The organism is Streptomyces sp. ISL-36 (assembly GCF_018614205.1).
Lineage (GTDB): Bacteria > Actinomycetota > Actinomycetes > Streptomycetales > Streptomycetaceae > Streptomyces.
Genome location: NZ_JAGGOS010000113.1, coordinates 1 through 55,209, shown reverse-complemented (window position 1 = coordinate 55,209; position 55,209 = coordinate 1). Strand labels below are relative to the sequence as shown.

Sequence of the window (55,209 nt, the reverse complement as noted above, 5' to 3'; positions counted from 1 at the left end):
GGGCGGCGACCTCCGACCCAGCGCCGCCGCCCGCCGCGTATCTGCCGCTCTCCGGCGGCCTCTTCCGGGACTGCCTGGTGCACGACTTCGACATCCTGCGCTGGGTGACCGGGCGCGAGGTGGTCGAGGTGTACGCGACCGGCTCGGCCGCGGGCCCGGCGATGTTCCGCGAGGCAGGCGACGTCGACACGGCCGCCGCGGTGCTCACCCTGGACGACGGCACGCTGGCGACGGCGACGGCGACGCGGTGCAACGGGGCCGGTTACGACGTACGGATGGAACTGGCCGGCGAGCAGGACCAGATCACCGTCGGTCTGGACGACCGCACCCCGCTCACCTCGGTGGAGGCGACCGGCCCGGGCGCCCCGGTCAAACCCTGGCCGGGGTTTCTGGAGCGGTTCGCCCCCGCGTACGAGGCGGAACTGGACGCGTTCGTCCGGATGGTGCGTGGCGGGAGCGCCAACCCGTGCGACGGCCGGGAGGCCCTGGAGGCGCTGCGGGTCGCGGAGGCGTGCGAGCGCTCGCGCCGCGAGCACCGCCCGGTCGCCCTGTCCGAGATCCCGTCGGCGCCCTGAGGCGGGGCCCCGCTTCAGGTCTCCGACCAGGCGGGCCCGCTTCAGGCCTCGGACCGAGGCAGGGGCCCCGCCTCGGGCCTCGGACCGAGGCGGGCCCGCTTCGCGCGTCGGACCGAGGAAGGGGCCCGCCTCAGGTGTCGGCCGACAGCACCGTCCCCTGGGCCACCGCGCACAGGGTCTCGGCCCCTTCCTCGTCCCTCGTCAGCAGATCGCACCGCACCACCGCCTGGCGCCGGCCCGCGTGGACCACCTCCGCGCGGGCGACCAGCGTGCGGCCCCGCGCGGGGCGCACGTACTGGATCGAGAAGCCGGCCGTCAGGACGGCCGCGCCCAGCGCCGCGCCCGCCGCGAAGGTGAGGGCGTTGTCGGCGGCGTAGGAGAGCACACCGCCGTGCGCGAATCCGTTCTGCTGCCGGAGCTCCTCGCGGAGGTCCACCTCGAGGACCGCCGCTCCCCCGCCGAAGGCGGTGATCCGGGCGCCGACCAGCCGGCTGAACGGCTGGGCCTCCAGGACCTTCCGCGCGAGATCGAGATCGAGATCGAGATCGAGATCGACACGGCGGGAGGCGTCACCGGACGGGTCGCGGGACGGGTCGGTCATGGGATCACCATCTGACGGGAAGGCGGCGGACACCGCGCATGAGCATGCCGGGCAGCCAGTCCAACGTGCCGGCGTCCGGGCCGAGTTCCAGCCGGGGGAAGCGTTCCAGAAGGGTCGCGATCGCGATGCGGGCTTCCAGCCGGGCGAGCGGGGCGCCCAGGCAGTAGTGGATGCCGTGCCCGAAGGCCAGATGGCCGCGCGGGTCCCTGCGGATGTCGAAGCGGTCGGGGTCGGGGAAGCGTGCGGGGTCCCGGTCGCCCGAGGCGAGGGAGACGAGGACCGGTTCGTACGCGGGGAGGAGCGTCTCCCCGATCCGTACGGGCTCCCGGGTGAACCGGAAGGTCGCGTTCTCCACCGGCCCCTCCCAGCGCAGCGTCTCCTCGACCACGGCGTCGAGCAGTCCGGCGTCGGCTCGGAGCGCGGCGAGTTGGCCGGGATGGGTGAGCAGCGCCCGTACGGCGTTGGTGATGAGGTTGACGGTGGTCTCGTGTCCCGCGATGAGCAGGAGGTAGGCGAGCGCGCGCAGCTCGGCCAGGGAGAGCCGGTCGCCGTCCTCGGCGCGGGCGGTGATCAGGTCGGAGAGGAGGTCGTCGGTGGGACCGGCGGCGCGCTTGTCCTCGATGAGCGCGTCGAGGTAGTCGGCGAGGCCCTCGATCGCCGCGGCCTCGGGGCCGGCTCCGGTCGGGGCGACGATCGCGCTGGTCCAGGCCCGGAAGGTGTCGCGGTCGGCTGTGGGGATGCCGAGGAGTTCGCAGATGACGGTGATGGGCAGCGGGAAGGCGAAGGAGTCGACCAGATCGGCGTGACGGGCCGGCGCCATCGCGTCGGCGAGTTCGCCCGTGAGTCGCCGGAGGCGGGGCCGCAGGCTCTCCACCCGCCGGCCGGTGAACTGTCCCGCGACGAGTCTGCGCAGACGGGTGTGGTCGGGTGGGTCGAGGACGAGCAGGTTGGGCCCGATGACCCGCTCGTCCAGCATGGTCATGCCGACGACGGACGGCGACTTGGACAGCCGCGGGTCGGCCAGGGCGGCGCGTGCCTCCTCGTGACCGACGACCAGCCACAGCTCGTCGCCGTCCGCGGTGCGTACCCGGTGGACGGGACCGGCCTCGCGCATCTTCGCGTAGTACGGATATGGGTTCGCGGTGAAGTCCGCGCCGTACTCCCCCAGTTCGATGACGGACATCAGCCCACCCTACGGTGTGCCGTCGTCCTCCAGCAGACCGGCGTCGTGGACGAGCAGAGCGATCTGGACACGGTTGTTGAGGCCGAGCTTGGCCAGGACGCGCGAGACGTGGGTCTTGACGGTCGGCACGCTCATGTAGAGGGAGGCGGCGATCTCGGCGTTGGAGTGGCCGCGGCCGACGGCGAGCGCGACCTCCCGTTCCCGGTGGGCGAGTTCGGCGAGGCGGTCGGCGGCGGTGGCCCGCCGGGGCTGTTCCTGATGTCCGGCGACATGGCTCATCAGCTGGCGCGTCACGGCCGGGGAGAGCACGGGGTCCCCGGCCGCCACCCTGCGGACGGAGGCGACGATCTCGGCGGGCGGGGTGTCCTTGAGGACGAAGCCCGCCGCCCCGGCGCGCAGGGCCCGCAGGACCTGCTCGTCGGCGTGGAAGGTGGTGAGGACGACGACGTCGGGGGCGTCGGGGCGGGCCCGGAGCCGCTCGGTGGCGGTGAGGCCGTCGACGTACGGCATCCGGATGTCCATCAGGACGACGTCGGGGGCGTGCCGGTCGACGAGTTCGGGGACGTCCCGGCCGTCGGCCCCCTCGCCGACGATCTCGATGTCCTCGGCGCCGCCGAGCATGAACGTGAGGCCCGCGCGGACCAGGGGGTCGTCGTCGACGATGAGCAGCCGGATGGTCATGAGGGCCACGGTAGCCAGGCGTGCACGGCGAAACCGCCGTCGGGGGCGGGTCCGTGCTCCAGCCTGCCACCGGCGAGGGTGGCGCGTTCGGTGAGTCCGATGAGGCCCTGGCCGGATCCCGGCACGTGCGGGACGGGGCCGGTGGACGCCGGGTTGTGGACGTCGACGGTCAGTCCGTCGCCGGGGCGGCCGCGCACGGTGACGGTGACCTCGGTGCCGGGGGCGTGCTTACGGGCGTTGGTGAGGCCCTCCTGCGCGATGCGGTAGACCGTGCGGCCGATGGCGGCGGGGACGGCCGGCGCGTCGTCGCCGGTGCCGAGGTCGAGGTCGAGGTCGAGGACCACCTTCGTGCCCGCCCGGCGGGACTCGGCGACCAGTGCGTCGAGGGTGGCCAGGGTGGGCTGGGGCCGGTCGCCCTCGGCTCCCTCGCCGGGGGCGCGGAGCACGCCGATGATCTCCCGCAGGTCCTGGAGCGCTTCGTGGGCGCTGTCCCGGATGACGCCGGCGGCGCGCGCGACCTGGGCCGGGGGTGCGTCGGGCCGGAATTCGAGGGCGCCGGCGTGGACGCTGAGCAGGGTGAGCCGGTGGGCGAGGACGTCGTGCATCTCGCGGGCGATGGCCTCCCGGGCGAGCCGCTGGGCCTGCTCGGCGCGCAGCTCGGCCTCCGCCTCGGCCCGGTGGGCGCGTTCGCGCAGCGCCTCGACGAGCTGCCGCCGGGAGCGTACGAGCATGCCCCACGCGGTCACCAGCAGGGTCAGGACGATGCCGATCACGACGGCCACGGCCGGGTGGAGGGACGGGTCGGGGCGCAGGAAGACCTGGGCCGTGGAGGAGGCCACGGCGATCCCGCCGATGATCGCGGTCTCCCGGAAGGGCCGGCGGACGGCGACGCCGAAGAGAGCGGCGAGGGCCGCCCCGCCGGCGACCGGCGCGACCGTGCTGACCACGGTGAGGACGACCGCGACGGCGACGGGCCGACGACGGCGGAGCCAGAGGGCGGAGCAGGCGGCGGCGCCGACTATCTGGTCGGCGAAGGCGACGGCGTCGCTGTTGAGCTGGTCGGTGGTCTCGGCGGCGAGCAGGCCGACGAAGGCGGCGAGGAGGAAGAGGAGGGTGTCGACGACCCAGTCGCGTACGGTGCGCCGCGGCCGACGGCCCGGGGGGCTGTCGGCCGGGGTGTCGGCCATGGCCGAGGGAAGCAGCCAGGCGTGGCGGTCCGTACGTGTCATCCCACCAAATTACGCAGGTGAGGGGCGCGCGGCGGGCGGTGGACGGGTGGAAGCTACCAAAGTCGCGCGACGGAAGACTTCGGTCGCTCCGCGATGTCCGGTGGACCGACGCGGGCCACGGGCCGGACGGACGATGCTCGGTGCATGAAGAAGTTTCTGGAGATCCTGGGTGTCGTGGTGCTCATCGGGGGCGTCTCGGGGGTGCTGCGCGAGCTGACCGGCTGGTTCCCCTTCATGGGCTTCACCCGGTTCCTGACGGAGAACGTGTGGTTCCTCGACGGCAAGGAACTGTTCGCGAACATCGTGATCGCGGTGCTCGGTTTCGTGGTCCTGATCGTCGCGGACCGGGTGAAGCAGGCGTAGGGGTGTCGTGGGCCTAGTAGATGACAGGAGCCGGAGAGGGCTTCATCCCGAGTGGACGGTCGGCGAAGGCGTTCTCCGAGTCGACCGCGTAGCAGACATTGACGCTCGAGTCCCCGAGCGTCGTGTCGACGAAGCGCTGGACGTCCTCCAGGGACTTCGTCTCCCAGAGGCACGTCACGACGGATCCGTCGACGTGCGGGTAGAACTGCAGAACTCGGGTGCCGTCGGGTGCCCCCGTGCCGCTCATGAGGGAGCGGCCTCGGGGGAAGGCGGTCTCCGGGTTCACGATCTTGTGCTGTGCCACGACGTACATGGGGTCCTCCTCGGTCGCTGTCGTCCCGTTGGGATGATTCGACGCTAGGCGTGCGGAGGTGGACGCCGCATCGCGCACATTCACCACACCGTGGTGGACGGGATGGTCATTCCTGACCATGCGGCTGCGGCCGGACGAGGCCGCGTTCCAGCGCGAAGGTGCTTGCCGCCGTCCGCGAGGAGACACCCAGTTTGCCGAAGATGTTCTGCAGGTGCCGGGCGACCGTGTGCTCGCTGATCACCAGGGCGGCGGCGATCTGCCGATTGCTCGCGCCGCTGACCACCTGGCGGAGCACGTCCAGCTCACGTGCCGAGAGACCGTATGTCTTCATGTCCGGCCTGCCATGAGCGAGGGAATCGACGTCGACGAGGTCGGGCCCGGCCTCGAGCTCCGCGAACACCGCGCGAGCCGCCTGGAGCTCCAGGGCAGCCGTGTCGTCGTCGCCGAGCGAGCGACAGGCGCGTGCCACGAGGACACGCGCCCGGGCGGCTTCGTACGGCGCCTCGAGCTCCTGCCACGCGTGCCAGGCCCGTCGTGCCGCGGTGAGAGCGGCGGCGGCGTCGCCCTTCGCCGACGCCACGGAGGCGACGCTGTACGCCGCCGCGGCGCGAAGCACGTCGCTGTCCTGGTGCTCGGCGATCGTCGCGAGCTGTTGGGCAGCCGTGGCGGCGTCGTCGACGTCGCCCTCGGGCCCGGCCAGCATGATCTCGACGTACGCCGGAAGGAGGGCGGCTCGCTCCAGTTCCCGGGTGTGCTCGGACACGGCACGCCGGATCGTCGCCGCCGCGGCCTCGCCGTTGCCCTGCGCCAGGCGCAGCAGCGCGAACCCCGGCTGAGGCTCGAACCCGCAGCGGTTGGCATCCCGGTAGGCGGTCTCGGCCTCGGCCGCGCGGCCCTGCAGGCGGTGGATCTCACCCTGGCGGTAGAACGCCTGCCCGCGGGCGATCTGGTTCAGCACACCCTGGGTGAAGCGTTCGGAAGCTTGACGGGCCTCGTCGAGCGCGGCGGGCCAGGCGCCGCCGTACTGCATCACCTCGGCCCGATGCACCAGGCACAGGCCGTTGTGCGCGACCATCTGCGGCTGACGGTCGCACCACCGGGTCAGGGCCTCCGTCCACTCCCGCTCATGGCGCAGCGCGTACAGCTCCCGGCAGAAGACAATGGTGTTGCAGTAGAGGATGCCGGTGACGATCGGCGACAGCGCACCGGACTCGACGATCACGAGCGCCTCGTCCACCAGGCGCAGGCCCTCGTGGATGCGGCCCAGGTTCACCAGGGCCCGGCCCTGGTCGTCGCGGGCCAGCCACATCAGGTCCGCGTCGCCGAACCGCTCCCCGATCTCGGCGGCCACGGCCGCCGTCGCGTGGCCTGACTGCCAGTCACCCTCAGCCATCTGGCCCAGCCACACGGGAATGAGCAGATAACCCCGTTCGACGCAGTCGCGCCCGTCGGCCTTCAGGAGGCGCGCACCGACGGAGAACCAGCCGCTCGCCTTGGTGCTGTGCCCCCGGAACAACATGCTGTGACCGATCCAGACCGCGCAGCGGACGGCTCGGGGTACGTCGCCGGAGTCCAGCCACCGCACATGGGCGCGCTCCAGTGCGGCTGCGTACTCCTCGTCGAGCCCGAGCATGTAGGCGGCCCGGGCCAGCAGCTCCACGTCGTCGGGACCCAGCGGTGTGGCTTCGTCGGCGGCACGGAGGCTCACATAGGCGTCGTGCCAGGCCCTGGCGGCATAGCGCGCACGGCCTCGGACGAGATCGGTACTGGTGTCCACGGAGCGATTATCGACCCGCCGCACACGGCTCCCGGGGAAGCGCTCCAGCGCGTCCGGCGGACGCGGCCCGTACGCCCCCTGGGTTCTGTCGTCGGCAAGGTGAATCACCCAAGAACATCGACACTTCCGGGTGTCGAGAATGCGGCACCGGCTCCGTCCCAGGGGTACCAGTAGCCAGAACGGACTGCGCGACGGAGAAGGAGCACCCCGTGACGATTCAGCGGATGGACAACGTAGGCATCGTCGTCGACGACCTGGAGGCTGCCATCGCCTTCTTCACCGAGCTCGGCATGGAGCTGGAAGGCGAAGCGCAGATCGAGGGAGTCTGGGCAGACCGGACGGTCGGCCTCGACGGGGTCCGCAGCGCCATCGCGATGATGCGCACCCCGGACGGCCACGGCAAGCTGGAGCTGACGAAGTTCCACACCCCCGCGGCGATCACCGCCGGACCGCTCGACCCGCCACCCAACACTCTGGGCCTGCACCGTGTCATGTTCGCCGTCGACGACATCGACGACACGATCACCCGCCTGCGCCGCCATGGCGCCGAACTCCTCGGCGAGGTGGCCCAGTACGAGAACATCTACCGACTCTGCAACCTCCGCGGCCCCTCGGGAATCATCGTCGCTCTGGCCGAACGGATCGGCTAGGTTCTGTCTCTTCGGTCCAAGAGACGCGCGCTAGGCCTTGGCCTCGTTCAGGCGGGTGACCTCGGCGAGGTGTTCGGCCATGCGGTGGGAGACGGAGCCGCTGGTGTAGAGGACGGCGCCGATGACGGAGAAGGGCACCGATACGCCGAGGACGGCGAGGAGTTCGGGCCAGTCGCGCTCCTCCACACAGCTGCTGTCGCTGTTGTGGAGGCTCTCGCTCGTGAACCGGGAGACGCACTCGCGGCTGGACTCCCCGGCCTCGTACGGCGTGAGGAGCAGGACGGCGAACCAGATCCACATCAGGCCGGCCACGGCGAGCAGGCCGAGTCCCCAGCCCTGGGTGCGCCGGGCGCGGGCGCGGAAGTCTATGTCGTACGGCAGTGAACGCATGGGCCAAGAACCTATCGGTCGCCCTCGTCGGCGGCGCGACGGCCCCAAGTCGTGCCCGCGAGGACGAGGACGGCGCCCGCGATGCCGAGGGCTCCCGGGCGGTCGCCGGCGAGCGCGATACCGGCCGCCGCGGCCCAGAGCGGCTCCGTGCCGAGGAGGAGGCTGACCCGGGACGGGGACGTGCGGCGCACCGCCCACATCTGCACGAAGAAGGCGAAGAGCGTGCAGAAGACGGAGAGGAAGACGAGTCCCGCCCACTCGCGCGGGCCGAAGTCGAGCGCCACCGACCACGGTGAGGCACCCGTGCCGGGGACGGTCGCGAGCAGGGCGAAGACCGCGACCGCGGAGCCGAGTTGGACGGTGGTGAGGGAGAGCGAGTCGGCGCTGCGCACCGCCTTGATCCGGGACATCGCCAGGACGTGGACGGTACGGGCGAGGGCTGCGAGCAGCATCAGCAGATCGCCGAGGGACGGGGTGGTGAACCCGCCGCCCTGGGTCAGTAGCACCACACCCCCCACGGAGAGAGCCGCGGCGGCGAGGAAGGCCCGGGGCGGGCTGGTGCGGGTGACGGCGGCTTCGGCGAGCGGGGTGAAGATCATGGTGAGGCTGATGATCAGGCCCGCGTTGGTGGCGGAGGTGTGGACGACCCCGTAGGTCTCCAGGAGGAAGATCCCGCTGAGGACCAGGCCGAGGACGCCGGCGCCGCGCCACTGGGCGGGTTCGAGCGCCCGCAGTCTGCTCCATCCGGCGACGACGAGGACGGGCAGGACGACGGCGAAGCGCAGGACCAGGACCGCGACGACGGTGTGGGTGGTGGTGATGCCCTTGGCCGCGAGATAGCTGGCGCCCCAGACGACGGCGACGAGGAGCACCGGGAGGTCGGTGAGCCAGGCGCGGCGCGGGGCGCGAAGGGGTACGGAAGGGGCGATCGGGGACGCGGCGGTCATGGCGGGGGCCTGCTCCAACTCGTCGTACGGGGTGGAGGCTTCGGCGGCTCGCACGCGGATTGCTCACCGTACCGGGACGGGCGCGTGGTGGCTACACCTTTCCGTCGGGCATGTGTGCGTCCCGTAACCCGTCCACCCCGCCGCCCTTCCGCTACTGGTAGGTGCCGTACGCCGGGCGGCCCGCCAGCTCGTAGGTGTGGATCGCGATGCCGGAGCCCGTCGTCCGTGCCCCCGCATGGCGGAACGCGGTGGGTCGGGCCCCGTCGGCGAAGAGGCGTCGGCCCGTGCCGAGGACGACGGGGAAGACGAGCAGGTGGAGCGTGTCGATCAGGTCGTGCGCCATCAGGGACCGGGCGAGGCCGGCGCTGCCGTGCATCTGCACCTCGCCGGCGGTCCGCTCCTTGAGCGCGGTGACCTCCTTGGCCAGGTCCGCGCCGAGGACGGTCGTTCCCGACCAGTCGGCCGACGTCAGGGTGGTCGAGGCGACGTACTTCGGAAGGGCGTTGAGCTTCGAGGCGATCGGGTCGGCGGGGTCGGTCTGCTTCGGCCAGTAGTTCGCGAAGATCTCGTAGGTGCGGCGGCCGAGCAGGAAGGCGGCCGGTCGGTCGAAGACCTCGGTCATGAAGCGGCCGAAGTCCTCGTCCCCGTACGGCACGGACCAGCCGCCGTGCTCGAATCCGCCGCTGGTGTCCTCGTCGGGGCCGCCGGGCGCCTGGTGGACGCCGTCGAGGGTCACGAACTGGGTGAGGCTGAGTTTGCCCATGGAGCTGTGCCTTTCGGTTCGGCCGGGTGTCCCCCGGTCCATCGTGTCTCACAAGCTCCGACTCCACCGCCCGGCGGAGTCATCGGTGTCCGTTTCCCGCCAGCGGTCGGTTCACCCGAGGACTTTCATTGAACCCGCAACCACTCAGCACTTCTTACGGAGGTTCGGGATGTCCACGATGAACGGCAAGGCGGTTCTGGTGACGGGCGGCAGCCGCGGGATCGGCGCGGCCACGGCTCTTCGGCTGGCGCGTGAGGGCGCGGACGTGGCCTTCACCTATGTACGGGGCGAGGCGGAGGCGAAGGAGCTCGCGGCGCTGATCGAGGCGACCGGACGCAAGGCCCTGCCGCTGCGGGCCGACGCGGCGGACGCCGGGGACGCGGCGGGCGCGGTGGAGTGGGCGGCGGACGCGCTCGGCCGGCTCGACGTGCTGGTCAACAACGTGGGGCTCGGCGTGCTCGGTCCGCTGGAGAGCCTGAGCCTCGCGGATGTGGACCGGGTGCTCGCGGTGAACGTGCGGGCGGCCTTCCTCGCCTCGCAGGCGGCGGCCGCGCGGTTCGGGAGCGGCGGACGGATCATCACGATCGGTACGTGCATGACGGCTCGGGTCCCGGGCCCCGGCGGCACGCTGTACACGCTGAGCAAGGCGGCCCTGATCGGTCTGAACAAGGCTCTCGCACGGGAGCTGGGCGAGCGGGGCATCACCGCGAACATCGTCCACCCGGGCCCGGTCGACACCGACATGAACCCGGCGGACGGGCCGTACGCGCAGGGCCAGGCGGCCATGACCGCGCTGGGCCGCTTCGGCGCCCCGGACGAGGTCGCCGCGATGGTGGCGTTCCTGGCGGGCCCGGATGCGGCGTACGTGACGGGCGCGGAGTTCTCGGTGGACGGCGGCCACGCGGCCTAACACCGAGCCCGACGGGCGAGTGAACCGAAGGGCGCGCCGGGGGAACAGCCCTGAGCGCGCGCAGGCCCGCGAGGAACGAGCGGGCCGAGCACGGTCGGGGCTGCGAGCCCGGCTCAAGCGCCCGGAGGTGAACCGAGCCCAAAAAGAAAGAGGGGGTCGCGAGGGCGCACCGGTGCTGTCGGGCCGGTGCGCCCTCGCGGGCCGGGCGGGGTGTCGTGGCCCGCCCAGTTCGTGGTTACCCGCCCAGCTCCTGGTGGCGGGCGGTCAGGCGGGCCGAGCCCGCCTCGGTGAGGGAGCCGAAGAGACGGAGGCGCGAGATGCCGCCGTCGGGGTAGATGTCGATCCGGACGCGGGAGCCGACCGCCGGGGTGTCGAGCACGAAGCGGTGGTTGGTGTCCGGCTGGAGCCGGGTCCTGGGCAGGATCTCGGTCCAGTCCTCGGAGCCCTCGGCCGCCACGGACAGCGCCGCCCACCCCGCGCTGTTCCCCTTCAGGTACGCCGTGTCGATCTCGACGGCGCGGATCTCGGACTCGGCCACCAGCTGGTAGCGGATCCAGTCGTTGCCCTTGTCGCGGCGGCGGCGGGTCTCCCAGCCGTCGTCCATCTTGTGGGAGCGGCCCGGCTGGATGGTGTTGGTCGCGGGCGAGTAGAAGCGGTCCGAGGCGTCCTCGACCTGGCCGCCGTTCTCCAGCGCGGCGAGGTCGAAGGTGCCGAGGACGCCGAGCCACTTCGGATCCGGGGCCACCTCGCCGTACACCCGCAGCCGGGCGATGCCGCCGTCCGGGTGCTGGTTGACGCGCAGGTGCGTGAAGCGCTGCTCGACGTCGACGGCGAAGCCGTTGGCGGCGTGGCCACCGATGGCGGTGCGCGGGACGAGGGTGGTCCACTTCACGTCGTCGGCGAGGAGCTCCTCCGGGGAGGGCGAACCGGCCACCGAGGTGGCCTCGACGGAGACGGCCTGCGGGTAGTTGCCGCGGAAGTGGGCGGTGTCGATCACGATGCCGCGGACGACACCGGGGGCGCCGAGGCGTACCAGCGCCCAGTCGTGGTCGGCCTCGGTCGGGTGCGGCTGCTGGGCGGAGACACCACGGCGGCGGCGGGTCTCCCAGCCGTCCATGATCTTGCCCTTGTGCCCGAAGTGCTCGGGGTCGAACTCCGCGGCCTGCGGCTTGAGCATGTTCTCGCGCTCGGCGAAGAACTCGTCGTTGGCGGCGATCACGCCCGCGCCGAGGCGGCGGTCGGCCAGGTCCGCGTACTGCGTGAAGGGGAACTCCGCGGTGCGGTAGTCCGCGTACGGGTCGCCGCCGCCGTAGGGGCTGGCGTCACCGGTGAAGGAGGGTATGCCGGTCACGGGTCAGTTGTTCCTTTCGAGGAGGCGGCCGGAGGGCTCGGCCAGGGTGCCGCGGTCGGCGATACGCTCTCCGCGCAGCCAGGTGGACGTCACGACGCCGTGCAGGGTCTTGCCCGCGTACGCGGTGACCCGGTTGCGGTGCTCCAGCTCGGCGGGGTCGACGGTGAAGGTCGCCTCCGGGTCGAGGACCGCGAAGTCGGCGTCGCGGCCGGCCTCGATCGCGCCCTTCTTGTCGAGGCCCGCGAGGCGGGCGGGGCCTTCGGACATCCAGCGGGCGACGTCCTCGAGGTCGCGGCCGCGGCGGCGCGCCTCGGTCCAGATGGCCGGCAGGCCGAGCTGGAGGGAGGAGATGCCGCCCCAGGCGGAGGCGAAGTCGGGGGTCTTGAGGTCGGCGGTGGAGGGCGAGTGGTCGGAGACGATGCAGTCGATCGTCCCGTCGGCGAGCCCCTCCCAGAGGGCGTCCTGGTTGGACGCCTCGCGGATCGGCGGACAGCACTTGAACTCGGTGGCGCCGTCCGGGACCTCCTCGGCGGTGAGGGTGAGGAAGTGCGGGCAGGACTCGACCGTGATCTTGACGCCCTCGGCCTTCGCGGCGGCGATCAGCGGCAGCGCGTCCGAGGAGGACAGGTGCAGCACGTGGACGCGGGCGTTCAGGCGACGGGCCTGGTTGATCAGGTTCTCGATGGCGGTGTTCTCGGCGTCGCGGGGCCGGGAGGCGAGGAAGTCGGCATACTTCTCGCCCTTCCGCTGGGGCGCGGCGGCCAGGTGGTGCGGGTCCTCGGCGTGCACGATCATCAGGCCGCCGAAGCCGGCGATCTCGGCGAGGGAGGTGGCGAGCTGCTCCTGGTCGAGCGCGGGGAACTCGTCCACCCCGGACGGCGACAGGAAGCACTTGAAGCCGAAGACACCGGCGTCGTGCAGCGGCCGCAGGTCCTTGACGTTGTCGGGCAGTGCGCCACCCCAGAAGCCGACGTCGATGTGCGCCTTGGTGCGGGCGACGTCCTGCTTGATCCGCAGGTGCTCGACGGTGGTCGTCGGCGGCAGCGAGTTCAGCGGCATGTCGATGAGGGTGGTGATGCCACCGGCGGCGGCCGCGCGGGTGGCGGTCCAGAAGCCCTCCCACTCGGTGCGCCCGGGGTCGTTCACATGGACGTGGGTGTCGACGAGCCCGGGGAGCACGACGTCGTCACCGACGTCCTCCAGCCGCGCACCGGCCGGAACCTCGGCGTCGTGCGGCAGCACCGCGGCGATGGTCCCGCCGGAGACGGCGATCGACGCGGGGCGCGTCCCCTCGGGGGTGATGACGCGTGTCGAGCGCAGTACCAGGTTGACGTCCACCCGTACCCCTTCTTTTTCACCCAGCAGAAATTCAACGAACTGTTGAAGGAGTCTTCACTCAGGACGACATGTCGTCAAGGGCACACTTTCAGGATGGCGCCGTTGGGCCGGGTCGCCACCGGCCCTCTTGGACGTTTCCATGAAGTGGAATGGAAATTTCGTACAGTAGAACGTAGCTCCGCACATGCGGGGAGGAGGCGGACTGCGCCGGGCAGCCGCCGACACCGGACAAACACCCCCCTGACCGGCCCGTACGCCGGGACCGGGGCCGTGTGCCGGGCCGGACGGCCCGGTAGGCTGCTGCCTTGCCCGCCTGCCCCGAAAGGACCTTGACGTGCCGACGTCCAGCGCCAGCACCACCGACGCCGCCAAGCCCGCCGCCGCGAGCGGTGGCGTCCAGTCCCTCGAGCGTGCCTTCGATCTCCTGGAGCGGATGGCCGACGCCGGGGGCGAGGTCGGGCTGAGCGAGCTCTCCGCCAGCAGCGGGCTGCCGCTGCCCACCATCCACCGGCTGATGCGCACCCTCGTGGCCTGCGGCTACGTTCGCCAGCAGTCCAACCGCCGGTACGCGCTCGGCCCCCGGCTGATCCGCCTCGGCGAGTCCGCGTCCCGGCTCCTTGGCACCTGGGCCCGCCCGTACCTCGCGCGGCTGGTCGAGGAGACGGGCGAGACGGCGAACATGGCGCTGCTCGACGGTGACGAGATCGTGTACGTCGCCCAGGTCCCGTCCAAGCACTCGATGCGCATGTTCACCGAGGTCGGCCGGCGGGTGCTGCCGCACTCCACGGGCGTGGGCAAGGCGCTGCTCGCGTACACGCCGGCGGAGGAGGTGCGCGCGCTGCTCGCCCGTACGGGCATGCCGGCCGCGACCGAGAAGACGATCACCACCCCCGAGGGCTTCCTGGACGCGCTCGCGCTGGTGCGCGACGCGGGCTACGCGGTCGACGACAACGAGCAGGAGATAGGGGTCCGCTGCCTCGCGGTGTCGGTCCCCAACTCCCCCACCGCGGCGGCCATCTCGATCTCCGGCCCGGCGGGCCGCGTGACGGAGGCGGCGACGGAGAAGATCGTCCCGATCCTCCAGGAGGTCGCCCAGGAACTGTCGACGGCCCTCGCGAACACGGCGGGCAACGGCAACGGACAGGGCTGAGCATCACCCCACAGCCATGAGGCCGGGGTCGAGGCGGCGTGGGAGCCGCCTCGACCCCGGCCTCAGCTCTGTACGGACACGACCCCGGTGAGCCGGCCGTCCGCGACGGTGACCGTCCGATCCGCACGGCCCAGATGCGTGCGGTCGTGCGTCACCAGGACCGTCGCCGTGCCCCGCTCCCGGGTCAGCGTCGCCAGCAGGTCCACGATCGCCGCGCCCCGCTCGTGGTCCAGGGCGCTGGTGGGCTCGTCGACGAGCAGGACGGCCGGCTCGTTCATCAGGGCCCGGGCGATGGTCACGCGCTGACGCTGGCCGCCGGAGAGCTGGTGCGGGCGGCGGGCGGCCAGGTCCGCGAGGCCGACCGCGTCCAGGAGCGCCAGAGCCCGCTCCCGTACCGCCTTCGGCTTGCCGCCCGAGAGATGCGCCATCACCTGGAGCTGCTCCAGCGCCGTCAGCGACGCGAGCAGATTCGGCTGCTGGAAGACGATCCCGATCCGCTCCCGCCGCAGCGCGGCCTTCTCCTTCCGGTCCAGCGCCCCCGTGTCCGTGCCCGCCAGGACGACCCGTCCCCGGTCCGGGGGGACGAGCGTCGCGGCCACCGCGAGCAGACTGGACTTGCCGGAACCGGACGGCCCCACGACCGCCGTGAGACCGCCCGCGGGAACCTCCAGAGAGACGGAGTCGAGGGCCGTGAGCCGGCTGTCCCCGTCGGGGTAGGTCAGGGTCACATCGTCGAGGACGAGGCTCATCGGGCACTCCCGAGTGCGGTCAGGGGGTCGACGGCGGTGATCCGCCGGATGGACAGGGCCGCGCCGAGCACACCGAGGACGATCATCACGGCCGCCGGGCCCAGCACGGTGCGCGGCTCCAGGACGAACGGCACGTCCCCGCCGCTGACCAGCGCGCCGACGAGGACCGCGAGGCCGGTGCCGAGCACCGTGCCCGCGCCGAGCATCAAGACCGCCTGCCCGAGCGCGTCCTTCAGGAGGTAGGGGGTCGAGGCGCCGAGCGCCTTGAGCACGGCGACGTCGCCACTGCGCTGGATCGTCCAGACCGTGAAGAAGGCCCCTATGACGAGCGCGGAGATGACGAAGAGGAAGCCGCGCATGAGCTGCAGCGAGCCGTTCTCCGCCTGGTAGGACCCTATGGCGGTGAGCGCCTCGTCGACCGTCCTCGACTCGGTGCCCGCGGCCTCGTCCCCGGCCGCCCAGTCGGCACCGCCGCCCCCGGTGAGGACGACCACGGTGGCCTGTTCCTCGGGTGTGGTGCCGCTGTGCCCGAGCTTCTGCCAGTCGTCGAGCGAGGTCCACACGACGGGCGTGTGGCTGTACGAGGCGTCGCCCGCGACCGCCGCGACGGTGGCCTCCAGCGGGCCGAGGCGTACGGCCTCGCCCACCGCCGCCCCCAGCTCCTGCGCGGCGGACTCGGAGAGCACGACCCGACCGGGCCCGAGCTTCCCGCTCTCCGGGGCGACCCCGGCCGCCGGCTCCGTACCGAAGGCGGAGACGGCGGCGGTGCGGTCCCCGGCGGCGGCGTTGAGCGTACGGATCCCGAGCGGCTCGGCGGCGGTGACACCGGGCTGCCGGGCCCACCGCCGCCACTCGTCCCGCGTCACGGTCGAGTTGGTGAAGGAGACCGACTGGCCGGAGGGCGGGGCGGCGAAGGCAAGCCGGTCCGCCGGCAGCCCGGTGATCGCCGAGATGTTCTCCCGGGCGAGTCCGGCGGTCAGCCCGGACAGCAATCCGACGAGCAGGGTGATCAGCACGATCACCGTGCCCATCAAGGTGAATCGCCCCTTGGCGAATCTCAGGTCTCTCCATGCCACGAACATGGGAACCAGGGTGCTCGGCCGGGACGGCTCGGGGCATCGCGCCACGGATGGCTCCGCAATCAAACTTTCGGTTGAGCCCGGATTGTCGGCTCCGCCCTACGCTGGAGGGATCATGGATCCGCGTTCCCTCACCCCCGCCCTGCGCGCGCCGCGCCTCTGTCTCCATCTGCTGATGACGGGGCTGCTGGCACTGGCGGCGGTCCGGGCGGACTCCACCGCGGTCGTGGCGGTCGCGGCGCTCACGGGCTCGGTCTACGCGGCCGGTTCCCTCCTGCCCTCCGTACAGCGGTCGCAGCGGGCGGCGGGGGTCTGGCTCGGCGCGCTGTGCGCGTCCTGGCTCGCTCTGCTGTGGCTGACCCCGGACGGGCTGTGGGTGGCCTTCCCGCTGTACTTCCTCCAGCTGCATCTGCTGCCCGTGCGCTGGTCGGTGCCGTCGGTGGCGCTGACGGCGTGCGCGGCGATCCTGTCGTACGTACAGCACGGCGCGGCGCTCAACCCGGGCGTCTTCATCGGTCCGCTGCTGGGAGCGGCGGTGGCGGTGGCGACGGTGCTCGGCTACCAGGCGCTGTACCGGGAGAGCGAGCGGCGGCGCCGGATGGTGGAGGAGCTGATCGCGACCCGGGCGGAGCTGGCGGCGGCCGAGCGGCACGCGGGCACGCTCGCGGAACGGGAACGGCTCGCGCGGGAGATCCACGACACCCTGGCGCAGGGCCTGTCCTCGATCCAGCTGCTGCTGCGGGCCGCCGAGCGGGCGCTGCCGGAGGGTTCGCCGGCCGCCGGGCACATCGACAGGGCGCGGCGGGCCGCGCAGGACAACCTCGCGGAGGCGCGGCGGTTCGTGCGGGCGCTGTCCCCGCCGGACCTGGCGCACGGTTCGCTGGCGGCGGCGCTCGAGCGGCTGTGCGAGCCGACGGGCGAGGGGCCGCGTGTGCGGTGCTCGGTGAGCGGGACGCCCGTGGAGTTGCCGACCCCGTACGAGGTGGCGCTGCTGCGGATCGCCCAGTCGGCGCTCGCCAACACCGTGCGGCACGCGGCGGCGGAGCGGGCGGAGATCACGCTGTCGTTCATGGGCGCCTCGGTGACGCTCGACGTGGTGGACGACGGCAAGGGCTTCGACCCCGCGTCGGTGCGGTCGTCGTCGGACGGGGGTTTCGGACTGCCGGCGATGCGCTCGCGGGCGGAGTCGCTGGGCGGCACGTTCACGGTCGAGTCGGCGCCGGGCCAGGGCACCGCGGTCGCCGTCTGTCTCCCCCTGCCCGCTGGAGTCCTCGCATGACCATCCGTCTTCTGCTCGCCGACGACCATCCGGTGGTACGGGCCGGCCTGCGCGCGGTCCTGGACACGGAGCCCGACTTCGCGGTGGTCGGCGAGGCCGCGACGGCCGAGCGGGCCGTGGAGCTGGCCGCGGCCGGGGGCGTGGACGTGGTCCTGATGGATCTGCAGTTCGGGGCGGGGATGCACGGCTCCGAGGCGACGGCGGCGATCACCTCCCGTACCGGCGGGCCGCGGGTGCTGGTCCTGACCACGTACGACACGGACGCGGACATCCTGGCGGCGGTGGAGGCGGGCGCGTCGGGCTACCTGCTGAAGGACGCGCCGCCGGAGGAGCTGGCGGCGGCCGTGCGTACCGCCGCGGCGGGCCAGTCGGCGCTGGCTCCGGCGGTGGCGCACCGGCTGATGGACCGGATGCGGACACCGGCGGAGGCGCTGACCAAGCGGGAGCTGGAGGTGCTGCAGCTGGTGAGCGAGGGCCTGTCGAACCAGCAGATCAGCAAGGTGCTGTTCCTCAGCCAGGCGACGGTGAAGTCCCATCTGGTACACATCTTCGCCAAGCTGGGCGTCGACTCCCGCACGGCGGCGGTGGCGACGGCGACGGCACGGCGTCTGATCAGGAGGCGGTAGGGCGCCCGGGCCGGGCGGCACGGCATCTGATCAGGCGGTAGGGCGCCCGGGCCGGGCGAGGCTTTCCGGACTCGGCCCGGCGGCGCGGCTCAGGGCGCCTCGCGGGTGGGTTCCCCGAAGAGCTCGACCGCCTTGCGGACCCCCGCCAGGCCGTTCGAGAGGGCGCTGACGGAGCCGATCGCGCCGGCGATCAGCAGCAGGGAGCGGCGCAGCCGCCGTACCTCGGGGGCTCCGCTCACAGCCATCGCGTGCAGCGTGGCCAGCTCGTCCTCGGCGATCCCCCGGTCGGCGAAATCGGCCCGGTGGCCCGCCAGTTCGCGACGGAGCCGGGAGACGGCGGCATGCAGCTCCGCCACTCTCGGGTCCTCGCCGCTGCCGGTTGTCACTCGCCTCTGCCCAACACTTCGCAACAAAGTTCTCCCCCTCGCACGACACTGTGCGGCGAACTCCTGCCGTACCTCCACACGCCGGACCGACCGTCGAACGGTGGTCAGGCCCCGGGGGCCGCGGGCCAGTTAACGCCATCGCGCGCCCGGCGCGCCACTCCGTGGACGTAATTCAGGCATCCGTGTCGACCCGCCCGGACCACGGCCCAGGAAACCCTCCATGGGGTATGCAGGGCTCATGACGCACACAGAGCAGACGCCTCCCCGGATCGCCGGTCTTCTCCTCGCCGCCGGCGGCGGGCGGCGCCTCGGTGGCCGCCCCAAGGCGCTCCTCCCCCACCGCGGCCGTCCGCTGGTCGAGCACGCCGTGCGCGTGCTGCGCGAGGGGGGCTGCGAGGTGGTCCATGTGGTGCTCGGCGCCTCGGCCGATCGCGTACGGGAACGGGCCCAGTTGCCCGGCTGTGTCCTGGTCGACAACCCGGAGTGGGCCGAGGGCATGGGGTCGTCGCTGCGGGTCGGTCTGGCTTCGCTGAGCGCGGAGGCGCTGCCGGTGGACGCGGCCCTGGTGAGTCTGGTGGACCAGCCGGGCATCGGCGCGGAGGCCGTGGCGCGGGTCCGGTCGGCGTACCGCTCGCGCGATGCCCTGGCGGCGGCGTCGTACGAGGGCAGGCGCGGCCATCCGGTGCTGTTCGGCGCGGACCGCTGGGCGGGGATCGCGGCGGAGGCGGTCGGCGACCAGGGGGCGCGCGACTATCTGAAGGCGCACCGGGATGCGATCACGCTGGTGGACTGTTCGGATGTGGCCGAGCCGTACGACATCGACACGGAAGCCGATCTGGCACACCTGGAGTGAAGGGGGTGGCACCCAGCGCCACGTTCTGTCGATCCGGAGAATCTCGACATCAACAAACCATTGAACTTCCACCATGAGGAAACTAGTATCCACTGTTCAGAAGCGCCTGACCTTGTGACGGCGCTCGCGGCCGTATCTCGGCGCCTGCGGCACTCCGTGCCGTTCCGTGACGCCCGGCGGCCGCAAGGCACCGCCCGTGAAGCCCGCTGAAGGAAGTGACAGTTCATGTCCGCACCAGCGCCGTCCCCCCTGGCCGTCGTCGAAGCCGAACCCCTGCCGAGGCAGGAGGAGGTGCTCACCGACGCGGCCCTCGCCTTCGTGGCGGAGCTGCACCGGCGGTTCACGCCGCGCAGGGACGAGCTCCTCGCCCGCCGGGCGGAGCGCCGCGCCGAGATCGCCCGCACCTCGACCCTCGACTTCCTCCCGGAGACCGCGGCCATCCGCGCGGACGACTCCTGGCGGGTCGCGCCGGCCCCGGCGGCCCTGAACGACCGCCGCGTCGAGATCACCGGCCCGACCGACCGGAAGATGACGATCAACGCGCTGAACTCGGGCGCGAAGGTCTGGCTCGCCGACTTCGAGGACGCCTCGGCACCGACCTGGGAGAACGTCGTCCTGGGCCAGGTCAACCTGATCGACGCGTACACCCGGAAGATTGACTTCACGGACCCGAAGTCGGGCAAGTCCTACGCCCTCAAGCCGGCCGACGAGCTGGCCACGGTCGTCATGCGGCCGCGCGGCTGGCACCTGGAGGAGCGTCACCTGACCTTCGAGGGCCGCCCGGTCCCCGGCGCGCTCGTCGACTTCGGCCTGTACTTCTTCCACAACGCCAAGCGGCTCATCGAGCTCGGCAAGGGCCCGTACTTCTACCTCCCGAAGACGGAGTCGCACCTGGAGGCCCGCCTCTGGAACGACATCTTCGTCTACGCGCAGGACTACGTGGGCATCCCGCAGGGCACCGTGCGAGCCACCGTCCTGATCGAGACGATCACGGCCGCGTACGAGATGGAGGAGATCCTCTACGAGCTCCGCGACCACGCGGCGGGCCTCAACGCCGGCCGCTGGGACTACCTCTTCTCCATCGTCAAGAACTTCCGTGACGGCGGCGCCAAGTTCGTCCTGCCGGACCGCAACGCGGTGACGATGACGGCCCCGTTCATGCGGGCGTACACCGAACTCCTCGTCCGCACCTGCCACAAGCGCGGCGCGCACGCCATCGGCGGCATGGCGGCCTTCATCCCGTCCCGCAAGGACGCCGAGGTCAACAAGGTCGCCTTCGAGAAGGTCAAGGCGGACAAGGATCGCGAGGCCGGCGACGGCTTCGACGGCTCCTGGGTCGCCCACCCGGACCTGGTCCCGATCGCGATGGCCTCCTTCGACGCGGTCCTCGGCGACCGGCCGAACCAGAAGGACCGGCTCCGCGAGGACGTCTCGGTGGCCCCCGGTGACCTGATCGCCATCGACTCGCTGGACGCCAGGCCCACGTACGACGGTCTGCGCAACGCCGTCCAGGTCGGCATCCGCTACATCGAGGCGTGGCTGCGCGGTCTCGGCGCGGTCGCCATCTTCAACCTGATGGAGGACGCGGCCACGGCCGAGATCTCGCGCTCGCAGATCTGGCAGTGGATCAACGCGGGCGTGGAGTTCGAGCACGAGGGAGAGACCGTCAAGGCGACCCCGGAGCTGGCCCGCAAGGTCGCGGCGGAGGAGCTGGCCGCCATCCGCGAGGAGATCGGCGCGGAGGCCTTCGCGGCCGGCAAGTGGCAGCAGGCCCACGACCTCCTGCTCCACGTCTCGCTCGACGCCGACTACGCGGACTTCCTGACGCTCCCGGCGTACGACCAGCTGATCGGCTGACCGCACAGCGGCCGAACAGCGGACCGGGGGTCACCCCCCGAACCGGCTCCGCCCCTGGAGAACGCACAGCTCCGGGGGCGGAGCCATTTTCGATCCGGGGCGTTTCACAGGGCATGTGACGCAACCGAGATATGCAGCTACCTAGCGGTAACAAGCCACGGCGTGCCAGATTCCGCATGCCACCGGCCGGCGGCTGTCCCCCACTCCACTGCAAGGACGCAGGAGCGCAGCCATGCCCACCCCCCGTTCCCCCCACCGTGCCGTGCGCGGCCTCCTCGCCCTCTCGCTCGCCGCCGGCGGGCTGCTGGCCGCCGGTGGCTCCCCGGCCGTGGCGAGTCCCGGCTCCGGGCCCACCGCCGTCGTCTCGATGGGTGACAGCTACATCTCGGGCGAGGCCGGGCGCTGGCAGGGCAACAGCCTCACCAACACGGGCAGCCGCGACGGAACCGACCGGGCGTGGACGGGGAGCACGTACGATCCCAGCCGCGTCTACGGCACCACGGCCGCCAACGGCTGCCACCGCTCCGACTCCGCCGAGGTGAGGAGCGCCGGCGCGATCGCCTCGGCACTGATCAACATCGCCTGCTCCGGCGCCACGACGCGGAACGTCTTCCGGGCCGCGAGCGGCGGAGTCGCGTACAAGGGCGAAGCCCCCCAGGCCGACCAGCTCGCCTCCATCGCCGCCTCGCACGACGTCGAGACGATCGTCCTGTCGATCGGCGGCAACGACCTCGGTTTCGCCGACATCATCAGGACCTGCGCGACCGACTACATCGTCTGGTACTCGTACTGCCACGACGACCAGCAGGTCGAGGTCGACGCGAAGATCGACGGGGTGATGGGAGACGTCGGCAAGTCCGTCGACGAGATCCGGGCGGTGATGTCGGGTGCCGGGTACGCCCCGTCCGACTACCGGATCGTGCTCCAGTCGTACCCCTCACCCATCCCGCGGGGCGCGGACAACCGGTACGCGGAGAGCGGCTGGGCCCGCACCAACACCGGTGGCTGCCCGTTCTGGAACCTGGACTCCGACTGGGCACGGGACTCGCTGGTCCCGCAGATCTCCAGCCGTCTCAAGCGGGTCGCGACGGCCAAGGGGGCGCAGTTCCTGGACCTGCGCGACATGCTGCAGGGGCGCGAGGTGTGCGCCAAGGCCAGCAAGCAGGTCAGCCCGACGGTGCCGGCGTCGGCCACCAGCAGCGAGTGGACGCGCTGGATCGACAGCAACGAGACCCAGGGCCCCGTGCAGGAGTCCGTACACCCCAACCACTACGGGCAGTTGGCGCTCGGCCGCTGTCTCGCGCTGATCCACGCGCGGCCGAGCGGCGACTTCGGCTGCCGCAACACGGCCGGAACCGGGGCGTCGGGGATGTATCTGACGGCCCTTTCCTGACGGCCCTTTCCTGACCCCCCACGGATGCCCCCCACGGGGATCAGCGGGCGCGGCGCCCGACCCGGCGACGGCGCCGTGCCCGTTCCTTCCTCGCGCCCGGCACCGGCAGGGTGATGCCCAGCGCTTCCAGCGTCCGGGCGGCTCCGTGCGGGTCGACGGCCGCCATCTGCGCGACGAGGGCGTCGGCGCCGCCCGGCCAGCTCTCGGCGGCGGTGTCGAAGGCGCTCCGACCGGCGGTCCGTCCGCTCGTGTGCTCGGCCGTGTGCGCGGCCGCGCGGCGGGAGAGCCGGTCGAGGACCAGCACGGCGCGCGCGGAGAGGGGCACACGGGTCTCGTCGGCCGGCTCGCCCCGGGCCCGCAGGACCCCGCACGCGTACGCGCCCATCACCGGGTCGTCGAGAGCGCCGCGCAGGGCCTCGACGGGGGCCGCCTCGGGGTCCAGGGCGCCGAAGAGAGCCCGCGTGGCGGCCGCGTCGTGCGTACCGGCGTGGACCGTGCCGAGGGCCGCCAACAGCTGGGACCAGGCGTCGGCGCTGTCGCCGCGCGCGCGGAGCCAGTCGGCGAGGACGCGCGCGGCGGCGGAGGCCGACCAGCCCTCGGCGGCGGCGATGATCGTCGGAGCGTCCCACGCGGCGGCCTCCGCGGCGGCGGGCGCCGCGACCCCGCGGACCCGCAGCAGGTAGTGGAGCACCTCGACACCCCACGGGGTGAGGCCGAAGGCGTCCCCGATGCGGAAGACCATGCCGGTCGCGGCGAGCCGGTCGACGGCGGCGGCCATGGCCCGCGCGGAGGGTTCGAGGCGGGCCCGGTCGTCCTCCGTGACGGGCGAGCCGACGAGCCGGGACAGTTCCGCGACGGGCGGCAGGCGGTACTCCTCCGGCGCGTGCGCCGGTACGAGCACGGGCGCGTCCTCCAGCCGTGGATCGACCGGCCAGTCCTCGAACTCGGCGGCCCTGCGGGCGACGGATTCCGCGGTGGAGCCCCGCTGGTACAGCGCGTAGAGCAGGTGCGCGGCCTCGCCGTCGTACAGTCCGCCGGTCTCGTCGGCCTTCATCTCCTCGACGGCGGCGGCGAGCAGATCGGCGCCGGCCTCGACGGACCGCTGGGGGTCGTGGGCCTCCATGGGAGGCGGCGGGAGCGGGGTCCAGGAGTCGCCGTAGTAGTCGAGGTGCTCGTCGAGGAGGGTGTCGGCGAGGACGAGGTGAGGGAAGGCCTCCGGGCCGGGTGCGAGGTGCGCGTACGGCCCGGCGAGCGCCCCGGAGAGCCCCTGCGCGGTCCACCGGTCGACGAGGTCGCCCGCCACCCGGACGACCCCGTGCGAGACGTCCCCGTCGGAGAGCAGCGGCCCGGCGGGCGAGGGCGCTTCCGCCTCCCGTACGTAGGCCCCGGTCAGCACCTCGGCGAGCATCATGCCCGCGAATTCGCTCCGGTTCATCAGGTCGGCCCGGCGCAGCCCGTCGGGCGGTGTCACACCGTCGTGGGCGGCGAGCCAGGCGCGTACGGCCGCGGGGTCGCGGGGGTCGACGCCGTCGGCGCGCAGCAGGGAGGCGTACCAGCGCTGCCAGGTGAGGTTGGCGGGGTCCGTCATCGCCCGCTCGAAGTCGGGCACGGTCTCCTCGATCGCGGCCACGATCCGCGCCTGCCGCTTCCCGTTCAGCCGCCCGGCCTGCCGCACCCGCTCGGTCAGCGCCACGAGCACGGCCGGGTAGGCCGCGAGCTCCTCGGGGGTCGCGTACACGAAGGCCGGCGCGTCCTCCACCAGCAGCCGCCGCACGAGCCCCACGGTCGGCTCGGGCAAACCGCTGCGCCGGTCGGCCCCGCGCAAGGACAACAGCCCGAGCACGGCATCGGCGGCGCGCGCGTACGAAGGGTCGTGGGGCTCGGGGGTTCCGTCGAGGAACGCGTCGAGCCCGGTGTTGGTGAGCACGGTCCCTGCCACCTTTCCCAGGGTAGTGCCGCCGCGATCCGGACGCCGAGGTCGGCGGGCCGCGCTGTCATATGACAACAACCGTCCGTTGGGCGGAGAAGTCACCCCACGTCCCGTCGGGCAGTCTGGCACGGAGTTTGACGCTGTAGCGGGTGCCCGGCGGGTCGGGGACGGTGAAGGTGTAGGTGGCGCGGCCGAGGGGTGGTTCGGCGCCCCAGATGATGGTGGTGGCGAACTTCTCGTTCAGATAGAGCTGGTGCTCCCTGACGACGGCACCGGTCCTGGGCGGCGTCCAGCTGAGGGTGATCCCGTCTTTCGTGGCGGTCGCCTCGATGTCCGTGGGGGCGGTGTCGGGGGCGGCGCCGGGGGCCCGGGCGGTGGTGAGGTCGGCGGGGGCGCTGTCCGGGGAGGAGTTCTCGGCGGCGTCGCGGGCGCGGACCGTGAAGGAGTAGATCGTGCCGGGGCGCAGGCCGGTGAGGCGGGCGGTGGTGGCCGTGCCGGGAACGGTGTGGACCCGTGTGTCGGCCTGGTAGACGTCGTACGCGGTGACCTCGGTGTCGTCCCGGGCCGGTGTCCAGGTGAGGGTGGCCGCGTGGCCGCCGTCGGGCGCGGCGCGCAGGGAGCCGGGGGTGGTCGGGGGCGTGCGGTCCTCGGCGGTGGCGGTGAGGGTGGTGGCGGGGACGGCGGCGCTGTGCGGTGAGCGGTTTCCCGCGGCGTCGCGGGCGCGGACGGTGAAGGTGTACGGGGTGGCGGGGGTGAGGTTCACGATGTCGGTCATGAGGGTCGTGGCGGGGAGGTCCTTCACCTTGCGGCCCTGCTGGTAGACCTCGTAGGCGGTGACGGCGCGGTCGTCGGTGGCCGCGCTCCACATGACGTGGACGGTGCGCGCGCTGCCGGAGGCGGCGGTGACGCCGGTGGGGGTGGTGGGGCTGCTGGTGTCCTCGGCGAGGGCCGTGGAGCAGGCCGCGAGAAAGAGCGCGGCGGCGGTCAAGAGGATTGCGGCGAGCGGGCGTTGCACGGGGAATGCCTCCGTCCGTCGGCATGGTCCAGACCTTTATGGCACCCCGGGCGGGGCACGGCAAGGGGGCGGCCCGGCGTCGTTGTCAGTGGGGTGCGCTTCACTGGATTCGTCACTCTCCGTGACTGGATCGAGGGGGGATCATGACGGACCGTACGACCTATGTGACGCTCGTCGGCCTGCGCGAGCGCGGCTGGACCGACGCGATGGTGCGTGACCTGCTGGGCGAGCCGGATGTGCAGGGCCGGGATCCACGGCGCTGGTCGATCGCGCCCGTGCGGCTCTATCTGCTGGCGCGGGTGGATGCGGTGGAGCGGACACCGGAGTTCGCCCAGTGCGCGGCCGCCTCGGGGTCGAAGTCCTCGGCCGCGGAGGCGGGGGCGGAGCGCCGGCGGAGAGCGGTGCTCGCGGCGATCCGCGCGGAGCCGATCGACGTGCCCCGGCTGCCCGCCGCGGAGCTGGAACGGCGCGCGGTCCGCCACCGGCATCTGCTCGGGGCCCGCAGCCCGGGCGGAGTCGCCGCCGGGGCGCTGGTGCGGTGGCAGGTGAGCTATCTGCGGCACGCTCTCTCCCGGTACGAGACGCTGCTCGACGGGCTGTACGGCTCGACGGGCCGGGCGGAGGCCGAACGCCTGCTGCGCAGAAGGCTGTACGAAGCGATCGCGGCGGCGTATCCGGCGCTGGCCCGGGAGTGCCACCGCAGGATCGGGGCGGAGCGGTGAGGGGCGGAGCGGTGAGGGCGGTTCGGCGTCTTTCTCGGGCCGGCGATGAGTTCCGGCGGGCCGGACGGTCTGTCCTGCATGGAGAAGACGACGCACATCGATCTGGGCCCGGCCGCCGCGCGGGTCGCACGGCTGGCGGCGGGCATCGGCGACGAGCGGCTCGGGGACCCGACCCCGTGCCCCGACTACGCGGTACGGGAACTGCTCGCGCACCTGGCCGGGCTGAGCGTGGCCTTCCGCGACGCCGCCCGCAAGGACTTCGGACCGACGACGAACACACCACCCGGCTCGGCCCTGCCGGTGCTGGCGGACGACTGGCGCACGGCCCTGCCGAAGGCGCTGGAGGAGCTGGCGGCGGCCTGGCGGGAGCCGGGTGCGTGGGAGGGGGACACGCGGGCGGGCGGGGTCGACCTGCCGGCCGCCGTCATGGGCCGGGTGGCGCTCGACGAGCTGCTGATCCACGGCTGGGACCTGGCCCGAGCGACGGGCCAGGAGTACGACGCGGGAGAGGAGGAACTGGCGGTGTCCGAGGAGCTTTTGACGCCTGCGGACGGCTCCTCCGGCGACGAGGGGTTCTTCGGCCCGGTCGTCCGGGTCCCGAAGGACGCGCCGCTCCTCGACCGGGTGATCGGCCTGAGCGGCCGCCACCCGGACTGGCACCCGGACCAGGCCCCGGCGTAGAGCGCGCACGAGGTGGGGCGTCGGAAGGCGGACGTCGGGAGCCGGGTGTCCGGAGCCGGGCGCCGGAGGTGGGGCGCCAGGCGTCTGGCGTCAGAGATGGGACGTCGGAAGGCGGACGTCAGGAGCCGGGTGTCAGGAGCTTCAGAGTCGGTGGCAGGCCGCCGGGATCGGGGCGATCAGCGGGACCTCGAAGCGGGGGCGAAGGGCCTCCGCCGCCTCGCCCAAAGGGCCGCCGGCGATGACGATCGCGCGGGCCCCGTCCCGTACGACGCAGCGCTCCCCCGCGAGGGCCAGGCTCTCGCGCAGCGACTCCGGGTGGGCCGACAGTCTCTCGGGGGCGCCCTGGGTCAGGCGGAGGCCGGTGAAGAGTTCCGTGAGGCCGAGGCGGGCGACCTGGTCGGCGATGGAGTCAGCGAGCAGGGGGGTCGTCGTCGCGATGCCGAAGGGGGTGCCGGCGGCGGACGCCGCCAGGAGGGCGGCCTCCCCGATCCCCACGACCGGGACGCGGGCGAACGTCCGCAGCTCCGGCACGCCCGGGTCACCGAACGCGGCCACCAGCAGAGCCGTGCAGCCGCCGCCGGCCAGCGCCCGGCGGCCTGCCTCGACCACCTCGGGGACCGCTGCCCGCAGGGCGGCGGGGTCAATGAGCAGGCGGGGGCCGCGCGCCACGGTCACCCCGTGGACCTGGACCGTCGGCCCCAGCGTCCGCCGCGCGATGGCGGTCATCATCGCCGTGGTGGTGGCGGAGGTGTTGGGGTTGATGAGCACGACCGTACGCCCGCTGCCGGTCCCGGCGGGCGCGGTGCCACCGGCCGCGCCCCGCCCGGGGGACGGCGGGGTCCGGCCCACAACGCGCGCGAGGCCGGCCCCCGCGTGGTGCGCGGGGGCCGGCTCGGCGGACGGACGGGATGTGTTCAGTGGACGTGCGCCGCCTTCGCCGTGCGGGTCTCGGAGATCTCCTCGCCCGGTTCCATGGGAGCGGTGACCGTGTCGTCGTCGTGCCGCCTGCCCAGGTGGTTGAAGACCAGGTTCAGCAGGACCGCCGCGACGCAGCCGGTCGAGATGCCCGAGTCCAGGATGATCTTCGCGGTCTCCGGGAAGGCGTGGTAGAACTCCGGCTCCGTGATCGGGATGATGCCGACGGCCAGCGAGACCGCCACGATCAGCACGTTGTTGTCCTTCTCCAGTCCGGCCTTGACCAGGGTCTGGATGCCGCTCGCCGCGACCGAGCCGAAGAGGACCACGCCCGCGCCGCCGAGCACCGGCCGCGGGACGACCGAGATCAGGGAGGCGGCGATCGGCGAGAGGCCCATCAGGACCAGGAAGCCGCCGCCGCAGGCCACGACGAAGCGGCTGCGGATCTTGGTCATCGCGACCAGGCCGATGTTCTGGGCGAACGCGCTGCACATGAAGCCGTTGAAGAGCGGGCTGATGGCCGAGCCGAGCGTGTCGGCGCGCAGTCCGGCCGCGATGGTCTTCTCGTCGGCTGGCCGCTCGACGATCTCGCCGAGCGCCAGCATGTCGGCGGTCGACTCGGTCATCGAGACCAGCATGACCACGCACATGGAGATGATCGCGGCGAGCGCGAACTGCGGGGCGCCGAAGTGGAAGGGGGTCGGGAAGCCGATGACGGACGCCTCGGTCACCGGGCTGAAGTCGGTGACGCCGAAGGGGATCGCGATGAGGGTGCCGAGGACGAGACCGACCAGGACGGCGACCTGCTTCAGGAAGCCCCGGGTGAAGCGGCGCAGGACAAGGACCACCGCGAGGGTGATGGCCGCGAGGGTGAGGTACGTGGTCGAGCCGTAGTCCTCGGCCGTCGGATTGGGGCCCTGGGCCCAGCCGAAGGCGACGGGAAGGAGCGAGACGCCGATAAGCGTGATCACCGTGCCGGTGACGACCGGCGGGAAGAAGCGGACGAGCTTGGAGAAGTACGGCGCGGCTATGAAGCCCAGTACGCCGGCGACGATGATCGCGCCGAAGATGATCGGCAGGGCGTCGGCCTTGTCGTCGGTCGTGTCGACGATCGCGAGCATCGGTGCGACGCCGGCGAAGGTGACACCGTTGACGAACGGCAGCCGGGCGCCGATCTTCCAGACGCCGAGCGTCTGGAGGAAGGTGGCGAGTCCGGCGGTGAAGAGGCTGGCTCCGGTGAGGAAGGTCAGTTCGGTGCCGGAGAGCCCGACGGCCGCACCGACGATCAACGGCGGGGCCACCACGCCCGCGTACATGGCGGCTACATGCTGCAGACCGCTGGTGAACATCTTCAGGGGCGGCAGAGTCTCGTCGACCGGATGCTTCCGGTCTTCGGTGTCGGCGGCGCTTGCATCGTGTGCATCATTGCGAAACCTGGGCTTGGCGGCCACGGCGGTTCCTCCGGTCGGTTACGCGTCGGCGGTGACGCGGATGTCAGGGAGGTGGTGCGAAGTGCTTGCGGATGGTGCGCCTCACGGAGTGCGGCTCATGAGGAAATGCGGGGTGCTGCGTGGGGGCGGTGCTTTCTTCGGGTGGTCGCGTAGGCCTGGGGGTGCCGTGCGTGGTGTGTCCGGGGAGGGTGGACACATATCGACCGTCCGGGGGGCGCCGTACCTCTTTTCGTACGGACACCCCCCGTCCGGCCGGCCACGGGCCCCGCTCGGGTCCGTGGCGACCGACCGAGGGCCGTCCCCCTCGGTCGGACTCCTGGGGTGGGTCAGCCCTGGGCCGTGATCCGGGCCAGGCGCTGGGCCTCCGCGCGTGCGTCGCGGGCGATCGCCTCTTCGTCCGCGAACAGCAGGCGGTTGTTCTCGACGATCTGCTTGCCGTTGACGAACGAGGCCGTCACCGGGGCGGCGGCGCCGAAGACGATCGCGGTCACCGGGTCGGCGATCGAGGAGTGGCCGAGGCCGTCGATCTTCCAGAGGACGAAGTCGGCCAGCTTGCCGGCCTCCAGCGAACCGATCGAGTCGGCGCGGCCGAGGACCTCGGCGCCACCGTACGTACCGAGGCGCAGCGCCTGGCGGGCGTTGAGCGCGCCCTCACGGTGGGCACCGAGCCGGTTGATGAGAAGCGCGTTGCGCAGTTCGGTGTGGAGCTCGCCCGACTCGTTGGAGGCGGTGCCGTCGACACCGAGGCCGACCGGGACGCCCGCCTTGAGCATGTCGGGGACCCGGGCGATGCCGGCGGCAAGACGCGCGTTGGAGGAGGGGCAGTGCGCGACACCGGTCTTCGTACGGGCGAAGGCGGCGATGTCGGAGTCGTTCATGTGGACGCAGTGCGCCATCCACACGTCCTGGCCGAGGAAGCCGGTGGACTCGAAGTAGTCGGTCGGGCCCATGCCGAAGAGCTCGTGGCAGAACTTCTCCTCCTCCACGGTCTCCGAGCCGTGGGTGTGCATCCGCACGCCGAGGCGGCGGGCGAGTTCGGCACCCTGCTTGAGCAGCTCGGTGGAGACGGAGAACGGGGAGCAGGGGGCGACGGCGACCTGGGTCATCGCGTCGAAGGAGGCGTCGTGGAACTTCTTCACCGTCTCCTCGGTCGCGGCGAGCGCGCCCTCGGTGGTCTCGACGGCGAAGTCCGGCGGAAGGAAGCCGTCCTTCTCGCTCCTGTCCATCGAACCGCGGGCGAGGGTGAAGCGAACGCCCATGTCGGAGGCGGCGCCGATGATGGCGCCCGACAGGTCGCCGGAGTTCTTCGGGTAGACGTAGTGGTGGTCCATGGCGGTGGTGACACCGCCGCGGGCCATCATGGCCAGCGAACCCTGGGCGGCGACGCGGACCATCGACTCGTCGATACGGGCCCAGGTCGGGTAGAGCGCGACCAGCCAGTTGAAGAGGTTGTGGTCGGTGGCCAGGCCCCGGGTGATCCACTGATAGAAGTGGTGGTGCGTGTTGATCAGACCGGGCGTCACCAGATGACCGGTGGCGTCGATCCTGCGGACCACGTTCTCCAGGCCCTCGGGCGCCTTGCCGGCGCCGATGGACTCGATCTTGTTGCCGGCGACGACCAGGTACCCGGAGGCGTACTCGGTGTCGTTGGCGTCTACGGTCGCGATCGCACAGTTCTCGATGACGATGCGCTGGGCTGCCGAAGGTGCTGCCATGGCGGTGGTTCCTTCATTCCTCTGCGGTGGTGTGGGCACGGCAGGACCCTAGGAGGATTTGAGTGCCGGAGCCGCGTGACGGCTCCGGGTGCCGAGATGGTGGAAGAACAGGTTGAGCGCGACCGCGACGAGCGCACCGGCGCTGATGCCGGAGCCGAGCACGGTCTGTGCCCAGGCCGGGAAGTCGGCGTAGAAGGTGGGTGCGGCGAGCGGGATGATGCCCGCTCCGAGCGCCACGGCCACCAGGATGATGTTGGAGCTGTCGTCGAGTCCGGCTTCGGAGAGCGTACGGATACCGCTGACCGCGATCGAACCGAAGAGGACGATGCCGGCACCGCCGAGGACGGGCATCGGGACCATGGAGACGACCGCGCCGAGGACCGGGAAGGCACCGAGGACCAGCAGGGCGCCACCGGCGACGGCGACGACGTAGCGGGAGCGGACCCGGGTCAGCGAGACCACGCCGACGTTCTGGGCGAAGGCCGAGGTCGGGAAACCGCCGAAGACGGGGCCGAGCAGGGTGGCGATGCCGTCGGTCCGCAGACCGCGGGTGATCGTCCGGCCGTCGCTCCGGCGCTCGCAGATCTCGCCGAGGGCGAGCATGCCGGCGCTGGACTCGGTCATCAGGACGAGCATCACGATGCACAGGGAGAGGATCGCGGCGGGCTGGAACTCCGGTGCGCCGAAGGCGAAGGGAGCGGGCAGCGCGGCGACGGGCGCCTCGCGCAGCGACGTGAAGTCGGCCATCCCGAAGGGGATCGCGGCGAGTGTGCCGATGAACAGGCCGAGCAGCAGGGCGATCTGCTTGACGAAGCCCCGGCCGAAGCGCTGGAAGAGCAGGATCACGACGAGCGTGAAGGCGGCGAGCGCGAGGTACTTCGTGGCGCCGAAGTCGGCGGCCTCCTTGTTGCCGCCCTGCGCCCAGCTCACGGGTACGGGCATCAGGGTGACCCCGATGAGCGTGATCACGACGCCGGTGACGAGCGGCGGGAAGAAGCGGAGGAGGCGCCCGAAGAAGGGGCCGACGGCGAGGCAGAAGACTCCGGCGACCATCACCGCGCCGTAGATGGCGGGGAGCTGGTGGCCCGGGGAGCTGGTCTCGGCGATCGCGAGCATCGGTGCGATGCCGGCGGACGAGGCCGCGTTGACGAACGGGAGCCGGTTTCCGGCGAACCGCCCGGCGCCGATGGTCTGCAGGATCGTGGCGCAGCCGGCGATGAGCAGGCTCGCGGCGATCAGACGGGTCATGCCGGCGGCGTCCAGACCGACGGCCTGGCCGATGATCAGCGGAGGGGTGACAACGCCCGCGTACATGGCGGCGATGTGCTGGAGCGCGGCGGGTACGAGCCGCGAGGCAGGAAGTTTTTCGTCCACGGGGTGGACCGGGGACTCCTGCGAGGTGGAACACGGGCCTTCAGCTGTTGCCGGCCCCGATGCAGGCTGTGCCATGGAAGGGTTCCCTCCGGTCTGGTGGCGGCCCCCGTCCGACTGCGGGCGGGCGGGGGCAGCCACTCAGTGCCGCTTAGAGGTTGGTCATGTCGACCGGGATCTGAGCCGTGGCTCCGTCACGCAGCACCGTGGCCTCGATGAGGCCGTACATGCGGTCGGCGGCGTAGTAGACCTCGTTGTCGTTCTTGAGCCCGAAGGGCTCCAGGTCCACCAGGAAGTGGTGCTTGTTCGGGAGCGAGAAGCGGACCTCGTCGATCTCCGAACGGTGGTTGATGATGCGCGAGGCCATCTGGTACAGCGTCTGCTGCAGCGAGAGGGAGTACGTCTCGGCGAAGGCCTGCAGCATGTGCTTCTTCGTCTCGGTGTACGACTTCTCCCAGTTGGGCATCCGCTGGTCGTCGTCGCTCCAGTTGAAGCGCCAGCGACCGGACACCTGCGTGGCCAGGATGCGGTCGTACGCCTCCTGCAGCGTCGTGTACTTGTCCTTGATGTAGCCCCAGAACTCCGAGTTGGTGGAGTTCATCACGACGAGGTCCTTGAGGCCGGAGATGACCTCCCACTTCTCACCGTCGTACGTGATCTGGGTGACCCGGGTCTCCTGGCCCTGACGGACGAAGGAGTGGTTCACCTCGTCGGAGCCGATGAACTTGGAGTTGGCGTCCGAGGTCGCGATGCGCTCCCAGGCGTACTCCTCGATCCGGATCCGCGCCCGGTGGATCGGCTCCTGGCTGGTTACGAAGTGACGCGCCAGGTGGATGCCGAACTGCTCGGCCGACTCGATCCCGTACTCCTTGGCGAAGGCGAATACGGTGTTCTTCGTCGTGTCGGTGGGCAGGCAGTGGGCGTTGGAGCCCGAGAGGTGGACGTCGTCGAGGTCGCCGGAGAGGGCGACGGAGACGTTCAGGTCCTTGATGTGGTGGGTGTCGCCGTCCCGCGTGATCTTGACGACGCGGTTCTCTGCTTTGCCGTACTGGTTCTGGCCGAGAATCGTGGGCATGTCTGCTAGCTCCCTCGGTAAACGGAGTAGCCGAACGGGTTGAGCAGCAGCGGTACGTGGTAGTGCTCGCCCGGCGTGACGGCGAACGTGATCGCCACCTCCGGGAAGAACGCACCGCTGTCCCTTACGCGGGGGGCGTCCTGCTGCGCCTCGGCTTGCTTCTTGGAGAAGTACGCCTCGGTCTCGAAGTCGAGACGTACGTGGGTCGTTCCCTCCGGCAGCGCCGGCAGGTCCTTGCAGCGCCCGTCCGCGTCGGTGGCCGAGCCACCCAGCGCGACCCACTCCGCGTCGAAGCCGCTACGGGCCGCGAGCGTGATGGTCACGCCCTCGGCGGGGCGGCCGACGCTGGTGTCCAGGATGTGGGTGGACACCGAGGCGGTGGTGTCGGTGCTCATGCGTTCTCTTCCTCGACGGTCTCTACGAGACGGGTGAGCCGGATGCGGTTGATCTTGCCCAGTTCGGTGCGGACGATCTCCCGCTCCTGCTCGGGCGAGTGCTCGATCCGTTCCCGGACCGCGTCGCGCATCTGCTCGCCGGTCTTGCCGGTGGCGCAGATCAGGAAGACATGACCGAACTTGTCCTGGTAGGCCAGGTTGAGTTCGAGCATCTCGGCCTTGAGCGCCTCGGAGGCCCCGGCCATCCCGCTCTGCTCGCGGGAGGAGGTCGGGTCCCCGGCCTTCGGACGACCGATCGGCGGGTGGCCCGCCATCGCCTCGGCCAGATCCTCGGCGGTCAGCTCGGCCATGGCGGCGTCGCTGGCGCGGAAGAGGGCTTCGGCGGTGGTGTACGGGCGCTGGGCGAGAATCTTGCTCCCCCACGCCGAGCTGGAGCACACCTCGTGGAGCGCGGCGACAGCGTCGCTGTCCGCCGAGGTGTTGAACCGGGTGAGGCCCGGTGTCGTACCTGAAGTCACGGGAAGCCTCCGTGGCTGTTTTTCGCTGTGCGTCGGACGGGCTGCGGATAGCTAACGCCCTCCCGCAACACCACGTCAACACTTTGTTGAAAACTCGGCCACACAAAAGCCGTCGTCCCGACATCCGGACGACGGCTTATGGTCACGCATGATCAACTAGCCGTTCTCGGCCGTCTTTTCCCTGTTCAGAGCGGTCTCCCTGTTCAGGTAGTTGTACACAGTGAACCGACTGACGCCGAGTGCCCCCGCCACCGTCTCCACTCCATGGCGTACAGAGAAGGCACCGCGTGCCTCCAGCAAGCGGACGGCCTCCTGCTTGGCCTTGCGGTCCAGCTCGGCGAGTGGCATGCCGTGCCGCCGCTCCATCGCGGCCAGAATGTGATCGAGCGATTCGGACAGCTGCGGCAGCCGTACGGCGAGCACGTCCTCGCCCTCCCAGGCGAGGATCACGTCGTCACCCTCGGCCTGCTCGGGGCCCAGTATCTCCGCACCCATCGCGTCGGCCAGCGGCTTCACCGCGGCGACCAGGGGATGTTCGTTCACTTCTCGCCCTCCCCGGCACCGTCGATCACATTGACCTGGAGGGAGACGCGGGTGGCGCCGGCCGCCAGGGCCTTGCGCAGCAGCGCGTCGACGGCGGTGAGCACCTCGTCGGCGCCCCCTTCCGCCGTGTTGCCGAACGGGCCGACGTCCACCGCGTCCAGTTCGGCCGCCTGGATGACCTCACGGGCCACGATCGCGTGCGCCGGCGCCTCGTCCAGGTCGAACGGCTCCGTCGTGAACTCCACTTTCAAACGCACCATGGCCCCCACGCTACTGGCCGGGAGTCGGCCCACGGCAGCCCTGAGCTGCCGGACCCTCTTGACACCCCGCCGCCCCTCCGTGCAACATTCCGTCAGACAGAAACTTACTTCCGCAATACGGAAGGAGCGCCGCCCCTCATGGGATACACGGACCAGCGCTTCGATGTGAACCTGTCGATCCTCTTCACGGAACTCCCGCTCCTGGAGCGCCCCGCGGCCGCCGCCGCGGCGGGCTTCACCGCGGTCGAGCTGTGGTGGCCCTGGATCGACACCGCCACCCCCGACCAGAGCGAGCTCGACGCCCTCAAGAAGGCTCTGGACGACGCCGGCACCCAGCTGGTGGGCCTGAACTTCTACGCCGGGCAGCTGCCGGGTCCCGACCGCGGCGCGCTCTCCGTGCCCGGTGAGGAGTCGGACCGCTTCCGCGCCAACATCGAGGTGGCGGCCGACTTCGCCGCCTCGGTCGGCTGCAAGGCGCTCAACGCGCTCTACGGCAACCGCGTCGACGGTGTCGACCCGCAGATCCAGGACACCCTCGCCCTGGAGAACCTGGTCCTGGCCGCCCGCGCGGCCGACCGGATCGGCGCGATCCTGCTGATCGAGACCCTGAACAAGCCGGAGTCGCCGCTCTACCCGCTGGTGAGCGCCCCCTCCGCGATCGAGGTCGTCGACAAGGTCAACGCGGCCACCGGGCTCGGCAACGCCAAGTTCCTCCTCGACATCTACCACCTGTCGATGAACGGCGAGGACGTCAGCCAGGTCATCGCCCGGTACGCCGACAAGACCGGCCATGTCCAGATCGCCGACAACCCGGGCCGTGGCGCGCCGGGCACCGGCGACCTGCCGCTCGAGCAGCTCCTCGACGAGCTCAAGAAGGCCGGCTACGACGGCTGGGTCGGCCTGGAGTACAAGGCCGCCGACGCCGCCGCGTCCTTCGAGTGGCTCCCGGCCGAGGCCCGCGCGGCCCGCTGACCTCCTCCCCGTACCACCAGTTTTCGAGAGGCACCCCCATCATGAGCAATCTCGCTGATTCCTCCCAGCCCACCCGCCCGACGGTTGCGTGGATCGGTCTCGGCATCATGGGCTCGCCCATGTCCGAGAACCTGATCAAGGCGGGCTACTCCGTCACCGGCTTCACCCTGGAGCAGGACAAGCTGGACCGCCTCGCGGCGGCCGGCGGCACGGTCGCCGCGTCGATCGCCGAGGCCGTCAGGGACGCCGACGTGGTCATCACGATGGTGCCCGCCTCCCCGCAGGTCGAGGCGATCTCCTACGGCCCCGAGGGCATCCTGGAGAACGCCAAGCAGGGCGCGCTGATCATCGACATGTCGTCGATCACCCCGCAGACCTCCGTCGACCTGGCGAAGAACGCCAAGGAGAAGGGCATCCGCGTCATCGACGCGCCCGTCTCCGGCGGCGAGGCCGGCGCCATCGAGGCCGTCCTGTCGATCATGGTGGGTGGCGAGCAGGCCGACTTCGACGAGGCCCTGCCGATCCTCGAGGCGCTCGGCAAGACCATCGTCCTGTGCGGCCCTCACGGCTCCGGCCAGACGGTGAAGGCGGCCAACCAGCTCATCGTCGCGGTCAACATCCAGGCCTGCGCCGAGGCCGTCGTCTTCCTCGAGAAGTCCGGCGTGAACCTCCAGGCCGCCCTGGACGTCCTCAACGGCGGTCTGGCCGGCTCCACCGTGCTGACCCGCAAGAAGGACAACTTCCTGAACCGGGACTTCAAGCCCGGCTTCCGGATCGACCTGCACCACAAGGACATGGGCATCGTCACCGACGCCGCCCGCAACGTCGGCGCGGCCCTCCCGGTCGGCGCCGTCGTCGCCCAGCTCGTCGCCTCCCTGCGTGCGCAGGGCGACGGTGGCCTGGACCACTCGGCCCTGCTGCGCGCCGTCGAGCGCCTCTCCGGCCAGCAGGTCTGACCCTTCGCCCCCGACGGGGGCCCCAGATTTCCGGTCGGCGGCGGCGCTGACACCTGTCCTGTCGCGCCCAGGCGTCGCCGCCGTCCGGAACACCCCACTTCACTTTCAACAAACTGTTGACGTTTGCTTCGAAGCGTCCTTACGCTCCTGAGCACTCCCAGCAGTGCAGCTCCCGTACGGAAGGTCACGATGTCGAAGCGCGTGCTTACGACCGAGTCCGGCGCCCCGGTCGCCGACAACCAGAACTCCGCCACCGCCGGCGTCGGTGGCCCCATCCTCCTGCAGGACCAGCACCTGCTGGAGAAGCTCGCGCGCTTCAACCGTGAGCGGATCCCGGAGCGCGTGGTCCACGCCCGCGGCTCCGGCGCCTACGGCTACTTCGAGGTGACGGACGACGTCACCGGCTTCACCAAGGCCGCCTTCCTCTCCGAGGTGGGCAAGCGGACCGAGACGTTCATCCGCTTCTCCACCGTGGCCGACTCGCTCGGTGGCGCGGACGCGGTCCGCGACCCGCGCGGCTTCGCGCTGAAGTTCTACACCGAAGAGGGCAACTACGACCTCGTCGGCAACAACACCCCGGTGTTCTTCATCAAGGACCCGATCAAGTTCCCCGACTTCATCCACTCCCAGAAGCGCGACCCGTTCACGGGCAAGCAGGAGCCGGACAACGTCTGGGACTTCTGGGCGCACGCCCCCGAGGCGACGCACCAGATCACCTGGCTGATGGGCGACCGCGGCATCCCCGCCTCGTACCGTCACATGAACGGCTACGGCTCGCACACCTACCAGTGGACCAACGAGGCGGGCGAGGCCTTCTTCGTCAAGTACCACTTCAAGACGAACCAGGGCATCCGCTCGCTCTCCGCCGAGCAGGCCGCCGAGCTCGTCGGCAAGGACGCGAACTCGCACCAGACCGACCTGCTGCAGGCCATCGAGCGCGGTGTGAACCCCTCGTGGACCCTGTACGTCCAGGTCATGCCGGCCGCCGAGGCCGCGGACTACCGCTTCAACCCGTTCGACCTCACCAAGGTGTGGCCGCACGCCGACTACCCCCTGCAGCGCGTGGGCCGTCTGGTCCTCGACCGCAACCCGGACAACGTCTTCGCCGAGGTCGAGCAGGCCGCGTTCTCGCCGAACAACTTCGTCCCGGGCATCGGCCCCTCGCCGGACAAGATGCTCCAGGGCCGCCTCTTCGCCTACGCGGACGCCCACCGCTACCGCCTCGGTGTCAACCACACCCAGCTGCCGGTGAACGCCCCCAAGGTGACCGTGGCCGACAACTACGGCCGCGACGGCTTCATGGCCACCCGCAACGGTTCGCGCACGGACAAGAACTACGAGCCCAACTCGTACGCCGGTCCCTCGCAGACCGACGCGGCGCTCTCCGCCCCGCTGGCCATCCACGGCTGGACCGGCACGCACGAGGCCCCGCTGCACAACAAGGACGACGACTTCTTCCAGGCCGGTGAGCTCTACCGCCTGATGTCGGAGGACGAGAAGAGCCGTCTGATCGCCAACATCGCCGGTGGCCTGTCGCAGGTCTCCCGCGAGGACGTGATCGAGAAGAACATCGCGCACTTCGCCGCCGCCGACGCGGAGTACGGCAAGCGTGTCGAGGAGGCGGTCCGCGCCCTGCGCGAGGACTGATCCCGCCAGACCGCGTACGGCACCTGACGGGAGGTCAGTGCTGTACGCCGTCCGGACCGGCGACCCGGATGAGGGGTGGTCGACGGTACGGACAGCGTGAGGACCGCGGCGGTGAACGAGCCAGTGCGGTGGTAAGGGCGAACCGGGCCTCTTCTTGACCTGAAGGAAGGGATCCCCGGACAGCCCGTCGTCACCGCCGCGGTCCCAACGCCCACCTCCCCCATGCTCCGCCCGGCGGCGCGAACGTCCTGTCGCGCCAGCCTCGCACCGTCGGGCGGTTCAACGAGAGCGCGGAACCAGGTTTACGGTCCCTGGTTCCGCGCTCTTTTCCGTGTGCGCGGGGCCGTGAGCGGTGTCGAGTGCATCGTTTCTGCGGTGAAGATCCACACCCGCTCGGGGGAGCGCACCGCGTTGGGGGTTCTGTGCGCCCCGCCCACGGCGCTATCCACTCGTACATGATCAAGAACCTGATGCGCGGCCTGACCCCGCTCGCCCTGATCCTGTCCCCGCTCGCGGCCCCCTCCCCCGCCCTCTCGGCCAATGTCGTCCTCCTCCCCGACGCCCTCGCCGGCCTCACGCAGGCAGCGGAGGACCCGGACGGCTACAAGGTGTCCGCCTTCCGCCACTGGGACGCCGGACTCGACCCCGCCGACGGCTGCGACACCCGGGCCGAGGTCCTCCTGGAGGAGGCCATCGACACTCCGAGGACCGGGCCCGGTTGCGTGCTCACGGGCGGCAGGTGGACCTCGTACTACGACGGCCAGAGCGTGACCGATCCCGCGGCACTCCGCGTGGACCACGTCGTCTCGCTCGACGAGGCCTGGCAGTCCGGCGCCTCCGGCTGGACCGCGGCCCGGCGCGAGAAGTACGCCAACGACCTGGGCTCGCCCGGCACGCTCGCCGCCGTCACCGCGCGCAGCCAGAAGGACAAGGCCGGCCGCGACCCCGCCGGCTGGCTCCCTTCGGCCTCCACCCAGTACTGCCGCTACGTCGCCGAGTGGGTGGGCACCAAGCTGCGCTGGGCGCTCTCCGCCGACAAGGACGAGGTGGAGGCGCTCAAGCTGCTCGCCGACGGCCCCTGCGAAGAGACGGTCGTGGTCCGCTCGAAGGCCCCTCAGTGACGGCGAGCCCCGCCGTGACGGCGAGCGAGGCACCGGCGAGCAGCGTCATCGCGGTGGTGACCGAGGTGAGTTGGGCGACGGCCCCCGCCAGCGCCGCGCTCAGGCCCTGGAGGGCGAGCATGCCGGAGGTGTGCAGCCCCAGGGCGTGGCCGCTCAGCTCGTCGGGGACCAGAGCCATGAGCCGCTGCTGGTACAGCAGGCTCGCGCTGTAGCCGACCGCCGACACCGTGACCGCCACGAGGGCGAGCGGCAGCCCCGGGCCCAGTACGAAGAGGAGGTACGGAGCTGCCAGCAGCGCCTGCAACGGTGCGGCCGGGCCGCGGCGCAGGCCTCCCGTCGCGAGCCTGCCGACGACGGTGTCCCCGGCGAGCATCCCGAGCGCGGCGCAGGCGAAGAGCAGCCCGGCGTGCTCGGGGGCGTACGGCACGAAGAGCGACTCACAGCCGACGATCAGCCCGTTGGGCACCCACAGGGCGAGGTAGAGGCGCCGACGAGCGGGGTCGGACCACAGTCGGCCGTTGCCACGCCAGGTCGCGGCGACCGACGCCCGGCCTGTGGCGCGGGGCGCGCGGCGGGTGAGGCCGTACCGGGCGAGGACGGCACCGGCGAGATGGAGGGCTGCGCCGGTCAGCAGCGTGCCGCGGGGTGAGAGGGTCGCGACCAGCACACCGCCGGTCGCGAACCCGCCGATCTGGCAGACGCCGGCAGCCATGTTCATCAGCGAGCGGCCCAGCAGATAGCCCTCGCGGGGCAGGATCTCGCCGAGCAGCCCGTACCGCACTCCGCCGCCGACCGAGCCGACGAGACCCTGCGCGAACAGGATCAGGAAGACCGTCCCGACCGGCAGGCCGGGGACGGCCTGGGCGGCGGTGCCGAGGGCGAAGACCAGCGCGATGCCGGCGATGGCGCCGCGCGGCGGCAGCCGGTCGGCGGCCGTGAGGAGCGTCGTCGCACCGAGCAGCTGGGCGAGCGCGGGGCCGAAGAGGGCGAGCGCGGAGAGGAACGGGGAGCCCGTCGAGCGGAAGACGAGCGTGGCGAGGCCCAGCCCGGCCACCGTCTGGGCCGCGACCTGGAGTGCGGCGGTGAGGAAGAGGGGGGTGAACTCGGGGACACCGAACACCGCCTGGTAACTGCGCATGGCCGGAGTCTGGGCGAGCGCTCCGCGCCGCCGATATCGTTTCGCGCGAGAGCGAAACGACGGGGCGGAGCGCGGTACCTGGAACCCAGGGCTCGGACCCGGGGGCTCGACCCGGGGCTGGAACCCAGGGCTCGGACCCGGGGCTCGGACCCGGGGCTGGAACGCGGGGTTCGACGCCGGGCTGGAACGCGGGGCTCCGACGGGGGCCTGAAAGCGGGCTGAAACAGGGGGCGGGCTCAATGGGCTGGTGGCAGATCACCGCGGACTCGCTCGCGGGCAGCCGTTTCGTGATCTCGCCGCTGGCCGAGACCGTCGCGGCGCTCAAGACACTGCACCGCGCGAGCGCCGCCCACCCGGGCGAGCGCGTCTGGCTGGAGACCCATCTGCCCGCGTATCTGGCCCGGTCGGCGTGCGAACCGGTCGACGCCTCGCTCGTACGGGCCGCGCTGGGGCCCACCTGGAACGCGGACTTCGTCACCCCCACCCCGCTCGGCGACGGGGAGCAGAGCTTCGAGGAGGAGCTGGCAGCCGTACGGGACGCGGATCCGGCCGGCGCCGTCGCGGACCTCGCGGTCTCCCTGGGCGGCCCCGTGCCCGAGCCGCTGCGCTCGGCGCCTGATCTGCCGGAGCGGATGGCCGGCGTGCTGGAGTGGGTGTGGCGGGAGACGGTCCTGCCCACCTGGCCGCGGCGCCGAGGGGTCGTCGAGGCCGATGTGGTCGCGCGCACGGCCCGGTTGAGCCGGGGCGGCTGGACGGCGGCGCTCGACGAGTTGCGTCCCGGCACGATGCGCTGGCTCGGCGACGGGCGGCTCCAGGTCAACACACGGAACTAGCCGCCTCGTTCGGTCGCCGGAGGACGGTTGCTGTTCGTGCCGGTGACACCGAGTCAGGGATGGGTGTCGTGGCAGGGAACGGAGCGGTACGCGATCGTGTACCCCTGCACGGGGGCCCTTGCCGACGGTGAGGGACCGGCCGTGCCGAAGGCGCTGGGCGCCCTCCTCGGGAGCGCCCGGGCCGGGGTGCTCGTACGGCTCGAATCACCCAAGTCGACCAGTCAGTTGGTGGCGCTGACCGGGCAGGGGCTCGGCTCGGTGGGGCGGCATCTGAAGGTGCTGCTCGACGCCCGGCTCGTACGGCGGAGGCGGGCGGGCAGGTCGGTGCTGTACGACTGGACGGAGGCGGGGGCCTGTCTGGTGCGGGCGCAGAGCGGCCCCCGCTCCGGTGCTCTCGGAGCGGGGGCCGATCCTCAGCCGGTGAGCGTCAGACCTTCAGGGCCTTGATCGCGGTCGGCGCGTGGCCGGGCTCGGTCGCGAGCTCCTCGAACTCGGTGACGTCGCTCATGTCGACCGTCTTGCTCATCGCGATGTTGGTGATGCGCTCCAGGATGGCCTCGACGACGACCGGGACCTGGAACTCGACGGCCAGCTTCTTGGCCTCCTCCAGCGCCTCGCCCAGCTTCTCCGGGTCGGTGACGCGGATCGCCTTGACGCCCAGGCCCTCGGCGACCTTGACGTGGTCGACGCCGTAGACGCCGATCTCCGGGGTGTTGATGTTCTCGAACTCGAGGTTCACCTCGAAGTTGATGCCCAGGTTGCCCTGCGCCTGGCGGATCAGACCCAGGTAGGCGTTGTTCACGAGGACGTGGACGTAGGGGACCTTGTGCTGGGCGGCGACCGCCAGCTCCTCGATCATGAACTGGAAGTCGTAGTCGCCGGAGAGCGCGACGACCGGGGTCTCCGGGTCGGCGGTGGCGACGCCGATCGCGGCCGGGATGGTCCAGCCGAGCGGGCCGGCCTGGCCGCAGTTGATCCAGTGGCGCGGCTTGTAGACGTGCAGGAACTGCGCGGCGGCGATCTGGGAGAGGCCGATGGTGGTGACGTACCGGGTCTCCGGGCCGAACGCCTTGTTCATCTCCTCGTAGACGCGCTGCGGCTTGATCGGGATGTTCTCGAAGTGCGTACGGCGCTGGAGGGTGGCCTTGCGCTCCTGTGCGGAGGCGGCCCAGGCGGAGAAGTCGGGCAGCTTGCCGGCGGCCTTCAGCTCCTTCGCGATCTCGACGAAGAGCTCCAGCGCGGCCTTGGCGTCGGAGGCGATGCCGTAGTCCGGGGCGAAGATCTTGCCGATCTGGGTCGGCTCGATGTCGACGTGGACGAACTTCCGGCCCTTGGTGTAGGCCTCCATGTTGTAACCGGTGTGGCGGTTGGCCCAGCGGTTGCCGATGCCGAGGACGAAGTCCGACTCGAGGAACGTCGCGTTGCCGTAGCGGTGCGCGGTCTGGACGCCGACCATGCCGGCGGCCAGCTCGTGGTCGTCCGGGATGGTGCCCCAGCCCATCAGGGTGGAGATGACCGGGATGTTGGTCAGCTCGGCGAACTCGACCAGCAGGTCGGAGGCGTCGGCGTTGATGATGCCGCCACCGGCGACGATCAGCGGACGCTCGGACTCCAGCAGGAAGTTCAGGGCCTTCTCGGCCTGGGCGCGGGTGGCCCGCGGCGCGTAGACCGGCAGCGGCTCGTAGGTCTCCGGGTCGAACTCGATCTCGGTCAGCTGGACGTCGATCGGCAGGTCGATGAGGACCGGGCCGGGACGGCCGGAGCGCATCAGGTGGAAGGCCTGCTGGAAGACGCCCGGAACCTGGGCGGCCTCCAGGACCGTCGTCGCGGCCTTGGTGACGGGCTTGGCGATCGAGGCGATGTCGACGGCCTGGAAGTCCTCCTTGTGGAGCTTCGAGACCGGGGCCTGGCCGGTGATGCACAGGATCGGGATCGAGTCCGCGATCGCGGAGTACAGGCCGGTGATCATGTCGGTGCCGGCGGGGCCGGAGGTGCCGATGCAGACACCGATGTTGCCGGCCTTGGCGCGGGTGTAGCCCTCGGCCATGTGGGACGCGCCCTCGACGTGGCGGGCGAGGGTGTGGTTGACACCGCCGACGTTCTTGAGCTCGCGGTAGAAGGGGTTGATCGCCGCGCCGGGCACGCCGAACGCGTTGGTGACGCCTTCGCGCTTGAGGATCTCAACGGCCGCTGCGGCGGCGGTCATACGAGGCATGGGAGGGCTCCTGCTTCGGCCAGGCGGAACCGGGCGCGCCACCGTCTCGCGAGGCCCGTTTCCGTATTGCGGAAGTAATGTTCTGCTATACGGAAGCAATGTAGGTCGGAGGGTCGAGAGCCGTCAAGGGAGGGCATCGGTCGTTGGCCGAAGTTCCTCCCTTCCCGTGGCGGATTGGTGGACGATGGGGGCGGGACGACAGGGGGGTTCGGCATGGGAATCGGTATGGGTGAGCCGGTACCGGTGCGCTGCCCGGAATGCCTCCGCACACAGCGGTACGCGGCGCCGGCCTTCCCCTGCGCATGCGGCACCCCGGTCGTGCCGCCGGTGGTCCCGGGTGCGACGGGCGAGCCGGTCACGCACCGCAACTGGACGGACGAGTGGGTCGTGGTGCGCTGCGTGTCCTGCGGCCGCGAGGACGAATGGCCCCACCCGGAGCTGGGCTGCACCTGCGGCGCGGTCCTGCGCATCCCGGTCCGGGGCCCCGGCTCGGACCCGGGCTCCGCGGCGCCTTCCGCCCACGACGGCGGTACGGGGGCGATAGCAGGGGCACGTACGGGGGACGCGGCCATCGGGATACCGGCCACCGAGACGATCCCCGGGCCATGGAGCGCCCCGGACGGGACACCGGGCGCGGAGGCGCCATCGGAACCGGGATCAGCACCGGGATCAGGATCGGCATCAGCACCGCCATCGGCGCCGGGCGGCGCCGCCGGTGCGGTTTCATCCCTGGGCACGTGGGACGGCCCGGGCGCCGGTACGGGCTCGGGTTCCGCCACCGGTACGGGTACGGGTACGGGTACTGGTTCCGCTACAGGCTCGGGCACGGGTCCGGGTCCCGTCCCCGGCGCCGGTGGGCAGGACGGGCCCTGGACGGGCGAGCCGGAGGCCCGTAACGCGCCGGGCCGGGCCGACGCGGACGACGACCCTGCGCCCGGCCCCTGGGCGGGCACGGCCGGGGCCCTGTGGGGCGGCCATGGCGACGGACACCGGCCCTTCGCCGAGCGGTACCCCTCGCACATCCCGCTGCCACCGACCGCCCCGCACCCCGTACCGCCGAGGCCGTCGTACCGGCCCGTGACCATACGTACCGCCCGGGACGCGGTCGCCGCGGCCGCCGGGTATCTGCGCTGGCTGGGGTTCCGGGACGTCGTCCAGCCCGAGGAGCGGTCCGCCCCCGGCGTCGACCTGCGGGCGCCCGGACTCGTCGCCCAGGTCGACCCGACCACCCGCCCCGCCACCCTGCGGGCCGTGGAATGCCTCTGGCTCCACGGGCTCAGCGCCTCGTCCGTGAGCGTCTTCTTCTCCCTCGCCGGCTACACCGCCGAGGCCCGCTCCCGCGCCGACGAGCTCGGGATCCCCCTCTTCGTCCTGGACCTCACGGGCACGCCCCAGCCCCTCAACGCCCCCGCGGACCACCTGATCGCCGCCGGCGCCTAGAGGGGCCTCCCGGACGGTGCCGGGCTCGCGACGGCTCGCGGTCACCCGCTGAGCAGAATTCGGCCATTCACGCGTGACGATCATGCTTCCCCGGGCACAACACCTTCGGGGGGTGGGCGTCATGCCGACAGAGATGTGGTGGATCATCGGCGCGTCCTGCGCGCAACTGCTGTGCGCGGTAGCTCTGTTGCGTACCCGCAGCCCGGAGCAGGCCGAACTCGCCCCACAGGCGGTGGCGCTGCTCCGGGGCGGGCGGCTGGCCGCTGTCACCGTGGCGCTCGTCGCTCTGCACCAGCGCGGTGCGGTGGCCGCCGGGCGGAAGGGAACGATTCGGGCCAACGGCGGCCCCGGGAGAACCCGTGACCCCGTCCAGCTCGGAGTGCACGGTTCACTTCAACGAGCCCTGGGAATAAGGGTGCTGGCCTCGCGCCCCAAGGCGCGGCGGGCGGTCGACGAGCTGCGGGCCGAGCTCGACCGGGCCGGGCTGCTGCGCCCGCTCGGGCGCCTGCGGGCGGCACGCGTGCTGCTCCTCTGCGCGGCGGCGACGGTCCCGCTGGGCCTGCTGGTCACGGCTCCCTCCGGCACGGAACTCGCCCTCGCGGCCGGTGTCGGTGCCATGCCGAGCGCCGCCGCGCTCGTGCTGCTCCGCCTGCCGGCGACGACTCACGCCGCGCGCGGTCTCCTCGCTGGCCTGCGCGAACGCCACCCGCTGCCCGCCCACCGCCGCGAGGTGACCGACGGTGGTCTCGTCCAGCTGTACGTCGCCCTCTACGGCGACCCCGCGCTCGCGCTCTTCCTCCCGCGCTTCTCCCGTGACGGCGGACTGCTCGGCCAGGGCGGCGGAGACGACGGCTACGCCACCGGTCGCGGCTGGTACGGCAGCGGCAACTCAGGGCTGACGGACGGTGGCGGGGGCAGGACGAGTGGGGGCGGCGGGGGGACGAGCGGGGGTGATGGGGGCGGCGGCGCGGACTGAGCCCGCGCCATACTCGTCGTATGCGCATCCGAGCGGCCGCACCGGCCGACCTCCCGCTGCTCCAGGACATCGAACGGGCCGCGGGCGAGCCCTTCCGTACTCTCGGCATGACGGTCATCGCCGACGACGAACCCCTGCCGCTGGACGTCCTGGACGCCTATCGGCTGGACGGCCGCGCCTGGGTGGCCGCCGACGGGGCCGACCACCCGGTGGCGTATCTGCTGACGGACACGGTGGACGGGGCCGCCCACATCGAGCAGGTGTCGGTGCACCCGGCCGCCGCCCGCCGGGGCATCGGCCGCTCGCTCATCGAGCACCTCGCTTCGGGAGCCGCGGAGCGGGGCCTGACGGCGGTGACCCTGACGACCTTCACCGAGGTCCCGTGGAACGCCCCGTACTACACCCGCCTCGGCTTCCGCGCCCTCACCGAGGCCGACCCGGCCCTCACCGCCGGCCTGCGCGCCATCCAGCGGGCCGAGGCCGCCCACGGCCTGGCCGACTGGCCGCGCGTCTGCATGCGTCGCGAGCTGTCCCCTGCCCCGATCCCCCGCCCTCACCCCTCGGACGACTGAACGCCTTCGCTTCGTGCGCCTGTCGCCCGCTTCCCGCTCCTCAGGCCCCTCCCGCTCCTCAGGCCCCTCCCCTTGCTCCCGCACCGTCCCCGAAGCGCTGCCGCAGCTCCACCTTGCGCACCTTCCCGCTGACCGTCATGGGGAACTCGGAGAGGATCTCCACCCTCCGCGGGATCTTGTAGTGCGCCAGCCGGTCGCGGCAGAAGTCCGTGATGTCCTCCAGCGTGGGCGGGTCGGCGGGGTCGCGCGGAATCACGCAGGCCAGGATCTCCTCGCCGTAGCGCTCGTCCGGGACGCCGACGACCTGGACGTCGGCGATCTTCTCGTATCCGTAGAGGAACTCCTCGATCTCGCGCGGGTAGACGTTCTCCCCGCCACGGATGATCATGTCCTTGATACGGCCGACGATCTGGACGTAACCGTCCTCGCGCATCACGGCCAGGTCGCCGGTGTGCATCCAGCGGCCCGCGTCGACGGCCTCGGCGGTCTTCTCCGGCTCGTTCCAGTAGCCCAGCATGACGCTGTAGCCGCGGGTGCACAGTTCGCCGGCGGTCCCACGGGGCGCGGTGAGGCCCGTGGCCGGGTCGACGACCTTCACCTCGACATGCGGCATGACCCGGCCGACCGTGCCCGTGCGGCGCTCCAGGTCGTCCTCGCGCCGGGTCTGGGTGGAGACGGGCGAGGTCTCCGTCATGCCGTAACAGATGGACACCTCGGCCATGTTCATCTCGGCGACCACCCGCTTCATGACCTCCACCGGACAGGGCGAGCCGGCCATGATCCCGGTGCGCAGCGTGGAGAGGTCGTACGAGGCGAAGTCGGGGAGGTTGAGCTCCGCGATGAACATCGTCGGTACGCCGTACAGCGAGGTGCACCGCTCCTGCTGCACCGCGCGGAGGGTCGCGGCGGGATCGAAGGACGGGGCCGGGACGACCATGCAGGCGCCGTGCGAGGTGGCCGCGAGATTGCCCATGACCATGCCGAAGCAGTGGTAGAACGGGACCGGGATGCAGATGCGGTCCTGCTCCGTGTAGGCGATCATCTCGCCCACGAAGTAGCCGTTGTTGAGGATGTTGTGGTGGGAGAGGGTCGCCCCCTTGGGGAAGCCCGTCGTGCCCGAGGTGTACTGGATGTTGACCGGCTCATCGCAGGAGAGTGTGGCCGGCCGGAGGTCCCCGGCCGTGCGGGCGAGCAGCGCGTCCCAGCTCGCGTCGCCGAAGTAGACGGCCTCGCGCAACTCGGGGCAGTCCGACCGGACCTGGTCGACCATCGCGCGGTAGTCGCTGGTCTTGTGCGCCAGCGACGCGAAGAGCAGCGAGATCCCGGCCTGCCGCAGCACGTACTCCAGCTCGTGGGCGCGGTAGGCGGGGTTGATGTTCACCATGATCGCGCCGATGCGGGCGGTCGCGTACTGGACCAGCACCCACTCGGCGCAGTTGACCGCCCAGATGCCGACCCGGTCGCCCTTCTCGACCCCGCTCGCGAGCAGGGCGGACGCCAACCGGTCGACGTCCGCGCCGAATCGGGCGTAGGTCCAGCGGCGCCCGGTGGGTACGTCGACCAGCGCCTCGCGGTCGGGCCAGGTGGCGACGGCGCGGTCCAGGTTGGCGCCGATGGTGTCCCCGAGCAGCTCGGTGGTGCTCACGCCGTGGGCGTAGGACAGGCTCATGCGAGGTCCCCCTCCGTGAACTCGGTGCCCTCGCCCTTGGCCGTACGCTCGCGCAGCTCGATCCGGCGGATCTTGCCCGAGACGGTCTTCGGCAGCTCGGCGAACTCGATGCGCCGCACGCGCTTGTACGGGGCGAGCACGGCGCGCGAGTGGGCGAAGAGCACCTTCGCCGTGTCCGCGTTCGGCTCCCAGCCCTCCGCGAGCACGACGTACGCCTTCGGGACCGCGAGCCGCAGCGGGTCGGGGGCCGGGACGACCGCCGCCTCGGCCACCGCCTCGTGCTCCAGGAGCGCGCTCTCCAGCTCGAACGGCGAGATCTTGTAGTCGGAGGCCTTGAAGACGTCGTCGGCGCGCCCGATGTACGTGATGTAGCCGTCGGCGTCGCGCGCGCCGATGTCACCGGTGCGGTAGTAGCCGCCGGCCATCGCCTCGGCCGTGCGCTCGGGGTCTCCGTGGTAGCCGGTCATCAGACCCACCGGCTCGACGGAGAGGTCGAGGCAGATCTCCCCCTCCTCGACGTCGGCGCGCCCGCTCACCGGGTCGACCAGTGTGACCCGGAAGCCGGGGCTCGGTCGGCCCATCGAGCCCTCCTTGAGGCGCTGACCAGGACTGTTGGAGACCTGGACGGCGGTCTCGGTCTGGCCGAAGCCGTCCCGGATGGTGACGCCCCAGGCTCGGCGTACGGACTCGATCACCTCGGGGTTGAGCGGCTCGCCCGCGGCGACGACCTCGCGCGGCGGATGCTTCAACTGCGTGAGGTCGGCCTGGATCAGCATCCGCCAGACGGTCGGCGGCGCGCAGAAGCTGGTGACGCCGTTCCGCTCCATCTCGGCCATCAGACGGGCCGGGTCGAAGCGTGTGTAGTTGTGGATGAAGACGGTCGCCTCGGCGTTCCAGGGGGCGAAGAGGTTGGACCAGGCGTGCTTGGCCCAGCCCGGCGAGGAGATGTTCAGGTGCACGTCCCCGGGCTTGAGGCCGATCCAGTACATGGTGGCGAGATGGCCGACGGGGTACGAGGTGTGGGTGTGCTCGACCAGCTTGGGGCGGGCGGTCGTGCCGGAGGTGAAGTAGAGCATCAGCGGGTCGTCGGCGAGGGTCACACCCTCCGGGACGAAGGTCTCGGACTCGTCGTACGCGTGCGCGTAGCGGAGCCAGCCGTCACCGTCCCCGCCACCGTCGCCGTCCCCCTCGACGCCACCGGTTGGTACTCCGCCGGTTCGGATTCCGCCGACCGCGATCCGGGTGTACTCCCCCGGTACGTCGTCGAACTTGGCGGTGTCCTCGGCGCGCACGATCACATGCCGGGCCCGGCCGCGCTCGACGCGGTCCCTCAGGTCGGCGGGCCCCAGGAGCGGGGTGGCCGGGATGACGACGGCGCGCAGCTTCATGGCGGCGAGCGCGGTCTCCCACAGCTCGGCCTGGTTGCCGAGCATGACGATGACCCGGTCGCCGGCCCGTACGCCCTGCGCGCGCAGCCAGTTGGCGGCCTGGTTGGAGCGGGCGGACATCTCGGCGAAGCTCAGCTTCGTCTCGCCGCCGTCCTCCTCGACGAGGTGCAGGGCGGTCCTGTCGTTCCCGGCCGCGATGACGTCGAACCACTCCAGGGCCCAGTTGAACCGGTCGAGGCGGGGCCAGGCGAAACCGTCGTACGCCGTCTCGTAGTCCTCGCGGTGCTGCAGCAGGAAGTCGCGGGCGGCCCGGAACCTCTCCGTCGCGGTACTTGCCGTCATGTGTCCTCCTCGTTGCGGGACCGGTCACGGACATCGTGTAATCAGTGACCCAGGTCTCACTACCCCCGTTCGGGGGTGAAGGAGTGGTTCCGTGCCCGAGCGGATGGAAGCGGTGGAGATGCGTGCGGCGCTGCTGCGGCTGCGCCGGGCCACCGGGCTGCAGGTGGTCTTCGGCGGGCTGCTGCACGAAGGCCGCCCGCTGCGGATCGCGGAGCTGAACGGGGCCGTGACGCCCGCCCTGCACGGCCTCGCGATCTCGACGGGCAGCGGCCTGGGCGGGAAGTGCCTGGCCCTGTCGCGGCCCTGCGCGGTCACCGACTACCCCTCGGCGCGGCACATCACCCACGAGTACGACGGTCCGGTGTCGGCGGAGGGGCTGCGTTCGGTGATCGCCGTGCCGGTCGTCGTACGACGGAAGGTGCGGGGAGTGCTGTACGGGGCGCTGCGGGACGCCCTGCCGCTCGGCGAGCGCGTCTTCGACGCGGCGGTGGCGGCGGCGCGGGACCTGGAACAGGCCCTGGCGGTACGGGACGAGGTGCGGCGGCACCTGCCGGAGCCGCCGTCCGGCCCTTCCTGGGAGGAGGTCCGGCAGGCGCACGGCGAGCTGCGGGAGCTCGCGCCCCGGATCGCGGACCCGGAGCTGCGCGGGCGGCTGCTGGCGGTGTGCGGCCGCCTGGAGACGGCGTCCACGGCTCCGTTCGCGGCGGCGTCGGGAAGGTCACCGGGCGGGCTGCCGGGCGGCTGGGCGGGCGTGACGTTGACGCCGCGCGAGCTGGACGTACTGGCGGCGGTGGCTCCGGGGGCGACGAACGCGGCCGCGGCGGAGCGGCTCGGGCTGCGCCCGGAGACGGTGAAGGGCTATCTGCGCTCCGCGATGCGGAAGCTGGGCGCGCACACCCGCCTGGAGGCGGTGGTGGCGGCCCGCAGGGCGGGCCTGCTGCCGTAGCGGGCGGGCGCGGGCCGGTTCGGGGTCGGCTCCGGGGCTCCCTACCCCTCCACGGTGCCGAAGCGCACCTCGTACGGGATCCCCTGCGGGGCCATCGCCCCCAGCATCCGCTCGGCCTCCTGCGTCAGCTCGGTGCGCTGGGCCCTGCTCGTCGGGCCGAAGGGCTGGACGGTCATCGTCGTGCGCTCCTTGGTCTCCTCCAGGCGCCAGAGTCCGGCGAGGAGGCCGTCGAGCAGGAAGACGGAGTAGGCCTGGTTCCCCTTCCACGTGCGGTTCCTGGCGTCGGAGGGAACGACGCGGCCGCGGTCGGCGTGGGAGAGGAGCAGGTTGTCGTACTCGGGCAGGAAGCGGGGCGGTGCGGGGGTGTCCTCGTCGGGGCGGGGCGCGTCGGGCAGGTCGAAGAGTTCCGTGCCGTGCTCGTCCTGGAAGGTGAGGAGCTGGGGCCGCAGGCGCTCGAAGGCGTCCCGCAGGCGGGTGAGACCGCACCAGGTCTGCATGTCCTTGACGGAGGCGGGCCCGAAGGCGGCGAGGTAGCGGAGCACGGTGTCGTCGGGGGCCGGGGCGGGCGCGGCGGTCCGGCCGAGCCAGGTCTCGGCCGTGGTCAGGGAGACCTGGCCGCTCCTGCGCCACAGGCCGCGCGGGGTGACCTGGACCAGCGGCAGCAGGCAGCGGGCGGCGACGGAGAGGGCCTGCGGGTCGGCCTGGGGCCACTCGACGAGGAGGGCCTCGCGGATCCCCTTCGGCGTACGGGGCTGCTCCTCGACCAGTTCCCGGGCGAGGAACGCGAGCCGGTCGAGGTCGACGCCGTCGAGGCCTTTGCGGAAGAGGGTGAGTTCGCGGTCGCGGGCCGCCTGCACCAGGGGCCGCAGGGTGAGCACGTCATCGGCGGTGTGGGTGTGGATGGTGGAGCGCAGGGTGACGATCCGGGCGACCCGGCGGGACTCCATGAGCGCGGAGAGCTCTTCGGGCCGGAAACCGTCGAGCCGGGCGGCGAGGGCGTAGTACGGAGGCTTGGTGTTCTGCGCCTGGAGCCCGAGGAGGTGGGAGACGGCGTCCTCGGCGGACATCGCGGCGGGCGCGAGGAGCAGTTGGCGGGCCAGCGTGGCGCGGCCCAGCGCGCGGGTGGAGAGGACCGGGTTCGTCGTCTTGGAGGCCATGTGCGGCACGCTACCGGGGCTTGCGGACAGATACGGTCCGCAAGCCGGGACAGCATCCGGCCTGTCACGGGCACTGCCCCGGCACGGCAGGGCCGTGGCGATTCACCCCGTGGCCCCCGGCAGGGTCCGGCACTGCCATGGGCACCCCCACCGGCACTGCCGGGCCGTGGCGATTCACCCCGTATATCCTGCCCGGAGACCCTGGCCCGCTCATGTACGCGGAGGTGAACCCACGATGTCGGAGCGCCGCCCCCGCGCAGCCTGGCGCAGCCGGCCGGAGCGTCCGGCCACGGCGACGCGGCCACAGTCGCAGCCGCAGCCGGTCGAGAAGGCCCTGGCCGCTCCGGCGGACAAGCGCAGCGTGGTGCAGGCCACGCTGTACCGGGACGGCCGCCGGGTCGCCTCGCCCGATTCGCTGGCCGAGACGTTCCGTCAGCTGCGCGCGCACCCGGACGGCATGGCGTGGATCGGCCTGCACCGCCCGACGAAGTCCGAGCTCCACTCCCTGGCCGACGAGTTCGACCTCCACGAACTCGCGGTGGAGGACGCGCTGGAGGCCCATCAGCGCCCGAAGCTGGAACGTTACGGCGACACCCTGTTCGTCGTCCTGCGGGCGGCCCGCTACCTCGACGCCCAGGAGGAGGTCGACTTCGGCGAGCTCCACATCTTCGCGGGCCAGGACTTCGTGATCACCGTCCGCCACGGAGCGGCGCCGGACCTCTCGGCGGTCCGCCACCGTATGGAGGAGAACCCCGACCTGCTCGCGCTCGGCCCGGAGGCGGTCCTGTACGCGATCCTCGACGCGGTGGTGGACGGTTACGCGCCGGTCGTCGCGGGCGTCCAGAACGACATCGACGAGATCGAGACCGAGGTCTTCGGCGGCGACCCGGCCGTCTCCCGCCGCATCTACGAACTCTCCCGCGAAATGGTCGAATTCCAGCGCGCCACCCGCCCCCTGGTCGCCATGCTGCACGGCCTGATGGCCGGCTTCGCCAAGTACGGCACGGACGAGGAACTCCAGCGCTACCTCCGCGACGTCGCGGACCACGTCACCCACACCAGCGAACGCGTCGACGGCTTCCGCCAGGCCCTGACGGAAATCCTCACGGTGAACGCGACCTTGGTGACGCAGCAGCAGAACGCGGAGATGCGGGCATTGGCGGAGGCCGGCTTCGAACAGAACGAGGAGATCAAGAAGATCTCCGCGTGGGCCGCAATCCTCTTTGCACCCACACTCGTCGGAACCATCTACGGCATGAACTTCGACTCCATGCCGGAGCTGCACTGGGCGGGCGGATATCCGCTTGCGATCGGCCTCATGGGGGCCGTGTGCACCAGTTTGTATGTGATTTTCAAGCGCCGGGACTGGCTTTAGCGGTCGATCGCCTCCACGCGACGGCGCACACGGACAAGAACGACCGCATCGAGGTGTCCTGCCGGCTGCCACCGGGCTCGGCCGTGGCTGACTGGGTCACCGCGGCCACCACCAGGTTCCCCCCAGACTTCAAGATCCCCGCCGTCCTCCACGGACGGATGTTCCGGTAGCGATCACTGCCGCGAGCAGGGCAGTTGCCGCGAGCAACCCGAACAACCATCGATAGCCGCCCATCGTGATTGCGATGAGGGTTGCCGCCAAGGGGGCGAGGGCCGATGCGGTCTTGGCGGGGGCACCGAGGAGTCCGGAGAGTCTGCCGTAGTGCTGTGTGCCCCAGCGTTCGGTGACGGCGGTGGCCTGAAGGAGTGTGAGGTTGCCTCGGACCATGCCCGCCACCATCGACAGTGCGATCACGAGGACGTAGGGGCCGGAGGTGAGGGCGAAGGCGGCGGTGGTCAGGCCGCCGAGCGCGATGAGGGCCACCGTGCGGGCGGTCGTACCGGTATGGCGGGCGAGCGGGGCGTAGAGCGTGCGGCCGAGAGTCTGGCCGGCGCCCCCGAGGCCGAGGGCCCAGGCGGCCTGGCTCGTGGTGTAGCCGCGTTCGACCACGAGGGGGACGAGGGTGACGACGACGGCGTACATCGCGAACGCCGAGAGCGTGAAGGCGACCGCGAGCATCAGGAACGGCCTGCTGCGTACGACCGTCCGGGGCGTTCCCTCCATGTCGTCCGGTGTCCCCGGGGCCGGGGGCCAGGGCGCCTTCAGAGCCACGGCGTGGGCGGGGATCGTGACGACGGCGAGGATGACGGCGAGCACGAGGTAGGTGGTGCGCCAGGTCAGGTGGTCGGCGAGGGTGGCCGTGAGCGGGGCGAAGACGGTGGAGGCCAGGCCGCCGGCGAGGGTGACGACGGTGAGGGCGCGGACGTGGTCGGGCGCCCACCAGCGGGTGACGGCGGCGAAGGCAGGGTGGTAGAGGGTGGCGGCCATGGCGAGCCCGGCCAGAATCCAACCGGCGAAGAACACCGCCAGGTTGGGGGCCAGGGCCACGACCACCAGGCTCAGGGTCCCGACGGCGGAGCCCGCGGTCATGACCGTGCGGGGGCCACGATGGTCGATGATCCGCCCGACCCGGATTCCGGCGAGACCGGAGATGACCAGGGCGATCGAGAAGGCTGCCATCGTGACGCCTGTGGACCAGCCGGTGTCGGCGGTGATCTGTGGGTTCAGGACGGGGAAGGCGTAGTAGACGATTCCCCAGCTGGTGATCTGGGTTGCGCAGAGCGCGGGCAGCACGGCGCGGGGCCGCCGCTGCCGAGCTGGATGAGCGCGGGGCTGGGGGCGCAGCAGCCGCCGCCGTCGGCCGACTGCTCGGTGTCGGGCTGGTCGAAGAGGCCGGCGCCGCCGCAGACCCCGGTCTCGGGGCGGACG

The 55,209-nt window shown here is 71.8% G+C and carries 52 protein-coding genes and 2 pseudogenes (1 of these 54 only partly in view); 22 read left to right on the top strand and 32 right to left on the bottom strand.

Annotated elements, in window-relative coordinates; all coding sequences use genetic code 11:
• Positions 1-575: the 3' portion of a Gfo/Idh/MocA family oxidoreductase gene (locus tag J7E93_RS27230; RefSeq protein ID WP_215072603.1), read on the top strand. It extends 433 nt beyond the left edge of the window; 575 of the gene's 1,008 nt are visible here — the last part of the coding sequence; its start codon lies off the left edge, out of view; it ends in the stop codon at positions 573-575.
• 130 nt (positions 576-705) lie between these two features.
• Here J7E93_RS27230 and J7E93_RS27225 read toward each other — a convergent pair whose 3' ends face one another.
• From J7E93_RS27225 to J7E93_RS27210, 4 genes are read right to left on the bottom strand one after another with little or no spacing between them, the layout of a single operon-like run.
• Positions 706-1,176, bottom strand: a complete 471-nt coding sequence (locus J7E93_RS27225) for a PaaI family thioesterase (protein WP_215072602.1) — start codon at positions 1,174-1,176, stop codon at positions 706-708.
• 4 nt (positions 1,177-1,180) lie between these two features.
• Positions 1,181-2,359 (bottom strand): cytochrome P450, encoded by a 1,179-nt coding sequence (locus tag J7E93_RS27220; RefSeq protein WP_215072601.1) that lies wholly within the window; start codon positions 2,357-2,359, stop codon positions 1,181-1,183.
• Between the two features lie 9 nt (positions 2,360-2,368).
• A complete protein-coding gene (locus J7E93_RS27215) occupies positions 2,369-3,040 on the bottom strand; it encodes a response regulator transcription factor (RefSeq protein WP_215072600.1) in 672 nt (223 codons plus the stop codon).
• A complete protein-coding gene (locus tag J7E93_RS27210; protein WP_215072599.1) occupies positions 3,037-4,269 on the bottom strand; it encodes a sensor histidine kinase in 1,233 nt (410 codons plus the stop codon). Before J7E93_RS27210 ends, J7E93_RS27215 begins: the two co-directional genes overlap by 4 nt.
• 144 nt (positions 4,270-4,413) lie before the next feature.
• On the opposite strand from J7E93_RS27210, the gene J7E93_RS27205 reads away from it, so the two are divergent.
• Entirely contained in the window at positions 4,414-4,632 is a 219-nt protein-coding gene (locus J7E93_RS27205; protein WP_215072598.1) for a hypothetical protein, read from the top strand.
• Between the two features lie 13 nt (positions 4,633-4,645).
• Here J7E93_RS27205 and J7E93_RS27200 read toward each other — a convergent pair whose 3' ends face one another.
• Positions 4,646-4,945 carry a hypothetical protein gene (locus tag J7E93_RS27200; protein WP_215072597.1) on the bottom strand — a complete coding sequence of 100 codons (300 nt, stop codon included), beginning with the start codon at positions 4,943-4,945 and terminating at the stop codon, positions 4,646-4,648.
• Positions 4,946-5,051: 106 nt separating this feature from the next.
• Positions 5,052-6,722: a helix-turn-helix transcriptional regulator gene (locus J7E93_RS38165; RefSeq protein ID WP_215072596.1), complete on the bottom strand. Its 1,671-nt coding sequence runs from the start codon at positions 6,720-6,722 to the stop codon at positions 5,052-5,054.
• A gap of 209 nt (positions 6,723-6,931) precedes the next feature.
• Between J7E93_RS38165 and J7E93_RS27190 the strand changes: the two genes are divergently transcribed.
• Complete coding sequence (locus J7E93_RS27190; protein ID WP_308368800.1) at positions 6,932-7,372, top strand: VOC family protein; 441 nt, start codon at positions 6,932-6,934, stop codon at positions 7,370-7,372.
• 30 nt (positions 7,373-7,402) lie between these two features.
• Here the strand turns inward: J7E93_RS27190 and J7E93_RS27185 are convergent, their stop codons facing one another.
• The 3 genes from J7E93_RS27185 to J7E93_RS27175 all read right to left on the bottom strand — a co-directional run bounded on the left by J7E93_RS27185 (position 7,403) and on the right by J7E93_RS27175 (position 9,472).
• On the bottom strand, positions 7,403-7,762 hold the full coding sequence (locus tag J7E93_RS27185; protein WP_215072595.1) for a hypothetical protein: 360 nt from the start codon (positions 7,760-7,762) through the stop codon (positions 7,403-7,405).
• Between the two features lie 11 nt (positions 7,763-7,773).
• Positions 7,774-8,709 carry a DMT family transporter gene (locus J7E93_RS27180; protein ID WP_215072629.1) on the bottom strand — a complete coding sequence of 312 codons (936 nt, stop codon included), beginning with the start codon at positions 8,707-8,709 and terminating at the stop codon, positions 7,774-7,776.
• Positions 8,710-8,860: 151 nt separating this feature from the next.
• A complete protein-coding gene (locus J7E93_RS27175) occupies positions 8,861-9,472 on the bottom strand; it encodes a dihydrofolate reductase family protein (protein WP_215072594.1) in 612 nt (203 codons plus the stop codon).
• Between the two features lie 169 nt (positions 9,473-9,641).
• Between J7E93_RS27175 and J7E93_RS27170 the strand changes: the two genes are divergently transcribed.
• Entirely contained in the window at positions 9,642-10,382 is a 741-nt protein-coding gene (locus tag J7E93_RS27170) for an SDR family NAD(P)-dependent oxidoreductase (protein WP_215072593.1), read from the top strand.
• 235 nt (positions 10,383-10,617) lie between these two features.
• Here the strand turns inward: J7E93_RS27170 and alc are convergent, their stop codons facing one another.
• On the bottom strand, positions 10,618-11,733 hold the full coding sequence (alc, locus tag J7E93_RS27165; protein WP_215072592.1) for an allantoicase: 1,116 nt from the start codon (positions 11,731-11,733) through the stop codon (positions 10,618-10,620).
• A 3-nt stretch (positions 11,734-11,736) separates the two neighbouring features.
• On the bottom strand, positions 11,737-13,071 hold the full coding sequence (gene allB, locus J7E93_RS27160) for an allantoinase AllB (protein WP_215072591.1): 1,335 nt from the start codon (positions 13,069-13,071) through the stop codon (positions 11,737-11,739).
• Positions 13,072-13,405: 334 nt separating this feature from the next.
• On the opposite strand from allB, the gene J7E93_RS27155 reads away from it, so the two are divergent.
• Positions 13,406-14,221, top strand: a complete 816-nt coding sequence (locus tag J7E93_RS27155; RefSeq protein ID WP_215072590.1) for an IclR family transcriptional regulator — start codon at positions 13,406-13,408, stop codon at positions 14,219-14,221.
• A gap of 62 nt (positions 14,222-14,283) precedes the next feature.
• Here the strand turns inward: J7E93_RS27155 and J7E93_RS27150 are convergent, their stop codons facing one another.
• Positions 14,284-14,970 (bottom strand): ABC transporter ATP-binding protein, encoded by a 687-nt coding sequence (locus tag J7E93_RS27150; RefSeq protein WP_215072589.1) that lies wholly within the window; start codon positions 14,968-14,970, stop codon positions 14,284-14,286.
• Complete coding sequence (locus J7E93_RS27145; RefSeq protein ID WP_215072588.1) at positions 14,967-16,052, bottom strand: FtsX-like permease family protein; 1,086 nt, start codon at positions 16,050-16,052, stop codon at positions 14,967-14,969. Before J7E93_RS27145 ends, J7E93_RS27150 begins: the two co-directional genes overlap by 4 nt.
• A 112-nt stretch (positions 16,053-16,164) precedes the next feature.
• Between J7E93_RS27145 and J7E93_RS27140 the strand changes: the two genes are divergently transcribed.
• Complete coding sequence (locus J7E93_RS27140; RefSeq protein WP_215072587.1) at positions 16,165-17,328, top strand: sensor histidine kinase; 1,164 nt, start codon at positions 16,165-16,167, stop codon at positions 17,326-17,328.
• On the top strand, positions 17,325-17,954 hold the full coding sequence (locus J7E93_RS27135; RefSeq protein WP_215072586.1) for a response regulator transcription factor: 630 nt from the start codon (positions 17,325-17,327) through the stop codon (positions 17,952-17,954). Before J7E93_RS27140 ends, J7E93_RS27135 begins: the two co-directional genes overlap by 4 nt.
• 89 nt (positions 17,955-18,043) lie before the next feature.
• On the opposite strand, the gene J7E93_RS27130 is transcribed toward J7E93_RS27135, so the two are convergent.
• The gene (locus J7E93_RS27130; protein WP_215072585.1) at positions 18,044-18,367 is read right to left on the bottom strand and encodes a DUF5955 family protein; all 324 of its coding nucleotides are present in this window, start codon (positions 18,365-18,367) and stop codon (positions 18,044-18,046) included.
• 211 nt (positions 18,368-18,578) lie between these two features.
• Between J7E93_RS27130 and J7E93_RS27125 the strand changes: the two genes are divergently transcribed.
• The 3 genes from J7E93_RS27125 to J7E93_RS27115 all read left to right on the top strand — a co-directional run bounded on the left by J7E93_RS27125 (position 18,579) and on the right by J7E93_RS27115 (position 22,443).
• The gene (locus tag J7E93_RS27125; RefSeq protein ID WP_215072584.1) at positions 18,579-19,193 is read left to right on the top strand and encodes an NTP transferase domain-containing protein; all 615 of its coding nucleotides are present in this window, start codon (positions 18,579-18,581) and stop codon (positions 19,191-19,193) included.
• A gap of 225 nt (positions 19,194-19,418) precedes the next feature.
• Positions 19,419-21,050 (top strand): malate synthase A, encoded by a 1,632-nt coding sequence (gene aceB, locus J7E93_RS27120; RefSeq protein WP_215072583.1) that lies wholly within the window; start codon positions 19,419-19,421, stop codon positions 21,048-21,050.
• Positions 21,051-21,282: 232 nt separating this feature from the next.
• A complete protein-coding gene (locus J7E93_RS27115) occupies positions 21,283-22,443 on the top strand; it encodes a GDSL-type esterase/lipase family protein (RefSeq protein ID WP_215072582.1) in 1,161 nt (386 codons plus the stop codon).
• Between the two features lie 40 nt (positions 22,444-22,483).
• Here the strand turns inward: J7E93_RS27115 and J7E93_RS27110 are convergent, their stop codons facing one another.
• Together J7E93_RS27110 and J7E93_RS27105 are read right to left on the bottom strand one after the other, a co-directional pair.
• Entirely contained in the window at positions 22,484-24,382 is a 1,899-nt protein-coding gene (locus tag J7E93_RS27110) for a hypothetical protein (RefSeq protein ID WP_215072581.1), read from the bottom strand.
• A gap of 55 nt (positions 24,383-24,437) precedes the next feature.
• A complete protein-coding gene (locus tag J7E93_RS27105) occupies positions 24,438-25,388 on the bottom strand; it encodes a fibronectin type III domain-containing protein (RefSeq protein WP_215072580.1) in 951 nt (316 codons plus the stop codon).
• A gap of 143 nt (positions 25,389-25,531) precedes the next feature.
• Between J7E93_RS27105 and J7E93_RS27100 the strand changes: the two genes are divergently transcribed.
• Both J7E93_RS27100 and J7E93_RS27095 read left to right on the top strand, forming a co-directional pair.
• On the top strand, positions 25,532-26,110 hold the full coding sequence (locus J7E93_RS27100) for a hypothetical protein (protein ID WP_215072579.1): 579 nt from the start codon (positions 25,532-25,534) through the stop codon (positions 26,108-26,110).
• Between the two features lie 78 nt (positions 26,111-26,188).
• Entirely contained in the window at positions 26,189-26,791 is a 603-nt protein-coding gene (locus tag J7E93_RS27095; protein WP_215072578.1) for a TIGR03086 family metal-binding protein, read from the top strand.
• 141 nt (positions 26,792-26,932) lie between these two features.
• Here the strand turns inward: J7E93_RS27095 and J7E93_RS27090 are convergent, their stop codons facing one another.
• The 9 genes from J7E93_RS27090 to J7E93_RS27050 form a co-directional block, all read right to left on the bottom strand.
• Positions 26,933-27,559: an aspartate/glutamate racemase family protein gene (locus tag J7E93_RS27090; RefSeq protein ID WP_308368799.1), complete on the bottom strand. Its 627-nt coding sequence runs from the start codon at positions 27,557-27,559 to the stop codon at positions 26,933-26,935.
• Positions 27,560-27,705: 146 nt separating this feature from the next.
• Entirely contained in the window at positions 27,706-29,157 is a 1,452-nt protein-coding gene (locus J7E93_RS27085) for a nucleobase:cation symporter-2 family protein (RefSeq protein WP_215072577.1), read from the bottom strand.
• Between the two features lie 326 nt (positions 29,158-29,483).
• Complete coding sequence (locus J7E93_RS27080) at positions 29,484-30,872, bottom strand: 8-oxoguanine deaminase (protein ID WP_215072576.1); 1,389 nt, start codon at positions 30,870-30,872, stop codon at positions 29,484-29,486.
• Between the two features lie 48 nt (positions 30,873-30,920).
• Complete coding sequence (locus J7E93_RS27075; protein WP_215072575.1) at positions 30,921-32,321, bottom strand: nucleobase:cation symporter-2 family protein; 1,401 nt, start codon at positions 32,319-32,321, stop codon at positions 30,921-30,923.
• 73 nt (positions 32,322-32,394) lie between these two features.
• Complete coding sequence (gene pucL, locus J7E93_RS27070) at positions 32,395-33,318, bottom strand: factor-independent urate hydroxylase (protein WP_215072574.1); 924 nt, start codon at positions 33,316-33,318, stop codon at positions 32,395-32,397.
• A gap of 5 nt (positions 33,319-33,323) precedes the next feature.
• Positions 33,324-33,713 (bottom strand): hydroxyisourate hydrolase, encoded by a 390-nt coding sequence (uraH, locus tag J7E93_RS27065; protein ID WP_215072573.1) that lies wholly within the window; start codon positions 33,711-33,713, stop codon positions 33,324-33,326.
• Positions 33,710-34,231, bottom strand: coding sequence for a 2-oxo-4-hydroxy-4-carboxy-5-ureidoimidazoline decarboxylase (gene uraD, locus J7E93_RS27060; protein ID WP_215072572.1), 522 nt, complete (start codon positions 34,229-34,231; stop codon positions 33,710-33,712). The genes uraH and uraD overlap by 4 nt, the downstream gene beginning before the upstream one ends.
• Before the next feature lie 156 nt (positions 34,232-34,387).
• On the bottom strand, positions 34,388-34,726 hold the full coding sequence (locus J7E93_RS27055) for a helix-turn-helix domain-containing protein (RefSeq protein WP_251067165.1): 339 nt from the start codon (positions 34,724-34,726) through the stop codon (positions 34,388-34,390).
• A 44-nt stretch (positions 34,727-34,770) separates the two neighbouring features.
• Positions 34,771-35,031 carry a thiamine-binding protein gene (locus J7E93_RS27050; protein WP_215072627.1) on the bottom strand — a complete coding sequence of 87 codons (261 nt, stop codon included), beginning with the start codon at positions 35,029-35,031 and terminating at the stop codon, positions 34,771-34,773.
• 141 nt (positions 35,032-35,172) lie between these two features.
• Here J7E93_RS27050 and J7E93_RS27045 point away from each other — a divergent pair, with 141 nt between their 5' ends.
• The 4 genes from J7E93_RS27045 to J7E93_RS27030 all read left to right on the top strand — a co-directional run bounded on the left by J7E93_RS27045 (position 35,173) and on the right by J7E93_RS27030 (position 39,730).
• The gene (locus J7E93_RS27045) at positions 35,173-36,006 is read left to right on the top strand and encodes a TIM barrel protein (protein WP_215072570.1); all 834 of its coding nucleotides are present in this window, start codon (positions 35,173-35,175) and stop codon (positions 36,004-36,006) included.
• A 41-nt stretch (positions 36,007-36,047) separates the two neighbouring features.
• Positions 36,048-36,962, top strand: a complete 915-nt coding sequence (locus J7E93_RS27040; RefSeq protein WP_215072569.1) for a 2-hydroxy-3-oxopropionate reductase — start codon at positions 36,048-36,050, stop codon at positions 36,960-36,962.
• Positions 36,963-37,151: 189 nt separating this feature from the next.
• Positions 37,152-38,609: a catalase gene (locus tag J7E93_RS27035; protein ID WP_215072568.1), complete on the top strand. Its 1,458-nt coding sequence runs from the start codon at positions 37,152-37,154 to the stop codon at positions 38,607-38,609.
• Positions 38,610-39,064: 455 nt separating this feature from the next.
• Positions 39,065-39,730, top strand: a complete 666-nt coding sequence (locus tag J7E93_RS27030; protein ID WP_215072567.1) for an HNH endonuclease family protein — start codon at positions 39,065-39,067, stop codon at positions 39,728-39,730.
• Here the strand turns inward: J7E93_RS27030 and J7E93_RS27025 are convergent.
• The gene (locus tag J7E93_RS27025) at positions 39,666-40,868 is read right to left on the bottom strand and encodes an MFS transporter (protein WP_215072566.1); all 1,203 of its coding nucleotides are present in this window, start codon (positions 40,866-40,868) and stop codon (positions 39,666-39,668) included. The two genes, J7E93_RS27030 and J7E93_RS27025, sit on opposite strands and share 65 nt — an antisense overlap.
• Before the next feature lie 239 nt (positions 40,869-41,107).
• Here J7E93_RS27025 and J7E93_RS27020 point away from each other — a divergent pair.
• Positions 41,108-42,148, top strand: a pseudogene (locus J7E93_RS27020) (transcriptional regulator).
• Here the strand turns inward: J7E93_RS27020 and gcl are convergent.
• Positions 42,129-43,907 carry a glyoxylate carboligase gene (gcl, locus tag J7E93_RS27015; RefSeq protein ID WP_215072626.1) on the bottom strand — a complete coding sequence of 593 codons (1,779 nt, stop codon included), beginning with the start codon at positions 43,905-43,907 and terminating at the stop codon, positions 42,129-42,131. The pseudogene J7E93_RS27020 and the gene gcl sit on opposite strands and share 20 nt — an antisense overlap.
• Before the next feature lie 222 nt (positions 43,908-44,129).
• Between gcl and J7E93_RS38430 the strand changes: the two genes are divergently transcribed.
• The 3 genes from J7E93_RS38430 (at position 44,130) to J7E93_RS27000 (ending at position 46,904) form a co-directional block, all read left to right on the top strand.
• Positions 44,130-45,356 carry a hypothetical protein gene (locus tag J7E93_RS38430; RefSeq protein ID WP_374105439.1) on the top strand — a complete coding sequence of 409 codons (1,227 nt, stop codon included), beginning with the start codon at positions 44,130-44,132 and terminating at the stop codon, positions 45,354-45,356.
• Between the two features lie 121 nt (positions 45,357-45,477).
• Positions 45,478-46,332: a TIGR04222 domain-containing membrane protein gene (locus J7E93_RS27005; RefSeq protein WP_251067159.1), complete on the top strand. Its 855-nt coding sequence runs from the start codon at positions 45,478-45,480 to the stop codon at positions 46,330-46,332.
• Between the two features lie 20 nt (positions 46,333-46,352).
• Positions 46,353-46,904: a GNAT family N-acetyltransferase gene (locus J7E93_RS27000; RefSeq protein ID WP_215072565.1), complete on the top strand. Its 552-nt coding sequence runs from the start codon at positions 46,353-46,355 to the stop codon at positions 46,902-46,904.
• Positions 46,905-46,962: 58 nt separating this feature from the next.
• Here J7E93_RS27000 and J7E93_RS26995 read toward each other — a convergent pair whose 3' ends face one another.
• Together J7E93_RS26995 and J7E93_RS26990 are read right to left on the bottom strand one after the other, a co-directional pair.
• Positions 46,963-48,573, bottom strand: coding sequence for an AMP-binding protein (locus J7E93_RS26995; RefSeq protein ID WP_215072564.1), 1,611 nt, complete (start codon positions 48,571-48,573; stop codon positions 46,963-46,965).
• Positions 48,570-50,303 (bottom strand): AMP-binding protein, encoded by a 1,734-nt coding sequence (locus J7E93_RS26990; protein WP_215072563.1) that lies wholly within the window; start codon positions 50,301-50,303, stop codon positions 48,570-48,572. Before J7E93_RS26990 ends, J7E93_RS26995 begins: the two co-directional genes overlap by 4 nt.
• Positions 50,304-50,394: 91 nt before the next feature.
• Here J7E93_RS26990 and J7E93_RS26985 point away from each other — a divergent pair, with 91 nt between their 5' ends.
• Positions 50,395-51,249, top strand: coding sequence for a helix-turn-helix transcriptional regulator (locus J7E93_RS26985; protein WP_215072562.1), 855 nt, complete (start codon positions 50,395-50,397; stop codon positions 51,247-51,249).
• Positions 51,250-51,290: 41 nt separating this feature from the next.
• On the opposite strand, the gene J7E93_RS26980 is transcribed toward J7E93_RS26985, so the two are convergent.
• Positions 51,291-52,406: a winged helix DNA-binding domain-containing protein gene (locus tag J7E93_RS26980; protein ID WP_215072561.1), complete on the bottom strand. Its 1,116-nt coding sequence runs from the start codon at positions 52,404-52,406 to the stop codon at positions 51,291-51,293.
• A 235-nt stretch (positions 52,407-52,641) separates the two neighbouring features.
• Here J7E93_RS26980 and J7E93_RS26975 point away from each other — a divergent pair, with 235 nt between their 5' ends.
• Complete coding sequence (locus tag J7E93_RS26975) at positions 52,642-53,781, top strand: magnesium and cobalt transport protein CorA (RefSeq protein ID WP_215072560.1); 1,140 nt, start codon at positions 52,642-52,644, stop codon at positions 53,779-53,781.
• Between the two features lie 129 nt (positions 53,782-53,910).
• On the opposite strand, the gene J7E93_RS26970 is transcribed toward J7E93_RS26975, so the two are convergent.
• A complete protein-coding gene (locus tag J7E93_RS26970) occupies positions 53,911-55,074 on the bottom strand; it encodes an MFS transporter (protein ID WP_308368798.1) in 1,164 nt (387 codons plus the stop codon).
• A pseudogene (locus tag J7E93_RS37430) lies at positions 55,005-55,209 on the bottom strand (hypothetical protein); the annotation flags it as partial. The pseudogene J7E93_RS37430 and the gene J7E93_RS26970, both read right to left, overlap by 70 nt.

What these genes read in the sequence shown, in the direction of transcription:
- J7E93_RS27180 (WP_215072629.1), bottom strand. Translation starts at nt 8,709, where the DNA reads ATGACCGCCGCGTCCCCGATCGCCCCTTCCGTACCCCTTCGCGCCCCG.
- J7E93_RS27045 (WP_215072570.1), top strand. Translation starts at nt 35,173, where the DNA reads ATGGGATACACGGACCAGCGCTTCGATGTGAACCTGTCGATCCTCTTC.
- J7E93_RS26975 (WP_215072560.1), top strand. Translation starts at nt 52,642, where the DNA reads ATGTCGGAGCGCCGCCCCCGCGCAGCCTGGCGCAGCCGGCCGGAGCGT.
- J7E93_RS27025 (WP_215072566.1), bottom strand. Translation starts at nt 40,868, where the DNA reads ATGCGCAGTTACCAGGCGGTGTTCGGTGTCCCCGAGTTCACCCCCCTC.
- uraH (WP_215072573.1), bottom strand. Translation starts at nt 33,713, where the DNA reads ATGAGCACCGACACCACCGCCTCGGTGTCCACCCACATCCTGGACACC.
- J7E93_RS26995 (WP_215072564.1), bottom strand. Translation starts at nt 48,573, where the DNA reads ATGAGCCTGTCCTACGCCCACGGCGTGAGCACCACCGAGCTGCTCGGG.
- J7E93_RS27100 (WP_215072579.1), top strand. Translation starts at nt 25,532, where the DNA reads ATGACGGACCGTACGACCTATGTGACGCTCGTCGGCCTGCGCGAGCGC.
- J7E93_RS27210 (WP_215072599.1), bottom strand. Translation starts at nt 4,269, where the DNA reads ATGACACGTACGGACCGCCACGCCTGGCTGCTTCCCTCGGCCATGGCC.
- J7E93_RS27005 (WP_251067159.1), top strand. Translation starts at nt 45,478, where the DNA reads ATGCCGACAGAGATGTGGTGGATCATCGGCGCGTCCTGCGCGCAACTG.
- J7E93_RS27080 (WP_215072576.1), bottom strand. Translation starts at nt 30,872, where the DNA reads ATGGCAGCACCTTCGGCAGCCCAGCGCATCGTCATCGAGAACTGTGCG.
- J7E93_RS27125 (WP_215072584.1), top strand. Translation starts at nt 18,579, where the DNA reads ATGACGCACACAGAGCAGACGCCTCCCCGGATCGCCGGTCTTCTCCTC.
- J7E93_RS27035 (WP_215072568.1), top strand. Translation starts at nt 37,152, where the DNA reads ATGTCGAAGCGCGTGCTTACGACCGAGTCCGGCGCCCCGGTCGCCGAC.
- aceB (WP_215072583.1), top strand. Translation starts at nt 19,419, where the DNA reads ATGTCCGCACCAGCGCCGTCCCCCCTGGCCGTCGTCGAAGCCGAACCC.
- gcl (WP_215072626.1), bottom strand. Translation starts at nt 43,907, where the DNA reads ATGACCGCCGCCGCAGCGGCCGTTGAGATCCTCAAGCGCGAAGGCGTC.
- J7E93_RS27175 (WP_215072594.1), bottom strand. Translation starts at nt 9,472, where the DNA reads ATGGGCAAACTCAGCCTCACCCAGTTCGTGACCCTCGACGGCGTCCAC.
- J7E93_RS27225 (WP_215072602.1), bottom strand. Translation starts at nt 1,176, where the DNA reads ATGACCGACCCGTCCCGCGACCCGTCCGGTGACGCCTCCCGCCGTGTC.
- J7E93_RS27075 (WP_215072575.1), bottom strand. Translation starts at nt 32,321, where the DNA reads ATGGCACAGCCTGCATCGGGGCCGGCAACAGCTGAAGGCCCGTGTTCC.
- J7E93_RS27170 (WP_215072593.1), top strand. Translation starts at nt 9,642, where the DNA reads ATGTCCACGATGAACGGCAAGGCGGTTCTGGTGACGGGCGGCAGCCGC.
- J7E93_RS38430 (WP_374105439.1), top strand. Translation starts at nt 44,130, where the DNA reads ATGGGAATCGGTATGGGTGAGCCGGTACCGGTGCGCTGCCCGGAATGC.
- J7E93_RS27030 (WP_215072567.1), top strand. Translation starts at nt 39,065, where the DNA reads ATGATCAAGAACCTGATGCGCGGCCTGACCCCGCTCGCCCTGATCCTG.
- J7E93_RS27055 (WP_251067165.1), bottom strand. Translation starts at nt 34,726, where the DNA reads ATGGGTGCGGAGATACTGGGCCCCGAGCAGGCCGAGGGTGACGACGTG.
- J7E93_RS27220 (WP_215072601.1), bottom strand. Translation starts at nt 2,359, where the DNA reads ATGTCCGTCATCGAACTGGGGGAGTACGGCGCGGACTTCACCGCGAAC.
- J7E93_RS27000 (WP_215072565.1), top strand. Translation starts at nt 46,353, where the DNA reads ATGCGCATCCGAGCGGCCGCACCGGCCGACCTCCCGCTGCTCCAGGAC.
- J7E93_RS27115 (WP_215072582.1), top strand. Translation starts at nt 21,283, where the DNA reads ATGCCCACCCCCCGTTCCCCCCACCGTGCCGTGCGCGGCCTCCTCGCC.
- J7E93_RS27040 (WP_215072569.1), top strand. Translation starts at nt 36,048, where the DNA reads ATGAGCAATCTCGCTGATTCCTCCCAGCCCACCCGCCCGACGGTTGCG.
- pucL (WP_215072574.1), bottom strand. Translation starts at nt 33,318, where the DNA reads ATGCCCACGATTCTCGGCCAGAACCAGTACGGCAAAGCAGAGAACCGC.
- J7E93_RS27150 (WP_215072589.1), bottom strand. Translation starts at nt 14,970, where the DNA reads ATGAGCCTCGTCCTCGACGATGTGACCCTGACCTACCCCGACGGGGAC.
- J7E93_RS27200 (WP_215072597.1), bottom strand. Translation starts at nt 4,945, where the DNA reads ATGTACGTCGTGGCACAGCACAAGATCGTGAACCCGGAGACCGCCTTC.
- J7E93_RS27095 (WP_215072578.1), top strand. Translation starts at nt 26,189, where the DNA reads ATGGAGAAGACGACGCACATCGATCTGGGCCCGGCCGCCGCGCGGGTC.
- J7E93_RS27140 (WP_215072587.1), top strand. Translation starts at nt 16,165, where the DNA reads ATGGATCCGCGTTCCCTCACCCCCGCCCTGCGCGCGCCGCGCCTCTGT.
- J7E93_RS27145 (WP_215072588.1), bottom strand. Translation starts at nt 16,052, where the DNA reads ATGTTCGTGGCATGGAGAGACCTGAGATTCGCCAAGGGGCGATTCACC.
- J7E93_RS26980 (WP_215072561.1), bottom strand. Translation starts at nt 52,406, where the DNA reads ATGGCCTCCAAGACGACGAACCCGGTCCTCTCCACCCGCGCGCTGGGC.
- J7E93_RS27185 (WP_215072595.1), bottom strand. Translation starts at nt 7,762, where the DNA reads ATGCGTTCACTGCCGTACGACATAGACTTCCGCGCCCGCGCCCGGCGC.
- J7E93_RS27135 (WP_215072586.1), top strand. Translation starts at nt 17,325, where the DNA reads ATGACCATCCGTCTTCTGCTCGCCGACGACCATCCGGTGGTACGGGCC.
- J7E93_RS27205 (WP_215072598.1), top strand. Translation starts at nt 4,414, where the DNA reads ATGAAGAAGTTTCTGGAGATCCTGGGTGTCGTGGTGCTCATCGGGGGC.
- J7E93_RS26990 (WP_215072563.1), bottom strand. Translation starts at nt 50,303, where the DNA reads ATGACGGCAAGTACCGCGACGGAGAGGTTCCGGGCCGCCCGCGACTTC.
- J7E93_RS27215 (WP_215072600.1), bottom strand. Translation starts at nt 3,040, where the DNA reads ATGACCATCCGGCTGCTCATCGTCGACGACGACCCCCTGGTCCGCGCG.